Origin of the sequence: Devosia epidermidihirudinis (assembly GCF_000971295.1) — a bacterium.
In the GTDB taxonomy this organism is placed as follows: domain Bacteria; phylum Pseudomonadota; class Alphaproteobacteria; order Rhizobiales; family Devosiaceae; genus Devosia; species Devosia epidermidihirudinis.
Genome location: NZ_LANJ01000004.1, coordinates 1 through 57,671, shown reverse-complemented (window position 1 = coordinate 57,671; position 57,671 = coordinate 1). Strand labels below are relative to the sequence as shown.

Genomic DNA, 57,671 nt, shown 5'->3' with positions numbered 1-57,671 from the left:
ATCGGCTCCACCGAGGGCAGCGGCATCTGCCATTCCTATGCCCCCGATGGCCGCTGCATCAGCCTGCTCAAGATCCTTTTGACCAATTTTTGCGTCTATGACTGCGTCTATTGCGTCAATCGTTCCTCGTCCAATGTCGAGCGGGCGCGCTTTTCCGTCGACGAGGTGGTGCGGCTAACCCTCGACTTCTACAAACGAAATTACATCGAAGGCCTATTCCTGTCCTCCGGCATCATCCGCTCGCCAGACTATACGATGGAGCAACTGGTTCGCGTCGCGCGCTCGCTGCGGCAGGATCATCTGTTTGCCGGTTACCTCCACCTCAAGGTTATCCCCAACGCCGCGCCGGAGCTGCTGGCCGAGGCGGGGCGTTGGGCCGACCGGCTCTCAACCAACATCGAAATGCCGACGGATGCGGGGCTCGAAACCCTCGCGCCCGAGAAAAAGCCCAGCGAAATCCGCACCGCCATGGCGCGTTTGCGCGGCAAACTGGATGAGGCGACCCCCGACAAAGCCGCCAGGGCAAAACCGGAGAAATTCGCGCCAGCAGGCCAATCCACCCAGATGATCGTCGGGGCCGATAGCGCCGATGATCATGCAATCCTCAATCGCGCGGCGGGGCTCTACACCGGCTACAAGCTGCGTCGGGTCTACTACTCGGCCTTCTCGCCAATCCCTGACGCCAGCTCGCGCCTGCCGCTGCGCCCGCCACCATTGATGCGCGAGCATCGGCTCTATCAGGCCGATTGGCTGATCCGGTTTTATGGCTTTGATGTGCCCGAAATCATGGCAGGCGGACAGGATGGCCTGCTCGATCTGGCGGTGGACCCCAAGCTGGCCTGGGCGTTGAAAAACCGTGCCCGCTTTCCGCTCGACGTTAACCGCGCCGACCGTGAAATGCTGCTGCGTGTGCCGGGGCTGGGCACCAAAAGCATCGACCGGATCGTCGCCACCCGCCGTCATCACCGCCTGCGGTTGGCCGATGTGGCGCGCATTTCCGGCTCGATCGACAAGGTGCGGCCCTTCATCGAAGCCGCCGACTGGACGCCCGGCGGGCTGACCGATGATGCGCGCCTGCGTGCTCGCCTCGCGCCGCCGCCCGAGCAGATGAGCCTGTTCTGATGCACAGCGTGGTCCTGCAGTTGCGCAACGACTTCGACGAATGGCGGGGCAGGGCGCGTGGGCTACTGCGTGCCGGCATTGCGCCCGACAACGTCAGCTGGCGCGATCCGTCGACCGAAGCGGGGCTGTTTGCCGAGGTTGAGAGCACGCCGCTGGGTGAACGCCCTGTAGGCTCGGTTCCGCCCATGTTTATCGAACTGGCAGAGACGGCGATCAACAACAGCTCAGCCGAGCGGTTTGATCTGCTCTATCGGCTGCTCTGGCGCCTTCAGGATGACCGGACGCTGATGGATGTGTCGTCCGATCCCGATGTGATCCGGTTGACCCGCATGGCCAGCGCCGTGCGCCGCGACAGCCACAAGATGAAGGCCTTCGTGCGCTTCAAGTCGATTGCTGATGACGGCGGGCAGGAGCGTTTCGCTGCTTGGTTCGAGCCCGATCATTTCACGCTCGAAATGACGGCGCCCTTCTTCGCGCGCCGCTTTGCCGGCATGGTCTGGGCCATTGTCACGCCCTATGCCTCGGCGTTCTGGGATGGGGAGGCTCTCAGTTTTGCCCCGGGCGGGCGCAAAAGCGATGTACCGCAGGATGATGCGGTCGAGGGCGACTGGAAGACCTATTTCGCTTCGATCTTCAATCCGGCGCGGCTCAAGATCGCGATGATGAAGTCAGAAATGCCGGTCAAATACTGGCGCAATCTGCCCGAAGCCGAGCTTATCACCCCGCTGATCCGGGGCGCGCGTGCTGCCGAGCGCGAGATGATCGCGCAGGCCGCGACCCAGCCGCCATCCCGCCATCTGCGCCAGCAGGCGCGCCAGGACGCACCAGTCGCCGTGTCTGAAATTGACTCGCTGGCGGCCGCGCGCCTTGCGGTGCAGGACTGTCGGCGGTGTGGCCTTTGCGAGCACGCGACGCGGGCCGTGTTTGGCGCTGGTCCCGACCGCGCCGCAGTGATGTTTGTCGGCGAGCAGCCCGGCGATCACGAAGACCTCTCCGGGCAGCCCTTTGTCGGCCCCGCGGGGCAGGTGCTCGATGCGGCCTTGGCCAAGGTCGGCGTCGACCGAAATGCCAGCTACGTCACCAATGCGGTCAAGCATTTCAAATTCGAACCACGGGGCAAGCGGCGCATCCATCAGCGCCCTGATGGCGGAGAAATTCAGGCCTGCAAATACTGGCTGAACCTTGAGATCAAACTGGTGGCGCCCACGCTCATCGTCGCGCTCGGCGCAACGGCAGCGGAAAGCCTGCTCGGAGGTAACCCAAGAATCAGCGACTTGCGCGGCAGGGGCATCGAACTAGATGATGGGGCGACGGTGTTTATCACCAACCATCCGTCCTATCTCTTGCGTATTCCCGACGCGGGGAAACGCGCGGAAGAACAGGAAAAATTCGAGGCTGATCTGGGCCAAGTGGCGGCAATCGCGAAACAACTTGTCAGAGTGTCGTGAACTGATCGCTCTAGCGGCTTGACAGGCGCGCGTGCTAAACTTAGTAAGTCGCCACGTTGGGAAAACCCACGTGCCCCTTGGGGCGGAGTAGCTCAGTTGGTTAGAGCGGCGGAATCATAATCCGTGTGTCCCCAGTTCAAATCTGGGCTTCGCTACCATTCAAACCCCCGGGAAACCGGGGGTTTTTTATTGCGGTTGATTTTCACGGAGCCTGATCCCAGGCTAGCACAGTCAAGCACAGCGACTGAGCACCCCCATTGAAATCACTGACAAATCATTCGCGCTGGTCCGGCGCGGTAGCACATTTTCAACATAGCGCAGCTACCTCCATAACGGGAGGTGCGCGCTATGAATGACATGTCCGATTTGCCCTACGCGGTGTTTTCCAAGGACGGCACCAGTAAGTTGTGGGTGCGGTTTTCGATCAAGGGCGAGGGGCAGGTGCGCAAATCACTGGGCACCAGCGATCCCGAACTGGCGCGACGTAAGGCGCATGAGGTTTGGTATGAGGCGCAGTATCGCTCGCGGAATGGGCTAAAATCACAAACGACTTCATTCACGAAGGCCGCCGACGAATTTATTGCCATGGTCGAACGCGAAGTTGAGCGCGGTGATCGGCCAGAATACCATGTACGCGATGTTCCGCCGGTGATCCGGCGCTATTTCATTGAGTTCTTCGGCAAGAAGGACATTGATGCCATCATGGAGCGCGACATCACGCGCTATATCGAATGGCGCAAAGATTACTGGATAACCGGCCCCGGCAAGGACATCATCGAAATCCGCTATATCCGCGATGGTCGCTCGATACGGCGTCCGCTTGGCGAAAAGCGGGTTCCCAGTATCAGCCGTCAGCGCGGGGAATTGGTGATCTTGCGCCAATTGTTCCGGCAGGCAGTTCGGTGGGGATATCTCAATAACGCGCAGGTCCCCGCCATTGAGGTGCCAAGGGCCAGGATACCTAACAATCGGCCCAGCTTCTCGCCAGAGGAGTTTCGGCGCCTTGAGGCGACAAGCCTCGAACGTCTGTCCGCCCTGGAAATCCACGAACATTTGCGCTGGGATCGAACGATCCTGCATGCGCAGATGATGATCGGTGCGTTCTCGGGTATGCGGCCAACGGAGATGAAGAACCTCAACTGGGGTGACGTACTTGGCTATCGCGCTGGACGAAAGAAGGCACTCAAAGACCGGGATATTCGGCTACGCGTTCGGGGCAAGGCCAAGAGCCGGGAATTTGTGGCGCATGAGGCAGCGCTGTCCTGGTTCGACATACTGTGGACCTTCTGGTTGCAGCATCAGGGCAAAGAGCCGAGTGATACCGATCCCGTGCTGGCAACTCGCGATGGCAAGCGCCTTGGATCGACCAAGAAGGGGCTAACCGAACTGCTGACCAAGTGCGACCTACTGGTCGATTATCGCGGTGTAAGACGCACGTCCTATTCGTTCCGGCATTTCTATATCAGCCAGCAACTTGCCCACGGCGTCGACATATTCGCTCTCGCGCGCAATACCGGCACCAGTTCGGACATGATCGACAAATTCTACGGGCAGGTCACAAACGCACGAATGAAAACTCATCTCCGTCCTGAATGGACAGATGATTAGAAGCTGGACCTAAGTAGCATCAGGTGTCCTGCAGACGCACAGGCTTGAGACCCCGCTTTGCCAGTTCCTGAGTTAGGATGTCCATAATCGGCGCGAACCGCATTTCACACCTTTGTACGCGTTCTTCAAATGTAGCCCTCCTACCGCGCGCGGTTTCATGCTCGCATTGCGATGCCTGAAACATGGTCAGCATTTGGACAGCCTCATCGGGCGTGTCGAACGAGAATTCAAGCTTCACTGAGATCGTCATAGCAGCTCCGAACAGGTTCCAGTTTTCTAATCTGCTGTCTTGCAACGAGGGGCCTTCCTCCTTTGTGGTCGCTCTTTTGGTCTGCGGCTGTAGTCGGGAATGGAGACTACCACCACCGGAGAACACCACATGAGCATCCTGAAGTCCCTGAAGCTGACTACTGCCCAGCCAGTTCGCAGCAGCAACGATCCCATCGAGCGCGCCCGTAACAAGGTGATTGCGGCCTTGGCAGAACAGAAGGCGATGGCAGAGGCCAAGATTGCCGGGCAACACTATGCGCCGACCCATGCGGTTTGGCGCAAGAATAATGAGGGCCAGCGTGTACAGGTCGAAGCCCCCAAACGCCTGCGGGCAGGGTGGTTCGTAGACGCAGGCGGGCAGACCTTCTTCGGCCTGCGCTATGCAGGCAAGCCCATCGAGTTCGCCAAGGACAAGAACGCCATTGCCGTGGGCGAGCTTTCGGCGCTGCCTGATATCCTCGATACCCTGAGCGAAGCCGTCCGCGCCGGTGAACTCGACACCCAGCTTGTGTCTGCTGCTGCCGAACGCGGACTTATGCTGCGCAAGGCCAGCTAATTCCGACCATCCTGAAGTACCTCCAAGTGCCGGGGATGGCTTTGATGCTGTTCCCCGCATGGCTGTCTTTGATTGGTTCTTCCCAAGCTGATGATCTTCAAGGCCAACGCGATTGCGCCAATTTGCGGATTGCTGTGCTGCAATTGGTCGGAGACTGGTCAAAGGAACTGTTCCTCGCCAGTCGCCATATGAGCCGCGATGGTTGGCTCGATGCCAACGTGGCGAACTCGGCCTTCAAGGACGTGCAGCTTGCGGTGATGTACTTCGACTATGCCTACGAAGCCCTGCCCAAAACCCGCAAAGCCTGCCGGACACTGGCCATGAAATTTGGCACGAACGTTGGCGGCTATATCGATCGGGTGAGGGCAACTGGCACACGCTCTGCGGAGGGCATAGCACGCCCATAGCTGTGGCATGCAGCATGGCTTGCGTTGATGACGACAGCCCCGCCAGCGGGCGCCGTAGGGCAACGGTGACAGGTAGCAGTCTTGCGACCACCTGAACGTATGCAGGCTATGCGCGTGAATGTGCGTCAGGGCCCCGTAGTGCTATAGCCATTGGCTATAGCACTACGGCAGTACCCAGATAGCTGGCGTCACGAATGCGTTCCTAACGTCTTGACTTTATGGATCTTTTTTCGTGAAAATCGTTGTCTTTTAGCCGATGCTCCATTTTGCCCAAGTGCGCGAACAACTCCCGGTTCTCGGCTGTGTCACGATAGCGGCGCAGCATGATGCATCGCGGACAAAGCGTGACGCGGCATTCATGGAGGTTGCCATGTTCATCGACCCTACCGCAGCTGGTCAATCGACTGGCGATATCCGAATTTGGCCCAGCGGCCAGCTTCACAGCGGCTTTGTGCTGGGCGAAACCCAGTGTCAGGCCCGGAATTTTACGCTTCTCGGCCCATGTGAAGGCCCTGTCCATTAGGGCCGCCTGGACTGCCTGCAACCCGGTGCTTGGCGCGCGAACGTAATGGCCCCAGATATTCCAGTAGGGGACAGGATTATTTGAAATTGTCATTGGTACTTCCTCAAAAGTGACCCCAGGCGCTGCAACACCTGGGGCCTAATGTGCGCGGAAGCTGGCGGCACATGAATTTCTCGGTCAGCAAAACAACATGATCCAGCTCCCGGCATCGGCCTGTTTGCAGCAGGTTGAATGTTCAGGATTATTTATCCCCGAGGGGATGACCGATCTCGTCGTTGGCAATCTCTAACCGGTGATCACCGCTGACCTACTATTTATACAGCACCTCCCAAGCAGCACATAAATACGGGACAGGAGGTGTCGATGCACATTGAGGAAATCTACCGTACCCTGAGTGAGCAAGGCCTCGTGCGCTCCCAGATGGAGTTTTCACGGCTCTGGCTCGGCAGGAGCGCCCGCTATTATTCCAGTATGCTAGCGCGGCAGCACCAGCCCAGTGTGGGAGCACTGGCCGGGTTATTGTTTCGCCTGCGGAACGTTCATGCCCATACTACCGAGGCGCGATCCCGCAAGTCGATATCCTTGTTGATCCAAGAGCTGGAGCGCCACCTAGCAGACCGCATCGTGTTTGACCGGCTCGCCCGCTTGGCACAACTCCGCAATGCATCAACCCGGTCTATCTCCGTCAGCGAGCCATCTCCTCAAGCATCTCCGGCGACAGGTCTTCCCCCGCCCACATTTTGTCATGGCCGATGAGTTTCTGAAATACCAGTATCGGCTCGTATTTGCGCCGCTGACCGTTGACCTTGCAAAAATTCCTCATGGTGGGAGTGCCCCGGTCAGTCTCTTTGCTGCCCAGCCGCGCCTCTGACATTACCATTTTTAGCGTGGGGTGTTTGGCCAGGCCGAGCCTTAAAAGAATGTTGCTTGCATCGTTTTGGAGGGGAAGCACTCGGTCCCCCACCCTAACGTCCGCGATATTGATGCAGACAAATCGGTTTTCTTTGAGCCAAGCGGCGCTGGTTTCCAAAGTCGGTTTCAGGAAGCCGTCGCGCCATGCTTCATAAGTCCTGAACTTCATATGGCTCTGGCGAGGGTCGTCACTGTAACCCTCAGCAGCAAAATAAGGTGGGCTGGTGAAAACAAAATCCACCTTGCCCCTATAGGCTTGGAACTTGGGATCATCCGCGATGTCTTCCGAACCAACCCGGAAAATCTCGCAGGTGTTCCGGTGGTGGGTCCGCACGTTTCCATGAAAGTAATTGGCGAGATATTCGTATTTCGTAATCCCTAGGTCCGGCATCCAGTGATCTGGATTGGGGTCGGTGCCTAAGTAGTGGATTTCTCGCTCATTGCCGCACGCCATAGCACCGAGAATACGCCCACCCCATCCCGCAGATGGGTCATAGACAACGACCTTTTCCGTTTGGGAAATATGCTCGGTGAAGCGCAAATACAGGTGCTTCGCCGTTGATGGACGAAAATTCGTTGCTGGCGTTCCACCCGCGATATGCCGGAACATCTTGGCGATATCCATGATCCTGGTGAGCCGATTATATCGTCTGACATGCCACGGACCAGCGCCAACAATCTGTTCTGGCAGAACAAGGCCTTCGCCAAGGAGAGCGTCCATCTCGGCGTCGGCGACGTGAAGGGCATTCTTCGGCGCCTTCTTGGTCGAAAACCAAATGCGCGTATCTTGGTCGGACGCCTCGTTCACGAGCCAGCTTCGCAGATCGACCGTTTCTGGCATGGTAATCGGATGCGAGAAGAAGCTGAAAGGATCGTTGACCAGCATATTGCGCACTTGCTCGACAAACGACCCCAGCCGACTGTCATCGGCGAACATCGAGTAGATGGAGATGCCGGTAAGGCTAACGGCGTCGATATCTTTGGTCTTGAGCATTGTGGGGAAGAACTGATTGCAGACCGACCCCACGGTTGAATTGTTTAAGATGCAGTCAGTGGTTCCCGTCAGATCGTCGAGCGCCGACATCCCGGACACGTCCAGCGTGGCCAATCGACGGAACTGGTCCACGATCTCGTCAGCGGAGCGGCCACCGGTAACTGGCACGCCAAGTTCATCCCAAGCATGAACGACGTCTTTCCTGAATGCTCCTGCCCAGGCCCAGAAGTCAGGGTCGTCCAACTGCCGAAGCTCAAATATTGTGAGGTTATGCGGGGATTTCGCGAGGTATTCGTTTCCCTCGTATGGGGAATGATCAAAGGTCAACAAGGTATGCCAACATCTCTTTTGCTTCCGGAATGGACGGGCGGGAGTTCGTTAGCCCCTCAAGAGCCGCTTCTTGCTCCGCTGCGTTTCCAGTCAGGTAGCGCCACCCCAATAAATCGACATAGGCTTGGGGGTTTAGAAATTCGACCGGAGTGTATTTGGTGACGATCTGTAGGTCGAGGCAGTAATTATAGAGCTCATCAAGCTCTAGACCGCTGTGGTCGGAATCGCCGAATTGACCCGCTACAGCGTTTTTTGTTTCCAGCTCAAAGAACGTCTTCTCGATTGCAGTAACATCGTTTCCGTCCAGTCCGTGCCTGAATTCTTGGCGTGCTTGTTTCAGCCGGCGTTCGATTCCCGCTAGCACCAGACGGCGTGTGAAGTCTTCGAGATTTTGCGGCTCAAGACGGAATTGTCCAAAAAGAGCAGCAAGTTGCGTCTCGAATGTATGAACCTGCGCCGGTTGGAGAAACGAATGGGCGACACACAGAGAGATTTCGTTGGTTCCAACGTCAGGAGCGATGTGCTGTGGCTGCTTTGAGGCTGAATTCCTGCTTTGGCTCTTCGTGGAATTCACCCTGTTGGACAAAATAGCAGCCTTGGTTTTTAGGCCGCTGATTTCCTTGCGCTCTGCATCCGGACGAATGATGCCATCGGCGATCCCCTGCTCGAATTGCTCATCGTCCAGATAGGTAAGTTCGTGGAGCGAGGTCCAATGAGGTGGCAACTTGTTGGCGTAGCGCGGATCAGTGAGCCGAGCATCAGCGGCTATCTTGATCAATTTTTCTGCCGTGCGTCTCGTGAACGGCAAGTCGTTATTGATCATGTCGAGCCAGCGCGACGCACCAAGGCGATGTTTGGCTTCTGTGAGGATGCGGCCAATCTCGATGAAGCCTTGCAGGGTCTTTTCCAGATGGCTCTGGATGAGGCCCACGTAATGGGCTGTCTCTCCGTCCAGCGCCAACAAGTTTCCGGGGTGTGTGTTCAAGGTATTCTCTCCGATTTGGTCCCATGGGACCAATTGGAGGCATCACTGCACGCGCGGTCTTAGCAATAGGTTTGCGCCGCAAAAAATGCTCGCTGCAACGTGAGAAGTATATCGAGCTTCGTCGGCGTCATTGCTAGATCGGGTCTAACAGCAAGGTTCAGAAGTGAGCCGATGCTTTCTCAAGAACCAGATCGACCTCAATTAACAACATGGTCGCATCCAGCCAAACAAGCCGGGATGAACCCCTATTGGAGAATAGAATGATAACGTACGATGATCTTCGCAACGAAACGGAATACGAGGTTGACTGCCTTTTTGCGCACGGGACGGACTTGGAGCGTAAGTATGGAGCGCGTGCAATTGCCGATCTTGTAGATGATGGCGAATTTCTGTCGGACCTCGCCCTTCTGTTACTGCGCTTATCGAATTACGGCGTTCCCGCAATGGTGGCGTCCGCGTGTATGGGCATTGAACTAACGGCCGATCCACTACGTGTACTGATTGCCTATGTTTCATCCGATCAGAAATTTACGGATGTCGTTGCAGACAAAGCCTATCAGGTAGCTAGAAAACTTGTCGAAGCGGGGCAGATCATCGACGCCTCGGAATTCGAAAAATTCGTAAACGAATTTGAAGTTGGCGGCGTCTAGCCAAGCCGTTACCCACCACTTGGTTTGGCAATGGTGGAGTTGTTATAGCAACTCCACCGCAGCGCGCATCATGTCGTCCCGCACATCGATATAGCGTTGGGTTGTGGTTAGGTTCCGGTGACCGGCTAAGGTCATGATGACTTTTGGCGAAACCCCCGAGTGCGCAAGCTGGGTGATGAACCAGCGACGACCACTATGGGAGGATGCCCCGTCGAGGCCAGCGGCGCGATAGAGCTGCCCCATGAGCTGGCATAGCGTGTTCGGAGAGAAGGGCGTGCGCTTCTGGGTCAGCAGCAGAGGTGCATCAGTGGGGCGTTCGGTAAGGCCCGGAATGGTATCGTGGTAGCGAACGATTTCCCGGCGCAGGCGCTCGCTCAGAAACACCACGCGCTCATGCCCGCCCTTGGCGATGCTGGCACGAACCCGAAGCTGTTCACGGACATCACCGTTGGCCTCCAACACGTCCCGCAGGATCAGCCCGGCGATTTCTCCGACACGGAGCCCGGCAAGGTGCGACAGTATCAGGGCCATGCGGTCACGAGCAGCATGCTTGCGCTGCGCCACCACGGCCAGAAGGCGTTTGTATTCGGGATCGGTGAGAACGCGGGCTTGGCGCATTGGAACCTCATGAAAGGCCGGGATTGGCTGCTTTCCATGATGTTTCCGATGACCCGGCTTTGCGACCGTAGACTGCAAATCGATGGAAACTCTAAGGATTGCGGGCGTTTCAGCGAAAATCGGAACCTAACAAAATACACAAAGTGTGAGGTTTTAATCTCTCACTGCTGCACGCTTGACGTAGTTTGCCGATGGGCTCGTTCTCTGTCCGAAACTCAGAGATCACATATGCATCCAAGCCTGTACGACGTATGTTCGCCCCTAACTGACCGATTCTTTGTACCTAGGTCGGGTACCGAACCAACGAAAATAGTGCGAACGATGACAAAATTTGCTGAGTGTCGAGCCGAGTTCGACACTGCATACAAAGGAGTGACACACCTTCCCAAAAGCCTCGTGCCTGTGAGGGGCGAGTACGTAGAGAATATCGCAATTAGAAACGCTGCAGGTGAGCCTCTAGAGGAGTACTATAAGTGGCAGTTTGTGTATTCGCTGCTTCATAGTGGGCTTTTCAATAAAGACTATGTTGGTGTTGAGGTATGGTTTCCCAAAGGCAGTGCCTCATCGAAAGCATTGCAGGTTGATCTTGTGATCTTCGATGACGCTCGGTGGATCGACCGGTATCGTACCTACCGGAAGAGTGGAGCAATCGAAGATCTCCAATGGCTGCGTGACCACATGATCGCTGTCTGCGAGTTCAAGCGTTCGGAAAAAGGCATCGAGAAGATCTATCAATCGCAGCTCAAGCCGGCGATGAAAGAAAAGGAGCCTACAGACAGCTTCATTTTGGGCATGTACTATGACGATGGGCGCCTCTATCTTTTTCAGCGTAAAAACGGCTACTGTATCCGGCTGGACGCTGCTAAGAATTTAAAGGGCGAAAAAAGTGCTGTTGGGGATCTGTCCCTGCACTTGCCGGACCCCTATGTTCTTTTGCCAGACATGGCACACTTGCTTTCTTTGGCAGGTCAACCGACTGCGAACGACCGTTCAAAGCGGGCAGTTTCGGATCTCGACCTAATTACCTCCATCTCACACGCACATATTCAAAGCGCCCTGAGTCACGTACTTCGGACGCTGGACAGGGTCGGGCTCGTTAACCAACGTGGCTACTCGCTGATCATTTCGGCACTCGCTCTCAAAATATTCGATGAGCACGAGACAGATCGCAATGCGTCGCGACCCCTTCAGTTTTTCGTTGGAGATGATGAGGATAGGTTTTCGAAGCTTTCGGAGCCGGGCATAAGAAATTGGATTGATCGGATAAAGACTCTCGAAGAGGGAGCGCGTCAACGGTATCCGCGAATATTCTCGTCAAGTTCAATTCAATGGACAAATGAGAGCCAAGTTCGCGCAGCTCTGGCAGTTTGCCACGCTTTCCAAGACTATTCATTTGTTAGATCTCGAACTAGCGATCTTTATCAACTAGTCTTCTATAACTTCGCAAATCAATTCAAGCGCGATGAGGCTGCGCAGTTTTTGACGCCACTACCGGTGATCAAGTTCCTTGTCTCCATCGTGAATCCGCGCGAGGGGCAGACTGTTTTTGACCCATGCTGCGGCATCGGTGACTTTCTATCCCTCTCCTATGTGAACTCCCAGATTCCAGACCCCTCGAAAAAACTTTCCGATCAGAATCTTTTTGGTGTCGATCTTGATGAGAGCATGATCACCCTGGCCACGCTTAACATGCTCCTGAACGGCGATGGCGAGGCCAGGCTGTTCCACAAGCCTGGGACTGGCTCTATCGATTGGAAAGTTGCAGCTGCCAGCGCGGGCGAGCCCGCCAAGCTTGTGCAACTCGATCCTGCTCAGCACATGCAAGGAAAATGGGACGAGTGGCATGATCAGACCGAGCTAATGAAGTTCGACGTCGTGCTGACCAATCCGCCTTTTGGGGAAGATAGGGCATTTCGGCCGCAGAATGAAACTGAGCGGGGCTTGGCAGGCCTATATGAGACGTGGGGGATGCCCGGGACAAAAGAAGGGTTGGACCTCGGTATTTTGTTCCTAGAGAACGCATATCGTGTGCTGGATGACTACGGAAGGGTTGGATTCATACTTTCAAACTCCATCGCATCCGTATCCAAATGGAGAGACGTCAGAACTTGGTTCTCGCAAAAGATGCGGCTTGTGGCGATTTTTGACCTGCCTGCAAACGTTTTCGCAGAGACTGGCGTTAATACGAGCGTGCTCGTAGCGTACAAGCCGCCAGAGGCCGAGCTGAAGCGGCTTCAAAAAGATGGGTATTCTGTATTTTGCAGAGACATCAAAAAGGTTGGCTACGAACGCCGTACTCGGCAGCGAAATGTTTTTTTCAATCCTATTTACCGTCTAAACCCAGTGAGTTTCGAGGTCGAGATCGACTTAGATGGCAATCCTGCATTGGACGAAGAATTTTCCCAGATTGTGCGTGACTTTCGCAACTGGGCTCTTGGACAGGAAGAAGCTCTCAGTCGCGTGTTTGTCCAATGAGTCAGCGAACTGAGATCGATTTTTCTGAGCTCTTCGCAAGCGGTTATTGGTCTCCATCACTTTATGGCGCTGAAAATGTACCTGAAGATCGCTCAGAACCGGTAAGTTCATTTCTTGATCACGGCGATCCGCGAACCAAGGGGTTTGAGCCAGGTAGCGAAAGCTATGTGGACGCTTCAGAGTTTTCCTTTATTCGCACTCGCGCGTTTATGCAGGAGTTTAACCTGCTATACGCACGAGGAGATTCCATCGTGTCGCTTAACCCTACTGCCTTTAAGCACCTAGGGTTAACGGCTGGAGACGTTCTGCTGGTCAAGGATTCCAATATTGGTGAGGTCGCGGTAGTTCCGGATGGAGATTGGGGTAAAGCAGCTTTCAGTAACGGCGTTGTCAGACTAAATATAGTTAAAGACCGCAGCTACCTATTTGGCTTCATGAAGTATGGTAGTTTCAGGCGTCAGGTTAACGCTATGACTCCGCGTGGTTCAACTATTCGGCACGCTGGCGACCGATGGTTAGCCGCACGAGTGCCTCTCCCGCAAAAAAACGTTGATCGCGCAGTTGAGCTGATTAGTGCAATCGTCGACGTTACGTTGAAGGCTGAGAATGAGTTAATCCAACGCAGTCGTCTCATCAAATCTACAGTCGATAACGAGATAAGGGAGCACCAACTGCCGGGTGCTTTTGTCCCGTCTGAGCCATCCTTATCGCAGTTGCTGGAATCGGGACGTTTCGACGCTGCATTTCACAGCCGTGAATGCCAGCGCGACCTGCATTTGGTGAGAAATTATGCGCATGGCCATGAGAGTGTGGAGGACGCTGGATTCACTGTAATTCCGGGGCCTTCTCTCGAAATCAAGATTATCAAACAGCGCATCGACAGCGAAGTCCGCAGGGAAGGGTACTACCAGATGTACATTCCCAAAAACATTTCAGAGTATGGAACCATGATTTCGGTGCCCTTTATGGGCACACCGGCGAACCTCCCATTGCTCCAGCGGGGAGATGTCCTGATTGGTGAGGCTGGGTTCCGTAAGGGACGCTCAGTCGTATTTGTTGATAGCCCGGTCCGCGCTAGCACCAATGCTCACGGGCTAATAGCTCGGCACAAGCACAACAGCATTGTTGACGCTATCGTTTTTCGATGTGTGTTCGATTGGTACCGTGAGCAAGGTCTGATCGATCGCCTAGCCGTCGGTGGTTCGGGGGGGCACTTTTCTCCAAGCTATTTCCCACTTTTGCTCTTGCCTAAATTTCCGCCCGTAGTCAGACAGGCGATTGTAACGGCTTATGAAAATTGCCCTGCCATTTGGCCTCCTGTTACCAAGTTGGCAGAGTATATTAGCGGCTCAGATGAATTTATGAAGCATCTAGGGATTCATCAGCTCGGGGTCCTGCTGCGACACAACCGGCTTTTGCTTGAGGGTGCATTCGAGGACATCGCATTAGGACTAGATCTTGATTTTGAAAGTATACAGCGCCGGGCTTTCTCATTTGGGTTGTCGACAGACAAGGTCGTTGACCAAAGTTGAATTACCGCTGGCGGTGAAAAATTGATGCGCCCGTCCTTCGCGCTAGTGGGCCTATTGGCGGTCATCACTCCTGCAAGTGCTGATCCACTGCCATTCAATGACGGCATGTATTCCAGCAGCTTGTCGATTTGCGATGCCATCGAGAGCGGCATGGAGGCCTGGCACGAGTATTTTCAAAGTGGCATTGTGCGGGTGATAAACGGCCCGCAGATTAGTGATGCCATTGAGACGCAGTGCGACCTTTCCAATGTTCGACGTGTTGGAGATCGGGTCCTGTTCACCGCCAATTGCGTAACGTGGGACGTGTGGGAAACGGTCGAGGGTGGCTACACCTATATATCGTCCGATGCTTTCCACTTCCGTGGTCAGACCCTCTCTCGTTGTGACGCTGCCCAGACGGTTGCACCTGAAGACGGATTTACAGCCAGCACCGAAGAAATCATCGACCTGTGGTCGGAAGCCAATTCCGGATGCCGTGGTGGTAGCGGTGATGACCCACGCACCATGGGCGCCTGTGGCGCGCGTGAGGAATACCATGCCATTTTGCAGGGCAGGGGGTGGTGTTATGGGCGACCCGAAGACGCTGAGTATCAAAAGGCTTGGCAACGCTGCAACTGATCTTCGATGGCCTCGGTCGTGCTGAGCACGGTTAGCACAGATGTAGCACAGGTCTTGCATAACCTATGTCAAAACAGTAGTTTATGAGGCGTCGTTGCCATATCATAATCCGTGTGTCCCCAGTTCAAATCTGGGCTTCGCTACCATTCAAACCCCCGGGAAACCGGGGGTTTTTTGCTTTTAAGGGCGCGACTTTGCGGACCCAGCAAGCCCCCATGTTGCAGATGTGTTGCACAGCACCGGCGGCGTCAGCCGGGGAGGCGGTGCACCTGTACGTCGGCGGCTTCGAATTGGGCCAAATGCAGGCTGGGCGTGTTGGAGTCGACGATGAGGTGGTCGATGGCGGCGACATCGGCGATTTTGAAGGGGGCGATGGTGCCGAGTTTTTCGGGCGAGGCGGCGATCAGCAGGGTATTGCTCTGCGCCAGCATGGCCCGCTTCACCTCGGCTTCGGCCGGGTCCAGGGCGGTGACGCCGATTGAGGCGTCGACGGCGCAGGTGCCAAGAATGAAGAGATCGGCATAGATCTGCTGCACCTCGTGCACGGTCTGCGGCCCGAGACAGGCGCCTTTCGACTTCTCATAAAGCCCGCCCAGCATGATGATGGTGGCACTGGGATGGTCAGCCAGCGCTGTGGCGATGGCCGGGGCGTTGGTGGCGACGGTCAGCGAGAGTGTGCGGGGCAGGGCATGCGCGATTGCCAGATTGGTCGAGCCCGCGTCGATAAAGACAATCTGGCCATCCTGCACCAGGCTCGCTGCCACTTCGGCCAGTTGCGATTTTTGCGCGGCAAAAGCCGTGCTTCTTGTGGCTAGCGTGCCCTGATCTGTTGCAGGCAGCAGGGCGCCACCGTAAACCCTGCGGCATACGCCCTGACGGGCCAGCTCGCGCAGGTCCCGTCGAATGGTATCCTCTGAGACGCCGAATTGCTGCGCCAGGTCGACGGCCAGCACCTTGCCCGTTTGGGCAAGTTGTTGCCGGATCGCGTCGTGTCTTTCGTCTGTGAGCATGTTCAAACTCTCGTTTATGCATGTTCTTGCGTATTTGTGCGTATTCTGCAATAGGTGCTGGGAGTATGTCGCGGAGATGATCCGCCCCCAATAGAGCCGGACATGCCCCCGCGTGGCCGTCCCCCATTTTAGGCACTGCATAATGACAGCATCTTCCCTGGCGGCCAGCCCGCTTACCGGGCCGCGTGAACAAGTTGCGACACGGCTGGTTTTTCTCGTGGCGGGCGTCGCCATGGCGGCCTGGGCGCCGTTGGTGCCCTTCGCCAAATTGCGGCTTGGCATTGAGGAGGGCGCGCTGGGTCTGCTGCTGCTCTGCTTGGGCTTTGGCTCGATCCTGGCCATGCCGATCACCGGCGTTCTGGCGAGCCGGTTCGGCTGCCGCGCCATCATCGTGGTCAGCTCGATCGCGGTCGCGCTGATCCTGCCTTTTCTGGCTCTGGCTGATTCCGTCGTGACACTGGGCATTGCGCTGGCGCTGTTCGGCGCCAGTGTCGGCACGGTCGACGTGGCGATGAACATCCAGGCCGTGATGGTCGAAAAAGACAGCGGTCGCAATATGATGTCGGGGTTCCACGGGCTGTTCAGCCTCGGCGGTATCGTCGGTGCTGGCGGCGTCAGCCTGTTGCTCGGCCTTGGGGTCACCCCGATCATGGCCACTGCGGCCATCAGTGGTCTACTGCTGGTGCTGCTGGTCGTCAGCTATTCGGGCCTGCTGCCTTACGGCAATCGCGAAGCGGGCAAGACGCCACTGTTTGTACTGCCCAAGGGCGTGGTGATCTTTATCGGCCTGCTGTGCTTCCTGGTGTTCCTCGGCGAGGGTGCAATTCTGGACTGGAGCGCCGTGTTCCTCATCGGTCAGCATATGGTTGATCCTGCCCATGCCGGCTTTGGCTACACCATGTTTGCTGTGGCGATGACGGCAGGACGACTGGGCGGCGACTGGATCGTCAAAACGCTCGGCGGCCTTTGGGTGATCATTGGCGGTGGCACGCTTGCCGCCGCGGGCTTCCTGCTGGCGGTGTTCGCGCCCAATTCGACACTGGCCGCCATGGGCTTCCTGCTGGTGGGCCTGGGCGCGTCCAATATCGGGCCGGTGTTCTTCACCGCTGCGGGCAATCAGACCCGCATGCCACCAAGCCTGGCAATCGCTGCCATCACCACCTTTGGCTATGCCGGTATTCTGGTGGGACCGGCGCTGATCGGCTTTGTGGCGCAGCAATGGTCGCTCAGCTTTGCCTTCGTGCTGGTTGCTGCCGGGTTCTTCCTGGTCGGGGTGCTCGGGCCCCGGGTGGCCCGCCCATAACGAAGCAAGTCAGAGAGCGGGGATCACTTCCCGCTCTTTTTGTTGGGTATGACAGGCTGTGATCAATCACGTTGTGCGGCTGGTCTGTCAAAATCGGGTGGTGCATGCTCGCAGTAGTTTGAGGGAGCGCGTGCATGCCATTTCCAGATTTTGTTCAGCCCAAGCTTGGTGCCTATGAGAGCTCGGTTGTAACCCCCGATGATTTCGCGGCCTTTTGGGACGCGACCATTGCGGAGGCGCGCGCCATTGGCGGCGAGGCCCGGTTTGACCCTGCCGATACGACGCTGACGCTGGTTGAGGCGTTCGACGTGACGTTTCCCGGCTTTGGCGGGCATCCGGTCAAGGGCTGGCTGATTGTGCCCAAGCACCGCACAGGGCGGCTGCCGCTCGTCGTGCAATATGTCGGCTATGGCGGTGGTCGCGGCTTCCCACATGAGCAACTGCACTGGGCAGCTTCTGGTTTTGCCTATTTCCGCATGGATACGCGCGGCCAGGGCAGCAGCTGGAGCACGGGTGGCACACCAGACCCGGTCGGCACCACGCCCTCTATTCCCGGTATGATGACCAAGGGCATTCTCGACAAGGCCGATTATTACTATCGCCGTGTCTTCACCGATGGCGTGCGGGCCATCGATGCTCTGATTGACCTCGATTTCGTTGATTCAGAGCGTATCGCTGTGTGTGGTGGCAGTCAGGGCGGCGGCATTTCGCTGGCGGTGGCGGGCATCGACAAGCGCGTCAAGGCGATGATGCCCGACGTGCCCTTCCTCTGTGATTTCCCACGCGCCGTGCCACAGGCAGGCCGCGACCCCTATGGCGAAATCGTGCGCTATCTTGCCCAGCATCGCGGGCAGGTCGCTCATGTGTTCGAAACGCTGCGCTATTTCGATGGCGTCTGCTTTGCCCGCCAGACGACGATCCCGGCGCTGTTTTCGGTGGCGCTGATGGATGACATCTGCCCGCCCTCGACCGTCTATGCCGCGTTCAACGCCTATGCGGGCAGCGACAAGACCATGGTGCAATACGACTTCAACAATCACGAAGGTGGCGGGCCATTCCAGGATCGTGAGCAGATGGCGTGGCTCTCGAAACAGTTCGGCACGCGCGCCTAATCCGCGCAAACTTTCGCGTTATCAGGCAACCGCCTCGCGCCATTGCCGTTGTTCCCGCAGCGTTGGAAATCGACGCTGCGGCACACGGGCAAATCAAAGCGGGCATGATGTACAAGGACGCGGCACTCGCCGAGGCGATCAGAAACACGGCCTATTTTCTGTGGGAGCAGGATGGGCGGCCAGAAGGGCAGAGCTTTCAATATTGGCTGCGGGCCAAGGAAATGCATCAGCGCCAGATTGCCTATGACAAGTGGCTGGCCGAAGGCGAGCCGCTGGGGCGGGCCGACGTCAATTGGGATGAGGCGTCGCGCGAGATCAGCGAGAAATGAAAACGGGCCCCGAAGGGCCCGTCATTTTGTGGGGTTTTTCTACCCTCAGTCCTTGGCGCGTTCCACGTAGGAATTGTCATCGGTGAGGATGACAATGCGGGTGCCGACGCCGATATGGGGTGGGACCATGACCTTGAGGCCGTTGTTCAGCACGGCTGGCTTGTAGGACGACGAGGCCGTCTGGCCCTTCACCACTGGCTCGGTCTCGACGATTTCAAACGTCAGGCGCTGTGGCAGTTCCATCGACAGGGCGGTGCCTTCGAAGGTCTTGAGGTGCACCTTCATGCCATCGACGAGGTAGGCGCGCTGGTCGCCGATCACGTCGTCAGCGACGGTGATCTGCTCGTAGCTGACAGGCTCCATGAAGTGATGGCCTTCGCCATCCGAATACAGATAGTCATATTCGCGGTCGTCAACGTCGGCCTTTTCGACCATTTCGACAGTGCGCCAGCGACCAACAACCTTCACGCCATCGGAAATGCGGCGCATATTGACGTTGGTGATGGAGTTGCCCTTGCCGGGATGGACGTTTTCCGCTGTCAGGATGACGTGCAGATTGCCATCCTGTTCGACGACGTTGCCCTTGCGGAGCGACGAGGCGATGACCTTGACCATGAATTCTTCCTTGTTCGATCGATGGGCGCGTCGTAGAGGCAGGGCCGTCTCGCGCGCGAAATAGGCTTTCGTGCGCCAACTACCCTATCTTGGCGAAAATCGCCAGCCCGGCCGTCATAAAGGTCACATGAGCAAGCAGGATATCCCAGCGTCCCCGTGGTGGACACCGTCTGTGCACGAAGACCGGCGCCCCATTCTGTTGGCGCGCAACCGGATCGAGGCGCGGTTGCGGCTATATCTGGCTGACGAAGATTTCGTGCTGGTCGATCCGCCGGGGTTGCAACGCTCGCCCGGCAACGAGACCCATCTTCACGCTTTTGGCTCGACCATGATCGGCAATGACGGGCTGGGGCAGGCGATGTATCTGCACACCTCGCCCGAGTTCACCATGAAAAAGCTGCTGGCCGCTGGCGAGCAGCGCATCGCCAGCCTTGGCCACGTCTGGCGCAATCGCGAGCGTAGCGCGCTGCACCATCCCGAGTTCACCATGCTCGAATGGTATCGCGCGGGTGAACCCTATGACGCGATCATCGCCGATTGCCTCGCCATATTGAGGCTCGCTGCTGAGACCACAGGCGCCAAAGTGCTGCGGTTTCGTGACCGGGAAGCGGACCCGTTCGCCGAGGCCGAGCGACTGAGTGTAGCCGATGCCTTTATGCGCTATGCCGGCATCGATCTCTTTGCCAGCATGGACGCCGACGGCGCCACCGATGGCGAAAAGCTGGCCGCGCTGATGGCCGCGCAGGGCCTCGATGTGCCGGAAGACCGAAGCTGGAGCTATCTCTTCAGCCGCATTCTGGTGGAAAAGGTCGAACCTAATCTGGGCACGGGTCGCGTGACCGTGCTGGATCGTTACCCAGCCGCAGAAGCCGCGTTGGCGCGCCGCGCCGCCGATGATCGCCGCGTCAGCGAGCGCTTCGAGCTTTATGCCTGCGGCGTTGAACTGGCCAATGGCTTTGGCGAGCTGACCGACCCGGAAGAACAGCGCCGTCGCTTCACCGCCGAAATGGCCGAGAAGCAGCGCATCTACGGCGAGCACTACCCGCTCGACGAAGATTTCCTCGCCGCCCTCAACCTCATGCCCGAAGCCAGCGGCGTCGCCCTCGGCTTTGACCGCCTCGTCATGCTGGCCACCGGCGCCCCCAAAATCGACGCCGTGCTCTGGGCCCCGGTGGCGGAATGACTTTTCAGCCCAAGATTTGCCAGTCGTCACCCTCGGGCTTGACCCGAGGGCGCTACACTTGCCGCGCCGAGCACCAGCACAAAACCCTCGGGTCGAGCCCGAGGGTGACGATCAGTGGGTGGGTGGCATAGTGCACATCAAGACCACAAAAGCGCTGGTTGCCGCCGGGCTGGTTGCGGATGCGGCGGGCCTCGACGCCGTTGCCGCGAAATACGCCATCGGTATCACCCCCGCGATCTCCGCACTGATCGACCGCGATGATCCCACCGATCCCATCGCCCGCCAGTTCGTGCCGACAACAGCCGAGCTCAAGACAACGGCCGACGAACGCGTCGATCCGATTGGCGATCTCGCCCATTCACCGGTCGAGGGGATCGTGCATCGTTACCCGGATCGCGTGCTGCTCAAGGCCGTGCATGTCTGCCCGGTTTATTGCCGCTTCTGCTTCCGCCGCGAAATGGTGGGGCCGCAGGGGCTGGGCACGCTCACGCCAAGCGAGCTCGACGCGGCCATTGCTTATATCGCCGCGCATAGCGAAATCTGGGAAGTGATCCTCACCGGTGGCGATCCGCTGGTGCTGTCTCCGCGCCGTCTGCGCGAGATCATGGTGCGGCTGGCCGATATCGCTCACGTCATGATCGTTCGCTTCCACACCCGCGTGCCGGTGGTGGAGCCGGACCGCGTCGACGCGGCGATGATCGAGGCGCTCAAGGCGAGCGGCAAAACGACCTATCTCGCCGTGCATGCCAATCATCCGCGCGAGTTTTCCGACAGTGCCCGCGCCGCCGTAGCGCGGCTGGTGGATGGCGGCGTGGTGCTGGTCAGTCAGTCGGTGCTGCTCAAGGGCGTCAACGACGATGTCGAGACGCTGGCCAGCTTGATGAAGACCTTCGTCGAAAACCGCATCAAGCCCTACTACCTACACCATCCCGACCTTGCGCCCGGCACCAGCCATTTCCGCATGAGCATTGCCGAGGGGCAGGCGCTGGTGCGCGCGCTGCGCGGACGGATTTCGGGGCTGGCTCAGCCGACCTATATCCTCGATATTCCCGGCGGGCACGGCAAGGCCGATATCGGGGCGAGCACCATCACGGGCGGGGACGGCTGCTTTACGGTGCGCGATTGGCAGGGGATCGAACACAGCTACGCCCCCGATTAACCAGTCGATTTCTCATTGTCGCTAAGCCTGTGCTAGAGAACGCGCTCCAGCCATAGCTCTGCGCGGCACATCATGAATACCTTTGTCGGCATATTGCTGATCCTGACCCTGATCGCGGTCAGCGTCGTTATCTCACTCTCCGAAATTGCCTTCGCCGCCGCGCGGGAAGTACGAATCCGCTCGCTGGCCGAGGCGGGCAATAGCAAGGCCAAGCGCTTCGTCGCGTTGCGGGCCGATGCGGGCAATGTGATCACCGCGCTGCAGATCGCCACCAACGCCGTCTCGATCCTCGCTGGTACGCTCGGGCAGGATACGCTGGGGCCGGTGTTTGCCTCGTGGCTGCATCTGGCGGGTGTATCGAACGATCTGGCGCTGCCGATTGGCTCGGTCTTCGCCTTCGTCCTGGTCACGGGCCTCTTCGTGCTGTTTGCCGATCTCACGCCCAAGCGCATCGCCATGATGGTGCCCGAAGATGTGGCATTGAGCGTGGTGTGGTTTCCCGAGATCGCAGTCAAACTGCTCAAACCTCTGGTGTGGTTCTTCAGCCGTCTGTCGGACGGGATCATTGGCTGGTTCAAGCTCGAACCCACCGTGCCGCCTGATGCAGTGACAGCTGAGGATTTCCGCATGATCCTGGCCGGTGGCGCGGCTTCGGGCGTGCTGATGAAGAACGAGCATCGCCTGATCGAAAACGTGCTGGCGCTGGAATTGCGCAGCGTCACCTCGGTGATGACCATTCGCGACGATATCGTCTATCTCGACATCAGCGATCCGCCGGAAGTGCAGCAGGACAAGGTGCGCAAGCGCCCTTTCTCGCATTACCCGATCTGTGATGGCGGCATCGACGCGGCCATTGGCTGCGTGCGCGCGGAGGACGTGTTGGCGACGGCGATCGATCGACATCAGGAAGTCGACTTCGCCAAGGCCCGGCGCGATGTGCTGTCAGTGCCCGATACGCTCAATGTCTGGGAGGTGCTGGCCGAGTTTCAGGCCCAGAGCACCGGCTTTGCGCTGGTGGTCAGCGAATATGCGCTGGTCGTGGGCGTCGTGACCTTCAAAGATCTGATGGGCGCGCTGATGCAGGGGCTGGCCAATCCCTTCGAGGAACAGGCCATTCTCAAGCGCGACGATCAAAGCTGGCTGGTCGATGGCATGGCGCCGTTTGTGGATGTGAGCCGTGCGCTCAATATCCGCAATCTGGCGCCGGAAGCGGCCTATGAAACCATTGGCGGCTTTATCGTGCATCGCCTACGGCGCGCCGCCCGCAAGGGCGACAAGGTCGAGGCAGCCGGTTACGTGTTCGAGGTGGTCGACGCCGACCGCATGCGGCTCAATCAGTTGCTGGTGACCAAGGTTTCGGGGAAGGTGAAGCCGGGGTAGCTTCTGCGCGGGGTGGAGTTAGGACTGGATTGGCAACAGACCTCATCCTGAGCTTGTCGAAGGACGAGGGCGTGGCACCCAGGCCTCCACTCCCTCGACCTCGTGGTTCGACAGGCTCACCATGAGGTCTTGGGGGCATCTGTGAACGCCCCCAGGCCTGGAAGATTACTTACGACGCGGCGCGGCCAGCCGGGAAAATGCCCGACATGACGACAAAGCCCGGGATGCGACGGACGCGGTCGGTCCAGCGGCGCAGCGCCGGATAATCCTGGCGCGAAATGCCGCCCTCTTCGCTCAGCATCACATAGGGGAAGCAGGCGATATCGGCTGTGGTCGGATGGTCGGGCGAGCACAGCCAGTCGCGGCCTTCGCGTTCGCCAAACCACAGATGTTCGTCCATCAGGCGGAAAATGCGGTGCGCGCCCTGCTGGGCCTTTTCCAGATCGAACTCATAGAACATGCCAAGCACCAGCCGCGCCGACGATGAGGTCGCGGTGATGTCGTCGGCAATGGCGTGCCAGCGCAGCACTTCGGCCGTGATCGCCGGATCATCGGGGAACCAGAGGCCGGTCTCGTCATACTTCTTGGCGAGATAGGCGAGAATGGCGCCGGAATCGGACAGCACCAGCTCGTCATCCTTGATCACCGGTAGCTGGCCGAACGGATTGAGCCGCAGGAACCAGTCGGCCTTGTGCTGACGCCCGGGATAGAAGTCCACCGGGATGATGTCATAGCGCAGCTTGAGAATGCTCATCAGCAGCCGCAGCTTGTAGCAATTTCCGGACAGTTCGAAGTCGTAAAGGGTAATCGTCATTTGTGTACTCGCACTGCCCATGAGACCTCATGGTGAGCTTGTCGAACCACGAGGTCGGTTAACCCGATCTCGCCACGACCTCGTCCTTCGACAGGCTCAGGATGAGGTCTACTGAATGCCTAGATATCCAAAACCAATCGCGCGGATTTCGCGCGGCTTACGCAGGTCATCATGCAGGTATTGGACTGCTTCTCGCTGTCGTTGAGATAGACGTCCTGATGGTCCACCTCGCCCTCCATGACGCCGGTGAGGCAGGTGCCGCAGGCGCCTTGCTCACACGAGCTGGGCACCGTCAGGCCCGCATCCCGCATCACTTCGAGAATGGTCTTGCCCGAGGGGACATGCAGCGTCATCGCCGAACGCGCCAGCTCGATATCGAAGGCGGTGGAGTCGTCGATGACCTTGTCGTTCTTGAAATACTCGAAGTGGATCGCCTCATCGGGCCAGCCCTGTGCGGCAGCGGTGACGCGGACGGTTTCGAGCATGGCCGAGGGGCCGCAGACATAAACGTGCTGCGCGCGGCTCCAGTCGCCAAGCGTAGTGGCAATGGACGTGGCGATCTCTGAACGCGGCACGCCCGTATGGATGAACACCTTGCCGTGTAGCGCCCCCAGCTCGTCGCGGAACGCCACCTGCTCGCCTGCGCGGGTGAAGTAGTGCAGCTCGTAGGGCAGGGCGGACTTGTCGAGGAAGCGGGCCATCGAGAGGAGCGGTGTGATGCCGATGCCGCCGGCGATCAACACGGTGCGGGTGGCGTCGCGGCGCAGCGGGAAGTTGTTGCGCGGCTCGGAAATGGCCAGCACGTCGCCTTCGCGCACGGTGTCCACCAGCACCTTGGAGCCGCCCTTGCTGGCGCTCTCCTGCTTGACGCCGATGACATAGCTCATCAGCTCGCCTGGGCCATTGGTGATGGAATATTGGCGGATCAGGCCATTGGGCAGATGCACGTCGATATGCGCGCCCGGCTGGAAGGTCGGCAGGTGGCCGTCGCGGGCTGCCAGCTCAAAGCCCACAACGCCATCGGCGGTCTGCCACTTGCGCTTGACCACGACGGGCATGGTGTTGCCGCGCGGAATGACGATATCGGGCATGGTGGAAAGCTCCACCGAGACCTTGTCAAAGGTGGGCTGCAGCGCAGCAGGCGCCGGCTTGCGAGCGGCGGCGCGCTCAAGGCGATCGCGCAGGCGGGTCAGCGTCTCGTTGTGGGCGCGCAGAGCCGCTGCCTCATTTTCGGGGCGCTTGGCCAAGAGCCCCCGGATCACCGAGCGGTTGGCGTCAACCGGCTGGACGAAATACGTTACCTCGCCAAGGCGCAGACCCATGCCGGGCAGTACATCGGCTGGCTGATCGTCGGGCGCAAGACCGGCAAGAGCGGTGAGCACGTCGGCGGGCTCGGCATTGACGGGCATGGGGCGCAGCGCGAACCAGTCGCCGGATTCAGCGCCGGGGAAGGGGGCAAAAGGCAGGTCGGAATTTGCCGCCGACCAGATCAGTCCATAGGCCTCTCGGACCGGATAAGTCTTGTTCTCGATGCGGCGCGATGGCGCGTCGGCCGGGTGGGCGGGGATATAGGTGCAGCCTGCCGAGCGGTTGGCATACCGCCAGCCGTGATACTGGCACTTCAGCTCACCGCCTTCATTGATGCCGATCGACAGGCGCACGCCGCGATGCAGGCACCGGTTTTCCCAGACGTTCACATTACCGTCGTCGGCGCGCCACACGGCCAGTTCGCGGCCCAGCAACTGGCCCTGATAGACATGGCGCAGGGGCAAGTCTTCGGCGCTGGCGATGGGATACCAGGTTGAATCGGAAAGGCTCAGGGGCATGATGGTCATCCGAGAAAAAGAAGGATCGCGCCACGATCGGATGAGGTCGTTTTAGCCATCCTGGCGTACGGGAGGGCTCGATTTGGCTCCCTCTCCCTTTGGGGGAGAGGGGCGGGGTGAGGGGGCCTTTTCTTGGCGGGGCGACCGGGAAAGGCCCCCTCACCCGGCAGCTTTGCTGCCGACCTCTCCCCCCAAGGGAGAGGTGAAGAAGTGATCGCCCTCATCGCTACGACGCCATCGGGATCACACCATAGGTGATGCCCTTCTGGCTCAGCCAGCGGCGATAGGCGATGGCCGACTTGTCGGCACGGATCGGGGTTTCCGAGCGCGGGTCGAGCGGTAGGCGCTTGGGGTACTGGTTTTCGAGGATCGGCTTGTCCTGACCAAAAATGGTCTGCTGGAACCGGCGCAGATCGGTGATGGTGGAGGTGGAGTCCACCATCGACTGCAGCAGATGGGCGCGGCAGCGCTCTTCGGTCATCGGCTGGAGGAAGATGGCGATCACGTCGCGGCGGCTATCGTCCTCGGGGCATGACTTGTAGAGCACCGAGCAGAACGGGTGCGGCACGCGATAGACGTACTCAACTTCCTGACCTTCGGTCGCCGAAAGGGCTGCGCGAGGCTGAAAGAAACGGCAACGGGTAGCCAGAACTTCGTCGCGTTCTTCGGAGACTTCGACGTCGTATTCCTTGACCTCGGTATGCGGCTCGGCACCCAGAATGTCGGTGTGGACATAGGGGAAGTGGCCCATGTCGAGGAAGTTCTCAACAGCGCGCGGGGCGGATACGTAGAGCCCAATCGAACCGCAGCTCATGTTCTTGCGGTCGGCTTCGGCATATTCAGGGATCGGGAACAGTTCCTTTGGCGGGTTGCCAAAGCTGGTCCAGATATAGCCATAGCCGGTGATAACCGGCAGGCGGTCAAAGATGGTTTCGGGATCGATCTCGTCGCCCCGCGCCTCGCTCGTACGGCGCCACACGACCGGTAGGCCGTCCTTGTCGCGGGTGATGGCGATAGGCTGGTCGAGCAGCAGCGTGGTCTCGACAACGCCGATAGCGACTTCGTCGGTGGCGGCAATGACCTGCCAAAGGTCGGCGGTGATAGGGTCGATTGGAGAAGTCATTTTGGCGCCCGGAATTTGTCTGACAACAGCATAGCCCGATAGCACCGTCTCGCCAATGAACTTGGCTTTGCGGCTTTCCACCGGGGCAATGGCTGATGACGAGGCTTAATTGGCTTTTTTGGGCGCCGTGTAAATGACGTTTGTTACCACCAGCACCTGATCGACGATTTCAAACACGATTGTCGCCTCTCCGCCACTGGCGCAGCAATTGGCGTCGCTGTCCTGCCAGAGCGGGGTCTTGGCGCTGATGCCGTGCTCCCAATCGCTGAAATTGTATTTGACGCCCTTCCAGATCCCCAGACCTGCCGGCAGCTTTTCGTCGATAGTGTTGTGCCAGGTTTCGATGTCGACCGGATGCCAACCTGGCTTGCCTTCCTCGCTGTTGAACAGCAGGTCGGCATTCAGGCTTGCCGTGCCATTGCTGTAGCCTTCGACATGCAGCAGACCGTCATAGGTGATTTCAGGAACCGAATAGCGATAGGCCTCGTGGGCCTCGGCCAGCTTGACCCAGACGCCATCGTCATAGTGGTACAGCTCGATATTGCCGATGCTGCCATCGTCCACGGTCGAACCGCCCTGGGTCTGGAAGGCAATGTCGAAGCTGCCGTCGTCCTTGTTGAGGTAGCCTGCGCTGATGACGCGGCAGTCATCGAGCACATCGCCGAGACAGGTCGCGCGGATGCCTGCCAGGAGGTCCTCTTCGGCCATCGTATCCTTGGGCAGGAACACGACAATTCCCATGGCGGCGACCAAGGCGAGTACGAGCAGCTTGGAAATTTTCATGAGCATCCTCCCAGCCTCTGACTGTGCGTCATGGCGGCGAGAAGGTCATCTGCCAAAGCTGGAAATGGTTAGCAGCGGTTCGGCCATGAAGCGCTCGCACCAACCGGCAATGACATGGTGCGAGCCTGGGTCGAAGACCTCTTAGCCCCGATAGATATCGAAGGGGCCAAAGGCCTGCGTCGTCGCCATCAGTTGCAGGCGGTTGACGTTGACATGGGCGGGCAGGGTTGTGGTCCAGAAGATGGACTCTGCGATATCCTCGGCGTTCATGGCCGTGGTCCCTTCATAGGGCTTGGCTGCCTTGCCTTCGTCGCCCTTGAAGCGAACCAGCGAGAACTCGGTTTCGGTCAGGCCGGGCTCGATATTGGTGACGCGCACATTCTTGCCCTGCACATCCGAGCGCAGGTTCAGCGCGAACTGCTTCACGAAGGCCTTGGTCGCGCCATAGACCGAGCCGCCGGGATAGGGGTAGTCGCCAGCCACCGAGCCGAGGGTGACGATGTGGCCACCACCCCGCGCGATCAGACCCGGCAACAGCGCGCGGACCGTATAGGTCAGTCCGGTGACGTTGGTGGCAATCATGGTTTCCCAGTCGGTGATGTCGGTCTCGGCGGCAGGCTGCAACCCAAGCGCCAGTCCGGCATTGGCCAGCACAATATTGATGCCGGCGAAGGGCTCGGGCAGGGCGGCGATGGCCGCATCGATTGCGGCGCGGTCGCGCACGTCGAGTTCGATGATGTGGCAGTTGTCGGCGCCGAGTTCCTGCTGGAGCTCAACCAGGCGTTCCTTGCGACGGCCCGTTGCGATCACCTTGCCGCCAGCGGCGACATAGCGGCGTGCGGCGGCGGCACCAAAGCCGGAGGTGGCTCCGGTGATGAAAACGACGAAGCGGCTGGGATCGAGCAGCTGGTACATGGCAATGTCCTGGGAGTGTCGGCGGGTGGAAAATCTAGGTTCGTCTTTTTGGGCCGATTAGGTCAACCGTGACCTTCGTTTACGCTAGCATTTCAGCTAGCCCGAACCTTTCCAAAAGGTAACGTGATTACCAAGTGCTAACGTGAACGGCGCAAAGATGCATACTAGGTTGCATCAACACTATCCTTGGGGATTGCGCCTTGAAGACTTTCGCGAAGTGGCTGGCGGTGCTGATTGTGCTGGGCGCAGCTGGCGTCGCAGGCTGGTGGTATTTCATGGCATCGCCAAAGGCTTCCACCGTGCCGACCACGGTCAAAGTCACGCGCGGCCACATCGAACAATCCGTGCTGGCCGCAGGCGCACTACAAGCCAATTCGCTGGTTAGCGTCGGCGCCGAGGTCTCCGGCCGCATCGATACTGTCAACGTCGTTCTGGGCCAGGAGGTCAAAAAGGGTGACCTGATCGCCCAGATCGACAGCGTCAATCAGGAGAACGCGGTCAAGACGGCACAGGCCGTTCTGGCGGGCAATGAAGCGCAGAAACGCAGCCAGCAGGCGGCTTTAGTTAAGGCACAGGCAGCGCTCGATCGCAATCAACGCCTCAGCGTCGGCAGCCTCGTGTCCCAAACCGACCTCGACACAACCCAAACCGCCGTCGACACCACGCTGGCGCAGATCGATCAGCTGGATGCTCAGATTGCGCAGTCGCAACTGGCCGTCGAATCTGCCGAGCTGAACCTCGAGCGCACCAAAATCGTCGCCCCCAATGACGGCACCATTGTCGCGGTGCTGGTCGAGGCCGGGCAGACGGTGACCTCCAACCAATCCATCCCCACCATCGTCAAGATCGCGGACTTGAACACCATGGTGATCAAGGCCGAAATCTCCGAAGCCGACGTGGTTCGGGTGCAGCCGGGCCAGCGGGTGTATTTCACCATTCTGGGTGAGCCTGACGTGCAGATCGACGCCAAGCTGCGCGAGATCGAACCGGCGCCAACCTCGATCGCCTCGGATACGGCGTCGACCGATACCGCCATATATTACAATGGCTTGTTCGATGTGCCCAACCCCGACCACAAGCTGCGCATCTCGATGACGGCGCAGGTCACCATCGTCATCGACGAGGTTCAAAACGCCCTGACACTGCCCTCAGCCCTAGTGACGCGCAAGGATCGCGACGGCAATGTGACAGTGATGGTTTATGATCCGGCGACCGAAAAAGCCGCACCGCACAAAATCGAAGTCGGGCTCAATAACAATGTGACCGCCGAGGTCAAATCTGGCCTCAATGAGGGCGACGAGGTGATCAGCACCGGCGCACCCGTCGGCGCACGCACAGGCCAGCAAGGTGGTGGTGGCGGCGGCGGCTTCCGTCCAGGTGGTGGCGGTGGAGCAGGCGCGCTGTTTGGCGGGCGCTAGAGATGAGCGATCCCATCATCTCCCTCCGCGGGCTCACGCGCTCGTTCCAGACCGGCGCAGAGGCCGTCACCGTGCTCAAGGATGTCGATCTCGATATCCATCAGGGCGAGATGGTGGCGATTATCGGCCAGTCCGGTTCGGGCAAGTCCACACTGATGAACATTTTGGGGTGCCTCGACCGGGCCACCTCTGGCACCTACAAGTTTGATGGAACCGAAGTCAGCCGGCTCGGCGCTGACGCGCTGGCCGAACTGCGCCGCGAGCATTTTGGCTTTATTTTTCAACGCTATCAGCTTCTTGCCGACCTCGATGCTGTTGAGAATGTCGAGATGCCGGCGATTTATGCGGGTGTCGATGGCGGTGCAAGGCGGTCACGGGCGATTGAACTGCTGACCCGGCTTGGCCTGGGAGATCGCCTGACCCATAAGCCGAACGCGCTGTCGGGCGGACAGCAGCAACGCGTCAGCGTGGCCCGGGCCCTGATGAATGGCGGCGAGGTCATTCTCGCCGACGAGCCCACTGGGGCACTGGATAGCAAGAGCGGCAAGGAGCTGATGGCGCTGCTGGTCGAGTTGCATCATGCAGGCCACACCATCATCATAGTCACCCATGATCCGGCCATTGCCGCGCAGACCGAGCGGGTGATCGAGATTTCCGACGGCGTGATCATCGCCGATCGGCTCAATGGTGCCGAGACGCGGGCCAGCCAGGTCAAGGAGACCATCCGCAAGATCGCCCGCTGGCGCGAAGGGTTTGACCGAGCCGGTGAAGCTCTGCGCATGGCGCTGCGCGCCATGGTGGCCCACAAGCTGCGCACGTTCCTGACCATGCTCGGCATCATCATCGGCATTGCCTCGGTGGTGAGTGTCGTTGCGCTGGGGCAGGGCAGCCAGCAGACGGTGCTCGAGAACATCTCGGCTATCGGCACCAACACGATCAACGTCTATCCGGGCACGGGCTTTGGCGACCGGCGGAGCAATCGTATCCAGACGCTGGTGCCTTCGGACGCCGATGCTCTTGCGGCGCAATCCTTTGCGGACAGTGTGACCCCGCAGGTGAGCTCGCAGGCGACGGTGCTGTATCGGAACACCTCGTCCAATGCCTCGATCACCGGCGTGGGGCAGGGGTTCTTTCAGGTGAATGGCCGCGTTTTTGCTGAGGGTGTGGGCTTTAACGCAACCAGCGTGACCGACCGCACGCAGGAAGCGGTCATCGATGGCACCGCACGGGATGCCTTCTTTCTCAATGGGGAAGATCCCATCGGCAAAGTCATCATGCTGGGCAAGGTTCCGGTGCGGGTGATTGGGGTGGTGCAGAATGTCACCGGCTTCGGACCCGGCGGAAATTCCGCCAATGTCTACGTGCCCTATACCACCGCTATGGATCGTATTCTGGGCCAGAACTATCTGGGCTCAATTTCGGTACGGGTCAGCGATAATTATGACATGGCCCAGGCGGAGGCCGATATCACCGAATTGCTGTCGCGCCTCCACGGCAAGCAGGATTTCTTCCTGCAGAACACGGCCACCATTCGAGACACGATCGAATCGACCTCAGCGACGCTGACGCTGCTGATCTCCACCATTGCCGTGATCTCGCTGGTGGTCGGCGGTATTGGTGTGATGAACATCATGCTGGTGAGTGTTTCCGAGCGCACCAAGGAGATTGGCATCCGCATGGCGGTGGGGGCCAGGCGCGGCGATATCCTGCGGCAGTTCCTGATCGAAGCTGTGCTGGTCTGCTTTGTCGGCGGCGCCGCTGGCGTGGCGCTCAGCTTTGGACTGGGGAGCCTGCTCACGACGCTGATGCCCGGCTCGCGCGTCAGCTATTCGCCAGAATCGATTGCGCTGGCCATTGCCTCGGCCAGCCTGATCGGGGTGGTATTTGGCTTCATGCCGGCCCGTTCGGCTGCCAGAATGGACCCGGTGGAGGCATTGGCCCGCGAATAGTCAGCCGCCAACGCCCCAAAGTCTGTGCCCGATCGGACACGATTGTGCGCACAATCTGGGACAAATCGGCCCGATACTTGTTCAGATTGCTCGGCAGCCCTAAACTCGTCACGAATTGAACGCCTGTTGGGCAGGCGTGTGGCGTCAGACGCGTTGGGGTGAGAAGGTGCTTAACGGAATCTTCTCTTCCTTGAGGGCAATCTACGCTTCTGCCTTTTTTGGTTGAAGCGTATCGGGCGGGAATTGGTCCACTGCGTAAAGCGCATTTTGTAACGAGTATTGGCGCTATTTGCGTTGCTGCGGTCGGTTTGGGCCTTGCAGCGGCACCTGTGGCTGCATTCGAATTTTTCGGCATTAAGCTCTTTGAAGATCAGAGCGAAAAAGACGCCGAAGCGGTCATCACTGACCCCCAGAAGTATTCTGTCGATTTTTCCGTTGGCGCCACCGGTGCCATCGAGAACGTAGTGCGCAACGCCTCGGCTTTGCTGGCTGACCAGGGCGAACCTGCATCCGGGGCGGCGGGGCTGCTTGCCAAGGCACGCGGCGATTATCGCCGCATCGTCGCGGCCCTTTACAACGAAGGCTATTACGGTGGCACCGTGAGCATTCGCGTTGGGGGCGCCGAAGCGGCGAATCTGGCGTCAGATGTGAAATTGCCCGATCCGGTCGCCGTGACCATTACTGTGGTCCCGGGGCCGGAGTTCCGTTTCAATCGGGTGACCGTTGTCAATCAGGCTGTCGAGGTTTCCGACCCTGCCGATTATGTCGATCCGCCATCGAAGATCGGTTTTGGCAGCGGTGAAATCGCCAAGTCGAGCGTGATCCTGCGCGCCGAGCAATTGGCCATCGAGGCGTGGCGCCAGCAGGGCTATCCCAAGGCGAGCATCGCCAGCCGCGATGTGGTTGCCGATCACGCGAGCAACACGGTGGATGCCACCATCACAGTTAGCCCAGGCCGCAAGGCCGCGTTTGGCGACGTGACAGTGAGCGGCACGGAAAATATGAACCCCGACTTCGTGCGCCAGCAGACCGGCCTCACTGTTGGCGAGGAATATGATCCGGACGAATTGGCGCTGGCGCAGAAGCGTCTGGACCGCCTCGAAGTGTTCCGCGCGGCACGGCTGGAAGCTGCCGAATCCATCGGTGCCGATGGCCTGTTGCCCTACCAGTTGATCGTACAGGAATTGCCCGGTCGCCGTTTTGGCGTCGGCGCAAACTATTCGACCATCGATGGGCTGGGGCTTGAGGCCTACCACCTGTGGCGGAACCTCTTCGGGCAGGCCGAGCGCTTGCGTCTTGATGCGCGCGTCGCCAGCATTGCCTGGCCGATTGATACCGAGCAGTTCGATTATTTCTTTGGTGGCACCTTCACCAAGCCCGGCATTTTCACGCCGGATACGGATCTCATCGCAGCTGTTTCGGCGGAGCGGACGATCTATCCGACCTATACCGAGACCTCAGCCGAGGCCAAAATTGGTCTGAGCCACGTGTTTTCCGACCAGCTGACCGGCTCAGGCGGTTTTACCTTTGAGCGGAACCGGTTTGATGACGTGTTCGGCACGCGCGACTTCACCACGGCTGGCCTATATTCTGGCCTGATTTACGATGGTCGCGACGACAAGGTGAACGCCACCGAAGGCCTCTACCTGGCGGCGACGATCGACCCGTTCTATGAATTTACCTATGGCAATGCGGGCGTGCAGGCGACGGCCGAAGCGCGCACCTATTTCGGCATGGGCGATGATGACCAGGTTGTGCTTGCGGGGCGCCTCAAGGCGGGGCTGCTGCTGGGTCCTGACCTCGCCGAAATTCCCCCTGATCGGCTGTTCTTTGCTGGCGGTGGTGGCTCGGTGCGCGGCTATGGCTTCAAATCCATCGGCGTTGACGATGGCTCTGGCAACGTCACCGGCGGTCGCTACTTGCTTGAAGGCTCGGTTGAAGCGCGCGTGAAGGTCACTCAGGACATTGGCGTCGTCGGCTTTGTCGATGGCGGTTATGTTGCCGCCGATACGTTCCCCGGCATCGATGACCTGCGCATCGGCGCGGGTCTGGGTGTTCGTTATTACACGGGGCTTGGTCCCCTCCGCGCAGACATCGCCATTCCACTCAACAAAAAAGCTGGCGATCCTGATTACGCGATCTATGTCGGTATAGGGCAGGCATTCTGATGGCTCGATTTCTGACGCTGCCACGGCGCCTTGTGGCGCTTATTCTTGTTCTGGTTGGTCTTGGCCTCGCCGTGCCGGCGGTGATCGTCGCGCAAGATGTCCTGTCCATGGACAATGAGGAACAGAAGGATTGGCTGACCAGCTTCGTGCAGGATCGCCTATCCACGCCAGAGCGCCAGATCCGACTGTCCAATATTGACGGTATTCTAGGCTCGGAAGTCTCGGTGCGGCAGATCACGATTTCCGATGCCGAGGGCGTCTGGTTGCGCGTGAACAATGCGACACTGAACTGGAACCAGGCTGCGTTGTTCCTCGGACGCCTGGAAGTTCGATCGCTCAAGGCGGAATCCATCGACTATCTGCGCAATGCCGTTCCGACGGACAGCGTTGACCTGCCTTCGCCGGAGGCCGGCGGGTTCTCGGTTCCCGAATTGCCGGTGGCAGTTATCCTCGAAGACCTTTCGGTTCCTCGGGTGACGTTTGGCGAGAATGTCTTTGGCCTTGGCTCGGAGATTTCGCTGGCGGGTAACTTCACGCTCGATGGCGGCAATCTGCAGACCAAGCTGGATATCGTGCGTCTGGACGGTCCAGGCGGCACGCTCGATCTTGGCCTCGATTACAAGAAAGCCGATAACAGCATTGATCTCGATCTGTCGCTGGTGGAGCCGGAAAACGGCGTGCTGGCGAACCTGCTGAACATCGAAAACCGCCCGGCCATGACGCTTAACGTCAAGGGTAGCGGTCCGGTCGCGGATCTGCGCACCGATCTGGAGCTGCAGGCTAACCAGCAGACGGCTCTGTCGGGCGTGACGACGATCAAGCAGCAGGCCGATGGCTTTGCAGTGGCGGCCGACTTGCGCGGTCCTTTGGCGATGTTGCTGGCCGAGTCTTATCGACCATTCTTTGGCGCGGACACCTCGCTCTCCGCCAATGCTTTGGTGCGCGCCGATGGCGGTCTGACGATTTCTGGCCTGCGCCTCAAGGGTGGGCAACTGTCGGTTGAGGCATCGGCCGAGACGACATCTGACAATTTCCTCAAGCAGCTACAGCTCAACGCGGTGATCGCCGACCCTGCGGGCGGGGCGGTGACCTTGCCGGTGGCGGGTAGCGCGACGCGTGTGCAGGCGGCGCAGGTCGCGGTCAATTTTGGCGGTTCGTCTGGCACGAACTGGTCTGCCGATGTGAAGGTCAACGGGTTCCAGCAGCCGGGCTTTGCAGCAAATTCGGTGGCGTTCAACATTGGTGGCGTGGCATCGGGGATTGATGACCCTGCCAAGCGCATGGTGACGTTCAACGGCGATGGTACCGTGTCTGGCATTTCGGCGGCGCCGGAGGTCACGGCGGCGCTGGGCGACAGCATTGGCATCGGCATTGCAGGGCTGTGGAATGCTGGCCAGCCGGTGCAGTTGGCGCAGCTGCGCGTGGCGGGTGGAAGCCTTGTCGCCGAGCTCAAGGGTATTCTTGATGGCCTTGATTTCAATGGCGATATTGCCGTCCAGACCAGCAGCATTGCCCCTTTTTCGGGCGTAGCTGGACGTGACCTCGGTGGTGCGCTGAGCCTTAAGGCGAGCGGCGATATCATGCCGCTGAGCGGCGGTTTCAACCTGACGCTGGATGGATCGGGTACGAACCTGTCCATCGATGATGAGGTTGCTGACCGTCTGCTGACTGGCGCGGTGTCGCTCTCGGGTCGGGTGGCGCGCGATGAGACGGGGCTCACGGCGGACAAGTTCCGTCTCGCCAATAACCAGCTGCAAATCCTGGCGGATGGTACTTATTCCAATGCCCTGGCCGATTTCACCTTCAATTTGGATCTCAGTGATCTGGCGCTTCTGTCGGACGATGCGAGCGGTGCGCTCAAGGTTGTCGGTACGGCTAAGGGTGCTGAAAACGTTATCGATTTGGGCCTGGATGCAAAGGTTGCGGCGGGCACTTTGTCGGGTCGGACCTTGCGGGATGCGTCGGTGCGGTTCGATGGGCAGTACAATGTCGATCAGCTGAACGGCACAATCAGCGGCGCTGCGGCGCTGGATGGTTTCCGGACCACACTGGCGGCTAATGTTGGCGTCAATCCGACGGCTCAGACACTGTCCAATGTGGATTTTCAGGCGGCGGGGACGCGACTTATGGGTGGTCTCGTGCGTCAGGTGGCCAGCGGGCTGATCGACGGTAACCTGTCTCTGGTGTCGCCCGATGTGTCGGTTGCGGCGGCTTTGGCGCTGGTTGAGGCCAAGGGTTCGGTGAATGCCGAAGTGTCACTCGCAGGCCAAAATGGTCAACAGACTGCTAGCATCCGCGGTGACGTTCGCTCGCTTGTCGTCAATGACATCAAGGTTGCCTCCGCTGACATCAACGCGACTGCATCTGACCTGTTTGGCGTGCCCGTCATAAATGGCGCCGCCAATGCGAACGGCGTAGTTGCCGCTGGGGTTGAAGTCAAAACGCTGACCGCCAAAGCCAACCAGAGCGGCACGACGACGTCGTTCGACGCACAGGCGACTTTGACCAATGGGACCAACCTCGATGTGGCTGGCTCGCTGACCCCAATCGACGGCGGCTACCGCCTGGCGATGGACCGTGCGCAGCTGCAGCAGGGCCAGTTGTCGGCAAAGCTTGCACAGCCGACGGTGCTGCAGGTTGCGGGCTCCAATGTGGCGCTCGACTCTGTGCGGTTTGATGTTGGCTCGGGCCGCATCACCGCGACGGGCTCGGCTGGCGACACGCTCAACATCAATCTCGACATCAGCGCGTTGCCGCTGTCGATTGCCAATGCCATTGCGCCCGATCTCGGTCTCGCCGGCACACTCAATGGCCGCGCTACCATCTCTGGTAGCAGCAGCGATCCGCAGGTGAGCTTTGATGCGCGGGCCGAAGGGATCAATGCAGCGGCAATCAGCGAGTTCGGCATTGCGCCGCTGTCGCTGGCAGCCAATGGCAGCTTCCGCAAGAATACGGTGACGCTGGCCTCGCTCTCGGCCAATGGCAATGGCGGGTTGACGGTCAAGGGCTCCGGCACGGTGCCGCTCAGCGGTTCGGGCCTCAATGTCAGCCTGACCGGTTCGGCGCCTCTGGCACTGGGCAATCAGTTTGTTGCTGATCGTGGTGGCCAGTTGAGCGGCGTGGCGCAGATCAATGCGCAGGTAACCGGCAGCATCGAGAATCCGCAGTTTGGTGGACGCGTGTCGACCAGTGGCTCGGGCTACACCGATCCGGAACTCAATCTGCGGCTCGAGGGCATTGCCGGTGCGGCGACGCTCAATGGCACGAACCTCGTTATCGATAGTCTCAACGCCAATCTGTCGACGGGTGGCTCGGTGGCTACGTCCGGGACGATCGGGCTGAGCGGTGGCCTGCCTGCCAACGTTAAGGTAGCGCTGAATTCTGCGCGCTACGCCGATGGCAATTTGTTTGTGGCGACGGTGTCGGGCAATCTGGCGCTGACGGGTAATCTCACCGGCAATCCCCTGTTGTCCGGTCAGGTGACGGTCGAAAAGGCCGATATCACTGTGCCCGATGGTCTGGGGGCGGCGGCGACCATGGTGGATGTGCGCCATCGCAATACACCTGCTGCAGTCACCCAGACTTTGGTGCGGGCGCAGGTCGACAAGGCGAGTGGCGCGCCCATTCCGCAGTCGCGTCCGACGGGCGTGGTGTTGGATGTGACCGTCAATGCGCCAAACCAGATCTTCATTCGCGGCCGTGGCCTCGACGTGGAAATGGGTGGCTCGGTGCGGCTGACTGGTCCGCTCAGCGATATCCAGCCGGTTGGCGGGTTCGATCTCAATCGCGGTCGTCTAGCAATTCTGGGTCAACGCGTCACGTTCGATACCGGTACAGTGACGCTGGTGGGTGATCTCGATCCGGTGCTCAACCTTGTTGCGCGCACGGAAGGCGAGGGGATCACGGTGTTTGTGACGGTGTCGGGCCGTGCATCCGATATCGCGGTGGATTTCACCTCGACCCCGGTCTTGCCGCAGGATGAAGTGTTGAGCCGGCTGATCTTTAATCGCTCGATGGGCGAGCTGTCGCCGATCCAGCTGGCCAAGCTGGCAAGCGCGGCTGCCGAACTGGTGGGTGCTGGTGGCAATGGCTCGCTGATGGACAGCTTGCGTGGTGCGGCGGGCCTTGACGACCTTGACGTGGTCACGGACGACGACGGCAACGTTGCGGTTCAGGCGGGCGCCTATCTGCAAGATAACATCTATCTGGGCGTGCAGGCCGGTGCGAACGGGCAGAGCAAGGTGACCATCAACCTCGACGTGACCAATGACCTTAAGGTCACGGGCGCCGCCGGACAGGACGGGAATTCCAGCCTCGGCGTGTTCTACGAGCGGGATTACTAAAGCTAGCTGACTGCCTTGAATGCCGAGTGCCAGAAAAGCTTAGGGGCGCATGTTGATCAACATGCGCCCCTTGTTTTTGCCTACTGGTTGGCGCCGCCGGTCTTGGCGGCCTTCTCGGCATCCCACCACCAGATGGTGGGGAATGCTGACGAATATTCCGGCAAGGTTTCGGGGCGGCTGAACCGGTCCCAGCGGGCCGTGCGCGAATTCCGCAGGGTATAGCCGGGAACCACATAGTGATGGCTGAGCAGAACACGATCCAGCGCTGCGGAGATCGCCAGCTGGGTGTCGCGATCCTTCGCCAGAACCAGCTGGTCGATCAGCGCATCGACGCCGGGGTCCTTGATGCCTGCATAGTTTTGAGATCCCTCCTCATCGGCGGCTTTGGAACCGAAGAAGAACCGTTGCTCATTGCCGGGTGAGTTCGACTGCACCCAGCTGGTGTAAATGACGTCATAGTCAAAGCTACGGATGCGGTTGATGTATTGCGGAGAGTCCACCATCCGAATGGTCGCGAGAACGCCGATCTGGTTGAGGTTGGTGACCAGGTTCTGGAACATGGGTTCGAGAGATGGTTGGTTGCTAAGGATTTCTATCGTCAGCTGCTTGCCATCGGGGCCAACGAGCTGGGTGCCGTTGAGCGTGTAGCCAGCCTCATTGAAAAGGCCAAGCGCGGTGCGGAGATTGCCGCGCAGCTTGCTGGCGTCGCCGCTCACAGGATTGGCGTAGGGCTCGGTGAACACTGATGCGGGCACCAGATCCTTGACCGATTGCAGGACCTCGAGCTCCTTGCCTTCCGGCAGGCCCTTCGACTGGAAAGGCAGGCCGTAAAAGTAGCTGTTGACGCGCTCATATTGTCCGAAGAACAGCGTCTGATTGAGCGCCTCGAAGTCAAAAGCATAGTTGAGGGCTTCGCGGACACGTTGGTCCTGAAACTTGGCCTCGCGTAGGTTGGGGATGAAACCAACCATCTGGCCATTGCCGTTATAGTCCTCTGGGAACAGCTCAAGGACCACGCGCTTCTGCTGCACAGCCGGGAAGTCGAACGCAGTGGCCCAGCGGCGAGCGCTGTACTCGCTCCACCAATCAAACTGGTCGCCCTTGAAGGCTTCGAAGCGCACGGTTTCGTCGAGGAACGATTCAACGCGATACTGGTCGAAATTGTCCGTGCCGACCTGGGTGGGCTGCTGTGCGCCCCAGTAGTCCTTGACGCGGGTGTAAGTGATGGAGCGACCGGCGTCGAAGCTTGAGAGTTCATAAGGACCCGAGCCCAAAGGCGGCTCAAGAGTCGATTTGGTCACGTCGCGCACATTGCCCTTGGCGTCTGTGCCTTCCCACCAATGCTGAGGCAGAACGATCAACTGGCCGAGGATCAACGGGAGTTCGCGATTGCCGGTCTGATCGAAGGTGAAGGTGACTTCGCCCGGAGCGGTCACTTCAGCCTTGGCGATGTTGGAGTAATACTGCGCGCGGTCGGGATTGACCTCGATGAGCTTGTTGAAAGTCCAGACCACGTCCTCGGCGGTCACCGGTTCGCCGTCGTTCCAGTGGGCCTTGGGGTCGATGCGGAAGGTGACCGCGCCATAATCGGGGGCCACCTTAAGGCTTTCTGCCAGCAAGCCGTAATAGGTGCCCTGCTCGTCAAGCGATGGCGTCATCAGTGTTTCGTACAATAGGCCGATGCCGCTTGCTGGCTGTCCCTTTGGAAGAATGGGATTGAACGTATCAAATCCACCCATGGAGCTCATACGCACCGTGCCACCCTTGGGGGCATCGACATTGACGTAGTCAAAGTGGGTGAAGCCCTCTGGGTATTTCGGTTCGCCCTCCATGTTGAAGGCATGGGTCCAGACGCCAGGCTTGGTCTGGGCGAGAGCGGGGCTGGCGGCACCGAGCAGGACAAGTCCGGCAGCGAGGAGGGGCATGAACTTCATCGGACGGCTCCGAGATTGAGGGGCTATGACAAGACTAGGCTGAAACTTCAGCCGGTGATAGGGGCGGGTGGATCGGCGTGGGCGACGGCGACATCGAAGGCCGCAGCCATCAGCGCCCTGGTGTAATCGGTCTGTGGGGCCGCAAAGATTTCGGCGGCGCCACCCTGTTCGACGATCTGGCCATTGCGCATGACGATGAGCTGATTGGCGAGGGCGCGGACAACTTTGAGATCGTGGCTGATGAACAAGTAGGTGAGGCCGCGTCGTTGCTGAATGTCGCGCAGCAGATCGACAACCTGTGCCTGAATGGAGACGTCGAGCGCCGAGGTCGGCTCGTCGAGCACGACCAGCTTGGGCTCAAGCACCATGGCGCGGGCAATGGCAATGCGCTGGCGCTGGCCGCCGGAAAACTCGTGCGGGTAGCGGAAGCGGGTTTCGGGCGCGAGGCCAACTTCTTCCAGTGCCTTGACCACTTTGGCGTCGCGCTCGGCAGCGGTGAGACGTGGCGCATGGACCGAGAGGCCCTCGCCGATGATCTGATCGACAGAGAGACGCGGGCTGAGGGAGCCGAAAGGGTCCTGGAAGACGATTTGTAAATCGGCGCGGAGCGGGCGCATGGCCCTCCACGAGCGCGATTGCAGCTCATTGCCAAGCACGACAATGCGCCCCTTGGACGGGATGAGCCGGAGGAGGGCATAGCCGAGGGTGGATTTGCCCGAGCCGCTTTCTCCGACCACGCCCAGCGTCTCGCCCTGGCGGATGGAGAGGCTGACGCCATCGACGGCGCGGATGTAACCCGTCGTGCGGCGCATCAGGCCGCGCTTGATGGGGAACCAGACCTTGAGGTCGGCGACGTCGACAATGGTGGGCGCGGTGGGATCGGTCGTGGGAGGGGTGCCGCGCGGTTCGGCGGCGAGCAGGTGCTTGGTGTAGGCGTGTTGCGGGTTGGCAAAGAGCGGTGCGACTGGGCCGGTTTCGACGATCTCGCCATTGGTCATGACGCAGACGCGATCGGCGATCCGTTTGACGATGCCCAAGTCGTGAGTAATGAACAGCATGGCCATGCCGAGGCGTTGTTGCAGGTCCTTGAGCAGGGCGAGGATTTGCGCCTGAACGGTGACGTCGAGGGCGGTGGTGGGTTCGTCCGCAATCAGCAGGTCGGGCTCATTGGCGAGGGCCATGGCGATCATGACGCGCTGGCGCTGGCCGCCCGAGAGCTGATGGGGGAAGGAGGCGAGGCGGCTGGCCGGATCGGGGATGCCGACGGCGTCGAGCAGTTCCAGCGTGCGCTTGCGCGCGGCGTTGGTACGCAGGCCCTGATGAACGGCAAGGACCTCGCCGATCTGCCGCTCGACGGTGTGGACTGGATTGAGCGAGCTCATCGGCTCCTGAAAGATCATCGAAATGTCATTGCCGCGCACGGCACGCAGCTCGGCAGGGCCGGCGCTGACGAGGTCTTGGCCCTTGAACAGGATTTGGCCAGAGAGCTTGGCGCTGGCGGGCAGGAGCTTCAGGACGGACAGGGCGGTGACCGACTTGCCGGAGCCGCTTTCGCCGACAAGGGCGACAGTTTCGCCGGGGGCGATATCGAAAGATATCTGGCGCGTAGCCTGATGCGCACCGAAGGCGATCGTGAGATCGCGGACCGAAAGCAGGGGCGCGGTCATGCCAGGGTCTTTCGGGGATCAAAGGCATCGCGCACGGCTTCGCCGACAAAGACCAGCAGGGTCATCATGATGGCGATGGTGAAAAAGCCGGTGAGTCCGAGCCAGGGCGCCTGAAGGTTGTTCTTGCCCTGCGCCAGCAGTTCGCCAAGCGAGGGCGAGCCGGGTGGCAGACCGAAGCCGAGCAGATCGAGCGAGGTCAGGGTGACGACCGAGCCGGAGAGGATGAAGGGCACGAAGGTGAGCGTTGCCACCATGGCGTTGGGCAGCAGGTGCCGCCACATGATCTTGGCGTTGGAGACGCCCAGCGCGCGGGCGGCGGCGATATATTCGAAGTTGCGGCCGCGCAGGAATTCGGCGCGCACAATGCCGACCAATGAAACCCAGGAGAAGAGTAGCAGGATGCCCAATAGCACCCAGAAGCTGGGCGCGATGACGCTGGAAATGATGAGCAGCAGATAGAGCGCCGGGATCGAGGTCCAGATTTCGATGAAGCGTTGGGCGATGAGGTCGACCCAGCCGCCGAAATAGCCCTGCGTGGCGCCAGCGGCGACGCCGATGATGGACGACAGGATGGTTAGCGTCAGGCCGAACAGCACCGAGATGCGGAAGCCATAGGCGAGGCGGGCGATGACGTCGCGGCCGCGATCATCGGTGCCCAGCCAATGGAAGTTGCCCCAATGGCAGTTGGGGTCGGCCGACTGCAGCGGATAGCGGGCGCAGTTCTCATCGCGCGTCATGGTCCAGCTGGGGGCGACGGCGCCGGAATGGGGCAGGAAGCCATCGACGGTCTGATAGTTAAACCGGATCGGCGGCCAGATGGCCCAGCCGTTGGCGTCGATTTCTTCGGCGATGAAGTCATCGCGATAATTGGTGATGGCGAGGAAGCCGCCGAACTTGGACTCCGGGTAATCGATCAGCGCGGGAACCAGCAGCTCGCCCTTGTAGGAGACAAGGATGGGGCGGTCATTGGCGATGAACTCGGAGCCAAGCGTCAGGATGAAGACCGCCAGGAAAATCCACAGGGACCAGTAGCCACGCCGGTTGTTGCGGAAATTGGCGAGGCGACGCCGGTTGAGCGGGGAGAGGAAGCGGTTGCGCGGGGCCTCGATGGCTGCGGCTTGAGCCGCGATTTCACTCATACTTCGCGGCTCTCAAAATCGATGCGCGGATCCACCCACATATAGGCCAGGTCGGACACCAGCGCGATGATGAGGCCGAGCAGGCTAAAGATGTAGAGCGTGGCAAAGACCACCGGGTAGTCGCGATTGGCGACGGACTGGAAGCCGAGCAGGCCCAGGCCATCGAGCGAGAAGATGGTTTCGATGAGCAGCGAGCCTCCGAAGAAGGCGCCGATGAAGGCGCCAGGGAAGCTGGCGATGATCAGCATCATGGCATTGCGGAAGACGTGGCCATAGAGCACCTGATGCTCGGTCAGGCCCTTGGCGCGGGCGGTGGTGACGTATTGCTTACCGATTTCGTCCATGAACGAGTTCTTGGTCAGCAGCGTCGTGGTGGCGAAGGCACCGAGGCCCATGGCGATAATGGGCAGCACCAGATGCCAGAAATAATCGATGATCTGCCGCCACCACGGGAAGGTTTCAAAGCCCGGTGAGGTGAGCCCCCGCAGCGGAAAGATCGACATGAAGCTGCCGCCGGCAAACAGGATGATCAGCATGATGGCGATGAGGAAGCCGGGAATGGCATAGCCAACGATGATGACGGTGGAGGTCCACACATCAAACCGGCTGCCGTCCGAAATCGCCTTGCGAATGCCGAGCGGGATGGAGACGCCATAGGCGATCAGCGTCATCCACAGGCCCAGCGAGATCGAAACCGGCATCTTCTCCTTGATCAGATCGATCACCGAGATGTCGCGGTAGTAGCTGTCGCCGAAATCAAAGCGCAGATAATTCCACAGCATCATGCCGAAACGTTCGAGCGGCGGCTTGTCGAAGCCGAACTGCTTTTCGATGCGGGAGACGAGTTCGGGCGGCAGGCCCTGGGAGCCGCGATATCCTGTGGTGTTGCCGGCTTGATTGGGCTGGCCAATCAGATCGCCGCCGCCACCGCCGGTAATGCGCTCGGCCATGTCGACATTCTGGCCGGAAATATTGGCAAGGGCCTGCTCGACAGGACCGCCGGGAGCGAACTGGGTGATGAGGAAAGAAATGGCCATGATGCCGAACACCGTCGGGATCATCAGCAGCAGGCGGCGAATGATATAGGCGCCCATTCCATCCTCAGGCAGGTCGTTGCTCAACGAAGCTAAGCGCGCAGTGGCACTGACCGGCAAATCACCAAGCGGTGAAACGGCTTAGGTGAGTGCAACACTTTGATGAAGGCTTGGCAAGCCGGGAAGGGCGGTGGACCGGCTTCATCGTGAAAAGCCATTCTACGAAGGTCTGCCGGAGTAGAAACGAGGCCCTATTGCGGGGTTGGCGCCCGAGTGCCGCGACCTCGTGGTTCGACAGGCTCACCATGAGGTCTCTGGGGGGAGGCGCTTGTTGAGGTCGGGTCAGTGAAGAGCCTCGGGTCAGGCCCGAGGGTGACGCTTTGTGGGTGGGAGAGGCGAGCGCGACGAGAGCGGAGCGGTCGTTGACGGGATTTTTTCTTGCGTCGCGGCGTGCGGCTGTAGAGGATTGTGCCAACAAAGGAGTGAGCAATGGGCTATCAGATCATCGCGCAGGTTGAGAATCCGTCCATCGCGCGTGTGCTGGTTGTCGCGCTTAAGGCACACGGATTTCACCCGCTCGAGGGTGGGGATGGTGGCCTGCCCGGCGTGCCAAATCTGTTCGGGCCCAAGGGTGTTCCAGTGCAGGTGCCACAAGAAGAAGCTGAAGATGCAACTCTGTTGGCGCGAGAGTTGTTAAGTGAAATGGAAGGCTCTTGAAGTGTCGGCCCGTATTATGGCCACATTGATTCCTGCTTGCTGACTCTGCGGGAGCGGCTGTTGTGTGCAGTGCAGGCTTTGGCTATAAGCCAGCCAAACTGTTAATGTGTATTAAGCCTTAGGGCAGGAGCGAACCAATGATGGCTTGGAAGCGCGGATCGCTTTCCGTTGCTGGACTTACGGGGCTGGCTTTGCTGGTATCAGCATGTCAGTCGACCGGTTCAAATACGGCAAATCTCAACACTATCGGCGCACCTGCGCAGTTGCAGCCCGTGCAGTCCTCGACCGTTCAGCAGGGTACCCTGCCAGCGATCGGCGCGACGGGCACCCCGGCGCCAGGCCTTTCCGGCCAGCCCGTGCTGGGTGGCATTCAGGCACAGCCTGTCTACACCCCCGGCGCCACGCAGATCGCCAGCGCCAATCCAGGCGGCTCCATTGTCTCGCTCGATCCACTGGCCCAGCCTGCGGCTGGCGGTGGCATGAGCTCGGGTCCTGAGGGTGTCTGGAACGTGGCAGCGGGCGCGGCGACGTGCCGTCTCAACCTGCCCATGACCACCAAGACCGGTACTACCTATTACCGCGCATCGGCTCCGGGCTGTGCTGTTCCATCGCTGGCTTCGGTCACCGGCTGGCAGCAGGTCGGCAGCCAGCTGCAGCTTTATGATGATAACGGCAATATCGCGGCTTTCCTTGCGCCAAGCGCAGGCCGCTATATCGGCACCATGGGTGGCGGTCAGGCCATCTCGATGTCGCGCTAAGTTTTCGGTGAAGCCGGTCTGCAAAGGCCGGCTTTCTCGCTTATTTGGACACGTCCATTCGTCAGTAGCCCTCATGGTGAGCCTGTCGAACCACGCGGGCGTGCCACACCGACCTGCCACGACCTCGTCCTTCGACACGCTCAGGATGAGGTCTACTGAGAAGATGTGCGTCCGTTGAACTCCCTGTTTTCTGCCAGCTCCGTCACCTCTGGTCCTGTTTCCTCGGCCTATGCCGCTCTGGTCGCGCGTGGAGCGCTGACAGCAGATCCAGCGCAGCGGGATGCGGCTAGGCTGCTCGATGATGTGCTGGTGGGGCTCGAGGCGGAGAAGCCCAAGGGGTTGCTGGGCAAGCTTTTCGAAAAGCCGCAGGCGGTCAAAGGGCTGTACCTTCATGGCGAGGTTGGTCGGGGCAAGACCATGCTGATGGACCTGTTCTTTGCGGCGGTGCCGTTCAAGGAAAAGCGGCGTGTCCACTTCCATGAGTTCATGGACGAAATTCATGCGGGGATGGCGGCGTTTCGCAAGACCGCCAAGGGCAAGGATGCCGACCCCGTGGAGGCCGTGGTCAAGCCAATGCTGCGCTCGGGGCTGCGGCTGCTGTGCCTTGATGAATTCCATGTGCACGACATCACCAATGCCATGCTGCTCTATCGGCTGTTCGACAAGCTGTTTGCGCGTGGGGTGACGCTGGTGGCGACGTCTAACGTGGTGCCCGATGATCTCTACAAGGATGGGTTGAACCGGCAATTGTTCCTGCCGTTCATCGACCTGCTGAAAAGCCAGGTGACGGTGGCGTCGCTGATGGCGCAGCAGGACTATCGCCGCATGAAGTTCTCTGGTCAGCAGGTCTATGCCTTTGGCAGTGGTCCCGAGGTGCGAGCTGAGATGGATAGGTTGTGGCTGCGGATTACCGGCGGCGAGGCCGGCGTGCCCGGTGTCGTGGAGAGCATCGGTCGCTCCATCCCGGTGCCGCTGCAGGCGATGGGCGCCGCGCGTTTTGGCTTTGGTGATCTCTGCGAGAAACCACTGGGTTCACGCGATTTTGTTCGCATCGCGCACCACTTCGACTCCGTCGTGATCGACGGCGTGCCGCAGATGGATCGCAGCAAATCTGATGCCGCCAAGCGCTTCATCCTGCTGATCGACAATCTCTATGATCGGGGCGTCAAACTGGCCGCGAGTTTCGCCGTCCCGCTGGAACAATTGGGGTTGGACGACAAGACCGCGTTCGAGTTCCAGCGGACAGTGTCGCGGTTGATCGAAATGCAGTCGGAAGAATACCTCGCCAAGGGGCTGCGCGACGCGCATATTGAGACAGTTGCGTAATATCTTCCTTGCCCATCCGGCACTCCCCCTTCGCCCATGAGCAAGGGCCAAAACAGGGTTTAGACGAACGGTTCACTTGCCCCTCCGGACCGACAGGGTTAAGAGGTGCGCCAATTCAACGCAGTCGGGGAAGACAGCTTATGGCGCGCAAGAAGATTGCTCTTATTGGGTCGGGACAGATCGGGGGCACTCTGGCCCATCTGGCGGCGCTGAAGGACCTGGGCGACATCGTCCTGTTCGATATCGTCGATGGCGTGCCACAGGGCAAGGCTCTGGACATTTCCCAGTCGGCTCCGGTCGAAGGCTATGACGCCAAGATCACTGGCACCTCCAAGTACGAAGACCTCAAGGATGCCGACGTGGTGATCGTCACCGCTGGCGTGCCACGCAAGCCCGGCATGAGCCGCGACGACCTGCTCGAAATCAACCTCAAGGTGATGGAGCAGGTTGGCGCAGGTATCGCCAAGTACGCGCCAAAGGCCTTCGTCATCTGCATCACCAACCCGCTCGACGCGATGGTGTGGGCGCTGCAGAAGTTCTCCGGCCTGCCAACCAATCAGGTTATCGGTATGGCTGGCGTGCTCGACAGCTCGCGCTTTGTTCACTTCATCGCTGACGAACTCAACGTTTCGGTCGAAGACATCAATGCCTTCGTGCTGGGCGGCCATGGCGACACTATGGTGCCACTGGCTCGCTACTCGACCGTTGCCGGCATTCCGCTGACCGACATCGTCAAGATGGGTTGGATGAGCAAGGAACGCCTGGAAGAGATCATCCAGCGCACCCGTGATGGCGGCGCCGAGATCGTTGGCCTGCTCAAGACCGGTTCGGCCTTCTACGCCCCAGCTACCTCGGCAATCGCGATGGCCGAAAGCTATCTCAAGGACAAGAAGCGCGTGCTGCCAGCCGCGGCATACCTTGATGGCCAATATGGCGTTAAGGGCACCTATGTTGGCGTGCCTGTGGTGATTGGTGCCGGTGGTGCCGAAAAAGTCATCGAGATTTCATTGAACTCTGCTGAACAGAAGGCGTTCGACAAATCTGTCGGCGCCGTCGAGGGGCTGATCGAGGCGTGCAAGAAGATCGCGCCAAAGCTTGCCTAACCAACGCAGTGCCATCCCCGCGAAAGCGGGGATCGCCCTATCTGGGGCACTGTAGTGAGATTTCCGCTGCGGCGGGAATGATGCGGTGGGAGCAGGGCTCCGTGACTGCGCGAGATTTTACCCATCCAAGGGGACTAAAATGAACATCCATGAACACCAGGCAAAAGAGCTGCTGAAGTCCTACGGCGCACCGGTTGCTGCCGGCGTCGCGATCTTCTCGGCTGACGAGGCTGAAGCCGCTGCAAAGTCGCTGCCAGGCCCACTCTATGTGGTCAAGAGCCAGATCCACGCCGGTGGGCGCGGCAAGGGCAAGTTCAAGGAACTCGGTCCTGATGCCAAGGGCGGCGTGCGCCTGGCCAAGACCATTGATGACGTTGTTGCCTTCTCCAAGGAGATGCTGGGCAACACGCTGGTGACCAAGCAGACCGGCGACGCCGGCAAGCAGGTCAACCGCCTCTATATCGAAGACGGCGCAGACATCGCGCGCGAGCTCTACACCTCGCTGCTGGTCGATCGTGGCACCGGCCGCGTTTCCTTCGTGGTTTCCACCGAAGGCGGCATGGACATTGAAGCCGTTGCCGAGCACACCCCGGAAAAGATCATCACCGTCGATATCGATCCGACCGCTGGCGTGACCGATGCTGACGTCGCCAAGATCGTTTCAGCGCTGGAACTCGACGGCGACGCCAAGGTCGACGCCGCCAAGCTGTTCCCGATCCTCTACAAGGCCTTCACCGACACCGACATGAGCCTGTTGGAAGTGAACCCGCTGATCGTCATGACCGATGGTCACCTGCGCGTTCTCGACGCCAAGGTCTCCTTCGACAACAACGCGGCGTTCCGTCACGAAGAGCTCAAGGCCCTGCGCGACCTCTCCGAAGAAGACGCCAAGGAAATCGAAGCCTCCAAGTTCGACCTCGCCTACGTTGCCCTCGACGGCAATATCGGCTGCATGGTCAACGGCGCGGGCCTGGCCATGTCCACCATGGACATCATCAAGCTCTATGGCGCTGAGCCAGCAAACTTCCTCGACGTTGGTGGCGGTGCCTCCAAGGAGAAGGTGACGGCTGCGTTCAAGATCATCACCGCCGATCCGGCTGTGAAGGGCATTCTGGTCAACATCTTTGGCGGCATCATGCGGTGCGACGTCATCGCCGAAGGCGTGATCGCTGCGGTGAAGGAAGTTGGCCTGGAAGTGCCACTGGTGGTTCGCCTCGAAGGCACCAATGTCAAGGAAGGCAAGGCGATCCTGGATCAGTCCGGCCTCAACGTCATCTCCGCTGACGACCTCGACGATGCTGCCCAGAAGATCGTCGCCGCCGTCAAGTCCGCTGCCTAACGCCCGCTAAGAGAGACCAAACCAATGTCGATTCTCGTCAATAAAGACACCAAGGTTCTCGTCCAGGGCCTGACCGGCAAGACCGGTACGTTCCACACCGAACAGGCGCTGGCCTATTACGGCACCAAGATGGTGGGCGGCGTGAACCCCAAGAAGGCCGGTGAGACCTGGTCTTCGGGCGTGGATGGCACCCAGCTGCCCGTGTTCGCTTCGGTTGCCGAAGGCAAGGAGCGCACCGGCGCCAATGCGTCGGTGATCTATGTGCCACCTCCAGGCGCAGCTGCCGCCATCGAAGAAGCCATCGATGCAGAAATCCCGCTGATCGTGTGCATCACCGAAGGCGTTCCCGTGCTCGACATGGTGCGCGTCAAGGCAAAGCTGGCTGGCTCCAAGTCGCGCCTGATCGGGCCAAACTGCCCGGGCGTGCTGACCCCAGAAGAATGCAAGATCGGCATCATGCCCGGTTCTATCTTCTCGAAGGGCTCCGTCGGCATTGTTTCGCGCTCCGGCACGCTTACCTATGAGGCAGTGTTCCAGACGACCAATGAAGGCCTCGGCCAGACGACCGCCGTCGGTATCGGTGGTGATCCGGTCAAGGGCACCGAGTTCATCGATATGCTCGAGATGTTCCTGGCTGACGAAGCGACCAAGTCGATCATCATGATCGGCGAAATCGGCGGTTCGGCTGAAGAAGATGCGGCCCAATTCCTGATCGACGAAGCCAAGCGCGGCCGCAAGAAGCCAATGGCTGGCTTCATCGCTGGCCTGACTGCGCCTGCTGGTCGCACCATGGGTCATGCTGGTGCCGTAATTTCGGGCGGTAAGGGTGGCGCTGAAGACAAGATCGCCGCGATGGAAGCCGCTGGCATCCGCGTGTCGAAGTCGCCGGCCCGTATCGGTCGTACGCTTGCTGAAGTCCTCAAGGGCTAAAGTGCAGAATTTCTGATCGCCCGGCCATCGGTACATCTGGTGGCCGGGCGATCAACAAGACGATTTCCATCCCGTGACTGACCTGGGGTGGAATGGAGGATGAAAACATCTGGTCGGTAACAGAACTGTTCGTCACGACGCTGCTCAGGGGTCGTTCATTTAACAGGATACTAAGGATAAGCGGTCAGTATCCGATCGAAAATTAAGGACCGCGTTGGGCCGGCTTGCCGGTTCGTTGAGAAGGATGGCGGGGCGCGGGCCTCGCGACAAAAAGCGATGACACGACAGGAAAAGAACGACACGTTCTTGCTGACCTCGTTCCTCTATGGTGGGAACGCCGACTACATCGAACAACTCTATTCTCGCTTCAAGAGCGATCCGAATAGCGTCGACGGCACGTGGGCTAGCTTCTTTAGCAAGCTGGACGACGCCGACGGCGTGGCGCAGAAGAGCGCCGACGGCCCGAGCTGGAGCCGTAAGGACTGGCCACAGTCCGCAACCAGCGAATTGGTGAGCGCGCTCGACGGAAACTGGGGCGAAGTCGCTGCCAAGACCGAAAAGGCCGTCGCCAAGAAGGCCGAGGCCATGGGCGTGGCGCAGACCAGCGTTGCTGACGTGCTGCAGGCCACCCGAGACTCCATCCGCGCCATCATGATGATCCGTGCATACCGTATGCGTGGGCATCTGCATGCCGATCTCGATCCGCTCAAAATGATGGCCGAAGAGCCAGCGCCAGAGCTGGATCCGGCGAGCTACGGCTTCACCGAAGCCGATTACGGCCGCAAGATTTTCATCGACAACTATCTGGGTCTTGAATACGCGACCCTGCCAGAAATGCTGGCGATCCTGCAGCGCACTTATTGCGGCACTGTCGGCATCGAGTTCATGCACATCTCTGATCCTGAAGCCAAGCAGTGGATTCAGGAACGCATCGAAGGCCCAGACAAGGAAATCACCTTCACTGCCGAAGGCAAGAAGGCGATCCTCTCCAAGCTGATCGAGGCCGAAGGCTTCGAGAAGTTCATCGATGTGAAGTACACCGGCACCAAGCGCTTCGGCCTTGATGGCGGCGAAGCGACGATCCCGGCGCTTGAACAGATCATCAAGCGCGGCGGTGCCCTTGGCATCAAGGATATCGTGCTGGGTATGGCCCACCGCGGTCGCCTCAACGTGCTGACGCAGGTGATGCAGAAGCCACATCGCGCCCTGTTCCATGAGTTCAAGGGCGGAGCTTTTTATCCTGACGACGTCGAAGGTTCGGGCGACGTGAAGTACCATCTGGGTGCTTCTTCGGACCGCGAATTTGACGGCAAGAAGGTCCACCTGTCGCTGACGGCAAACCCATCGCACCTCGAGATCGTCGATCCGGTGGTGCTTGGAAAGTCACGCGCCAAGCAGGATCAGCACATTTCGCCAGACGGCAAGTTGGTCAATATCGAGGTTGAGGGTAAGCCCGACCGTTCCATGGTGCTGCCGCTGTTGATCCATGGCGATGCTGCGTTTGCTGGCCAGGGCGTGATCGCTGAGTGCCTGGGTCTTTCTGGCCTTAAGGGGCACCGCACAGGCGGTTCGATCCACTTCGTGATCAACAACCAGATCGGCTTCACCACGAGTCCGATGTATTCGCGTTCGTCGCCCTATCCGACTGACGTCGCCAAGATGATCGAAGCCCCGGTGTTCCATGTGAACGGTGACGATCCTGAAGCTGTCGTCTTCGTCGCGAAGGTGGCTGTCGAGTATCGCCAGAAGTTTGGCAAACCTGTCGTCATCGACATGTTCTGCTATCGCCGCTTCGGTCACAACGAAGGCGACGAGCCAAGCTTCACCCAGCCGCTGATGTATTCCAAGATCCGCGCGCACAAATCGACGCTCGAGATCTACTCGGACAAGCTGGTGGCCGAAGGGCTGCTGACGAGTGCCGAAGTCGATCAGATGAAGGCCGATTGGCGCGCCAAGCTCGAAAAGGAATTCGAGGCAGGCCAAGATTATCGTCCGAACAAGGCCGACTGGCTTGACGGCGCGTGGAAGGACTTCCGCCCAGCCGATCAGGAAGGTCCACGTCGTGGCGATACCGGCGTCGATATGGCGCGTCTCGCCAAGATCGGCACCGATCTGACGCGCATTCCTGAAGGCTTCAACGTCCACAAGACGGTCAAGCGCTTCATGGATAACCGTCTGTCTGCGATCGAGGCTGGCGAAGGCATTGACTGGGCGACAGCCGAAGCACTGGCGTTTGGGACGCTGGTGACGGACGGTCATCCCGTGCGCCTGAGCGGTCAGGATTGCGAACGCGGCACGTTCAGCCAGCGCCATTCGGTGCTGAATGATCAGCTCGTGGACAACAAGAGCTATACCCCACTCAACAATCTCGACCCTGATCAGAGCCGCTACGAAGTCATCAACTCGATGCTTTCGGAAGAGGCTGTGCTGGGCTTTGAATACGGCTACTCACTGGCAGAGCCAAAGGCGCTGACCATATGGGAAGCCCAGTTCGGTGACTTCGTGAACGGTGCGCAGGTCGTCATCGACCAGTTCATCTCTTCGGGTGAGCGCAAGTGGTTCCGCATGTCGGGTCTGGTGATGCTGCTGCCGCATGGCTATGAAGGGCAGGGCCCGGAGCACTCCTCCGCACGTCCAGAGCGCTTCCTGCAGCTGTGCGCGGAAGACAATATGCAGGTTGCCAACTGCACGACCCCGGCCAACTACTTCCACATCCTGCGCCGTCAGGTGAACCGCGACTTCCGCAAGCCGCTGATCCTGATGACGCCCAAGAGCCTGCTGCGTCACAAGCGTGCAGTCTCCGGGTTGGTGGAGCTGGGGCCAGACAGCGTCTTCCATCGCCTCCTGTGGGACGATGCCGAGGCGCCCGGACTGCCAAAGACCACCATTAACCTGGTGCCTGACGAGCGGATCCGTCGCGTCGTGCTGTGCACGGGCAAGGTCTACTATGATCTGCTGGAAGATCGCGAGAAGAAGGGCATCGACGATGTCTATCTGCTCCGTATCGAGCAGCTCTATCCGTTCCCAGCCAAGGCGCTGCTGGACGAATTGAGCCGCTTCCAGAATGCCGAGATCATCTGGTGTCAGGAAGAACCCAAGAATATGGGTGCCTGGGCCTTCATTCAGCCATATGTTGAATGGGTATTCGACCAGATGGGCCGCACCGGTCAGCGCGTGCGCTACACCGGTCGTCCGGCTTCTGCTTCCACTGCTACGGGTCTGATGCGGACCCATCTCGCCCAACTGCAGGCCTTCCTCGACGAAGCCCTCGGTAGCTAAAAGGACAAAACAATGTCGACTGAAATCCGCGTCCCCACTCTTGGCGAAAGCGTGACCGAGGCCACTATTGGCCAGTGGTTCAAGAAGGTTGGCGACAGCGTCGCTGCCGACGAGCCTATCGTGGAGCTGGAAACCGACAAGGTGACCATCGAAGTGCCAGCGCCTGCTGCTGGCGTGCTTGAAGCCATTGCTGCCCAGCCGGGTGAGACGGTGGACGTCGGCGCGCTGCTGGGTGCTATCGGTGGGGCAGGGGCGGTTGTTACGCCCAAGCCTGCCGAAGCGCCTAAGCCAGCCGCTGCACCAGCCGCCCCTGCGGCTGCCGCTGCGCCAGCACCGGTCGCGACGGATCGTGCTCCTGCGCCATCCGCGCAGAAGATCATTGCCGAGAACGGTTTGGCTGCTGCTGACATTGCCGGTTCGGGCAAGGCTGGCCAGGTGCTCAAGGAAGACGTGATCGCTGCGATCAACAAGTCGGCTGCTGCACCAGCGCCTGCTGTTGCCGCCGCGCCGGCTCCAAAGGCACCTGCTGCACCGCGTGCGCCAACCAGCGCCGACGATGCTGGTCGCGAAGAGCGGGTCAAGATGACCCGTCTGCGCCAGACCATCGCCCGCCGCCTCAAGGACGCACAGAATACCGCTGCCATGCTGACCACCTTTAACGAGGTGGACATGAAGCCAGTGATGGACCTGCGCGCGTCTTACAAGGACCTGTTCGAGAAGAAGCACGGCGTCAAGCTTGGCTTCATGGGCTTTTTCACCAAGGCCGTGGTTCACGCGCTCAAGGAAATCCCATCGATCAATGCCGAAATCGACGGCGATGAGCTGATCTACAAGCAGTATGCCCACATTGGCGTGGCTGTTGGTACCGACAAGGGCCTTGTGGTTCCTGTGGTGCGCGACGCCGATCAGATGAGCATTGCCGAGATCGAAAAGTCGATCAATGGCCTCGGTAAGAAGGCCCGTGACGGTCAGCTGTCGATGGCCGACATGCAGGGCGGCACCTTCACCATTTCCAATGGTGGTGTTTATGGCTCGCTGATGTCGACGCCGATCCTGAATGCACCGCAGTCGGGCATTCTGGGCATGCACAAGATCCAGGAGCGTCCAGTCGCCATCGGCGGTCAGGTCGTCATCCGTCCGATGATGTATCTGGCCCTGAGCTATGACCATCGCATCGTTGACGGCAAGGAAGCCGTGACCTTCCTCGTGCGCATTAAGGAAAGCCTCGAAGCGCCAGAACGTCTGGTGCTCGATCTCTAAGCCTGTCCACTCTGTGGATAGCGAGGAAAGGCCCGCTTCGGCGGGCCTTTTTGTTGTCACGAATCCGTGGCTGGGACAGCTGCTAAGGATTTGGTAACGGGTCGAGCCCCTTTAAGTGACGTGCGATGGCCACGGGCAAGGCCAGGAATTTGGAGCTACTTGTTGAAGTACAAGATCGTCGCTGTTTTGCTGTGTCTTGGGCTGGCCCCTGCGGCCGCGCAGGAAGAATCCAATCCCAAGCTGGTCAGTGAATTGATGGCCTTTCATGGCTCCAAGGCCATCGTGTCGGCGATGACGACCCATTGCTACGAGAACACCGGGCTCGACCCCGCCTACAAGACCGCCAACGACAACTGGTACCTGCGCAATATCGGCTTTCTTGACCTTGCTGACCGAGTGATCCTGCGGCTGGGCGGCGGTGCCGAGGGCGAGAAACAGGCCGCCGAAACCTATGGCGGTACGCAGATCATGAGCGCCTATAACCAGGCCAGTGACAAGGGCGCCTTCTGCCGCTCGTTCCTTGAGCAGATCGACAATGGTGCGCTCGATATCGACAAGCAATTGCCCTCGGTGTTGAGCCAGGCGCAGGCTATCGCGGCGCAGTAAGCCCGCGCGCCTCTCCAGGGTGTGCCGAAGTGCAGTGGCGTTGCGTTCTAGCCGTGGGGCCAAGAGTTCGGTAAAGAGAATCTCGCGCTTGAGCATCATGCTTTTTGCGTGCTTTGCGCTGGTCCCGGTTTTCTGTACGAAACCCAGCGTGAGACAAGGAATTTTCCAGCTCGGGCGGTGGCTTAATCGCGCCACTGTCACTACATTCACCCTACTGGCTGCACGCGACGCGATCGGGCAGCAACACTGAACAAATTCGGGGCTTCCATCATGGCAGACGTGTTCGATCTCACCATTATCGGCTCGGGTCCGGGCGGCTATGTCGCGGCGATCCGCGCATCCCAGCTCGGCCTCAAGGTGGCCGTGGTCGAGAAGTGGCCCACGTTCGGCGGCACATGCCTCAATATCGGCTGCATCCCCTCCAAGGCACTGCTGCATGCTTCTGAAATGTTCGAGGAAGCCGGTCATCAGTTCAAGCAGCTGGGTATCGACATTCCAACGCCCGTGCTGAACCTGCCGCAGATGATGAACCACAAGACCGATACGGTCGCGGCCAATGTTGGCGGCGTGGATTATCTGTTCAAGAAGAACAAGATCACCTCGTTCCGTGGCATCGGCACCATCGCTGCCCCTGGCAAGGTGCGCGTGACGCCGCAGAGCGGCCCGACCGTCGAGATCGAGACCAAGAACATCGTCATCGCGACCGGTTCGGTTTCGGCCAATCTGCCGGGCATCGAGATCGACGAGAAGACCATCGTCACTTCGACCGGCGCGCTGTCGCTGGACAAGGTTCCCAACAAGCTGGTGGTGATCGGTGCTGGCGTGATCGGGCTCGAGCTCGGTTCAGTCTGGGCGCGTCTTGGCGCGCAGGTCACCGTGGTTGAGTATCTCGACCGCATCCTGCCCGGCATGGATAGCGAAGTTGCCCGCCAGTTCCAGCGCATGCTGCAAAAGCAGGGCATCGAGTTCAAGCTGGCCAGCAAGGTTGCGGGCATCGACAAGCAGGAAAACGGTGCGCTCAAGGTGCGCGTTGAAGCTGCACAGGGCGGCGCGGGCGAAGTGCTGGACGCGGACGTGGCGCTGGTCGCCATCGGCCGCAAGCCCTTCACCGAAGGGCTGGGCCTCGACATTGTCGGCGTGGCACTGGACGAGCGCGGCCGCGTGCGTGTCGATGGTCAGTACAAGACCTCGGTTGATGGCGTCTATGCCATCGGCGACGTGATCGCTGGCCCAATGCTCGCCCACAAGGCTGAGGACGAGGGCATTGCCGTCGCCGAAATCCTGGGCGGTCAGGCTGGCCATGTGAACTACGCCGCGATCCCTGCCGTGGTTTACACCAATCCCGAAATTGCATCGGTCGGCAAGACCGAGGACGAGCTCAAGGCCGAAGGCATCGAGTACAAGATCGGCAAGTTCCCCTTCACCGCCAATGGCCGCGCCAAGGCGATGCTGGCGACCCAGGGCTTTGTGAAGATCCTGGCCGACGTTAATACCGACCGCGTGCTGGGTGCGCATATCGTTGGCAAGAATGCCGGCGAGATGATCCATGAGCTGGTCGTGCTGATGGAATTCTCCGGCGCCGCCGAAGACCTGGCGCGCTCGACACACGCCCACCCGACGCTGTCGGAAGCCGTGCGCGAAGCAGCGCTGTCGCTGGGCGATGGTGCGATCCACATCTAAGCTCGATTGCATCGGACACATTGAAGCGCCGCCGGCTCACGCTGGCGGTGTTTTTATTTGCGGCAATCGCGAGACCTTGGTCTCGATTGGGTAGTGGAATGGTGAAACCAAGGCCTCGCCATCGCGTCGGGTTTTTTCGTACCCGCATCGAGCGGTCACCCTTTCAGGCTGGGTGTAACCCCGGACCGGTGGTCAGCAGCCGTACGCGAGCCTGGGCGACCCCGTGCTCCCCGACATTCCCCAAACTCATCACTCGTCATGACCGCGCATGGTGAGGGGATGGGTGGAGTATGCGGGATGGTGCGGTGGGGGAGGATAAGGGGGATAGGCTGGTCGCAGTCGTCTCCCTCCCCCTTGTGGGGAGGGAGACGACTGCGACCAGCCTATCCCCCTTATCCTCCCCCACCGCACCATCCCGCAT

The 57,671-nt window shown here is 59.6% G+C and carries 45 protein-coding genes and 1 tRNA gene (1 of these 46 running past the window's edge); 31 read left to right on the top strand and 15 right to left on the bottom strand.

All coding sequences use genetic code 11. From position 1 onward, the window contains the following. The 6 genes from WH87_RS01555 to WH87_RS01525 all read left to right on the top strand — a co-directional run. Positions 1-1,122: the 3' portion of a putative DNA modification/repair radical SAM protein gene (locus WH87_RS01555; protein WP_046140116.1), read on the top strand. It extends 114 nt beyond the left edge of the window; 1,122 of the gene's 1,236 nt are visible here — the last part of the coding sequence; the start codon falls outside the window, past its left edge; the stop codon is at positions 1,120-1,122. After that, entirely contained in the window at positions 1,122-2,570 is a 1,449-nt protein-coding gene (locus WH87_RS01550; RefSeq protein ID WP_046140117.1) for a UdgX family uracil-DNA binding protein, read from the top strand. The genes WH87_RS01555 and WH87_RS01550 overlap by 1 nt, the downstream gene beginning before the upstream one ends. 81 nt (positions 2,571-2,651) lie before the next feature. Further along, positions 2,652-2,728, top strand: a tRNA-Met gene (locus WH87_RS01545). A 190-nt stretch (positions 2,729-2,918) separates the two neighbouring features. Beyond that, the gene (locus WH87_RS01540; protein WP_046140118.1) at positions 2,919-4,178 is read left to right on the top strand and encodes a tyrosine-type recombinase/integrase; all 1,260 of its coding nucleotides are present in this window, start codon (positions 2,919-2,921) and stop codon (positions 4,176-4,178) included. 379 nt (positions 4,179-4,557) lie between these two features. Beyond that, positions 4,558-5,004 (top strand): hypothetical protein, encoded by a 447-nt coding sequence (locus WH87_RS01530; protein WP_046140120.1) that lies wholly within the window; start codon positions 4,558-4,560, stop codon positions 5,002-5,004. A gap of 44 nt (positions 5,005-5,048) precedes the next feature. Further along, positions 5,049-5,411, top strand: coding sequence for a hypothetical protein (locus WH87_RS01525; RefSeq protein ID WP_156167905.1), 363 nt, complete (start codon positions 5,049-5,051; stop codon positions 5,409-5,411). A gap of 202 nt (positions 5,412-5,613) precedes the next feature. Here the strand turns inward: WH87_RS01525 and WH87_RS01520 are convergent, their stop codons facing one another. After that, positions 5,614-6,027 carry a hypothetical protein gene (locus tag WH87_RS01520; protein ID WP_046173212.1) on the bottom strand — a complete coding sequence of 138 codons (414 nt, stop codon included), beginning with the start codon at positions 6,025-6,027 and terminating at the stop codon, positions 5,614-5,616. Between the two features lie 270 nt (positions 6,028-6,297). On the opposite strand from WH87_RS01520, the gene WH87_RS20360 reads away from it, so the two are divergent. Continuing rightward, the gene (locus WH87_RS20360) at positions 6,298-6,690 is read left to right on the top strand and encodes a DUF6626 family protein (protein ID WP_407060019.1); all 393 of its coding nucleotides are present in this window, start codon (positions 6,298-6,300) and stop codon (positions 6,688-6,690) included. Here the strand turns inward: WH87_RS20360 and WH87_RS01515 are convergent. Further along, entirely contained in the window at positions 6,620-8,083 is a 1,464-nt protein-coding gene (locus WH87_RS01515; RefSeq protein WP_156167902.1) for a class I SAM-dependent methyltransferase, read from the bottom strand. The two genes, WH87_RS20360 and WH87_RS01515, sit on opposite strands and share 71 nt — an antisense overlap. 73 nt (positions 8,084-8,156) lie before the next feature. Beyond that, positions 8,157-9,155, bottom strand: a complete 999-nt coding sequence (locus WH87_RS01510; RefSeq protein WP_197410697.1) for a DUF3102 domain-containing protein — start codon at positions 9,153-9,155, stop codon at positions 8,157-8,159. Positions 9,156-9,415: 260 nt separating this feature from the next. On the opposite strand from WH87_RS01510, the gene WH87_RS01505 reads away from it, so the two are divergent. After that, the gene (locus WH87_RS01505; RefSeq protein WP_156167899.1) at positions 9,416-9,805 is read left to right on the top strand and encodes a hypothetical protein; all 390 of its coding nucleotides are present in this window, start codon (positions 9,416-9,418) and stop codon (positions 9,803-9,805) included. Positions 9,806-9,847: 42 nt separating this feature from the next. Here WH87_RS01505 and WH87_RS01500 read toward each other — a convergent pair whose 3' ends face one another. Next, positions 9,848-10,423, bottom strand: a complete 576-nt coding sequence (locus WH87_RS01500) for a tyrosine-type recombinase/integrase (RefSeq protein ID WP_046140126.1) — start codon at positions 10,421-10,423, stop codon at positions 9,848-9,850. A 321-nt stretch (positions 10,424-10,744) separates the two neighbouring features. Here WH87_RS01500 and WH87_RS01495 point away from each other — a divergent pair, with 321 nt between their 5' ends. From WH87_RS01495 to WH87_RS01485, 3 genes are read left to right on the top strand one after another with little or no spacing between them, the layout of a single operon-like run. Then, positions 10,745-12,898, top strand: coding sequence for an HsdM family class I SAM-dependent methyltransferase (locus tag WH87_RS01495; protein WP_046140186.1), 2,154 nt, complete (start codon positions 10,745-10,747; stop codon positions 12,896-12,898). After that, positions 12,895-14,430 carry a restriction endonuclease subunit S domain-containing protein gene (locus WH87_RS01490; RefSeq protein ID WP_156167896.1) on the top strand — a complete coding sequence of 512 codons (1,536 nt, stop codon included), beginning with the start codon at positions 12,895-12,897 and terminating at the stop codon, positions 14,428-14,430. Before WH87_RS01495 ends, WH87_RS01490 begins: the two co-directional genes overlap by 4 nt. Before the next feature lie 54 nt (positions 14,431-14,484). Continuing rightward, entirely contained in the window at positions 14,485-15,048 is a 564-nt protein-coding gene (locus WH87_RS01485) for a hypothetical protein (RefSeq protein ID WP_156167893.1), read from the top strand. A 248-nt stretch (positions 15,049-15,296) separates the two neighbouring features. On the opposite strand, the gene WH87_RS01480 is transcribed toward WH87_RS01485, so the two are convergent. Continuing rightward, complete coding sequence (locus WH87_RS01480; RefSeq protein WP_046140129.1) at positions 15,297-16,058, bottom strand: DeoR/GlpR family DNA-binding transcription regulator; 762 nt, start codon at positions 16,056-16,058, stop codon at positions 15,297-15,299. 142 nt (positions 16,059-16,200) lie between these two features. Between WH87_RS01480 and WH87_RS01475 the strand changes: the two genes are divergently transcribed. From WH87_RS01475 to WH87_RS01465, 3 genes are all read left to right on the top strand, one after another. Further along, positions 16,201-17,361 carry an MFS transporter gene (locus WH87_RS01475; protein WP_046140130.1) on the top strand — a complete coding sequence of 387 codons (1,161 nt, stop codon included), beginning with the start codon at positions 16,201-16,203 and terminating at the stop codon, positions 17,359-17,361. 134 nt (positions 17,362-17,495) lie between these two features. Then, positions 17,496-18,473 carry an acetylxylan esterase gene (locus WH87_RS01470; RefSeq protein ID WP_046140131.1) on the top strand — a complete coding sequence of 326 codons (978 nt, stop codon included), beginning with the start codon at positions 17,496-17,498 and terminating at the stop codon, positions 18,471-18,473. A 104-nt stretch (positions 18,474-18,577) separates the two neighbouring features. Continuing rightward, entirely contained in the window at positions 18,578-18,802 is a 225-nt protein-coding gene (locus WH87_RS01465) for a DUF2934 domain-containing protein (protein ID WP_156167890.1), read from the top strand. Positions 18,803-18,847: 45 nt separating this feature from the next. On the opposite strand, the gene efp is transcribed toward WH87_RS01465, so the two are convergent. After that, positions 18,848-19,417: an elongation factor P gene (gene efp / locus WH87_RS01460; protein ID WP_046140132.1), complete on the bottom strand. Its 570-nt coding sequence runs from the start codon at positions 19,415-19,417 to the stop codon at positions 18,848-18,850. Between the two features lie 127 nt (positions 19,418-19,544). Here efp and epmA point away from each other — a divergent pair, with 127 nt between their 5' ends. The 3 genes from epmA to WH87_RS01445 all read left to right on the top strand — a co-directional run bounded on the left by epmA (position 19,545) and on the right by WH87_RS01445 (position 23,139). Continuing rightward, the gene (gene epmA / locus WH87_RS01455; RefSeq protein WP_407060018.1) at positions 19,545-20,600 is read left to right on the top strand and encodes an EF-P lysine aminoacylase EpmA; all 1,056 of its coding nucleotides are present in this window, start codon (positions 19,545-19,547) and stop codon (positions 20,598-20,600) included. 130 nt (positions 20,601-20,730) lie between these two features. After that, positions 20,731-21,759: a lysine-2,3-aminomutase-like protein gene (locus WH87_RS01450; RefSeq protein ID WP_281175154.1), complete on the top strand. Its 1,029-nt coding sequence runs from the start codon at positions 20,731-20,733 to the stop codon at positions 21,757-21,759. 72 nt (positions 21,760-21,831) lie between these two features. Continuing rightward, positions 21,832-23,139, top strand: a complete 1,308-nt coding sequence (locus WH87_RS01445; RefSeq protein ID WP_046140134.1) for a hemolysin family protein — start codon at positions 21,832-21,834, stop codon at positions 23,137-23,139. A gap of 169 nt (positions 23,140-23,308) precedes the next feature. Here the strand turns inward: WH87_RS01445 and WH87_RS01440 are convergent, their stop codons facing one another. The 5 genes from WH87_RS01440 to WH87_RS01420 form a co-directional block, all read right to left on the bottom strand. Then, positions 23,309-23,953 (bottom strand): glutathione S-transferase family protein, encoded by a 645-nt coding sequence (locus WH87_RS01440; protein ID WP_046140135.1) that lies wholly within the window; start codon positions 23,951-23,953, stop codon positions 23,309-23,311. A 119-nt stretch (positions 23,954-24,072) separates the two neighbouring features. Further along, positions 24,073-25,779, bottom strand: a complete 1,707-nt coding sequence (locus WH87_RS01435) for a Rieske 2Fe-2S domain-containing protein (protein ID WP_046140189.1) — start codon at positions 25,777-25,779, stop codon at positions 24,073-24,075. A gap of 226 nt (positions 25,780-26,005) precedes the next feature. Further along, positions 26,006-26,902, bottom strand: coding sequence for an aromatic ring-hydroxylating dioxygenase subunit alpha (locus WH87_RS01430; RefSeq protein WP_046140951.1), 897 nt, complete (start codon positions 26,900-26,902; stop codon positions 26,006-26,008). Between the two features lie 105 nt (positions 26,903-27,007). Beyond that, positions 27,008-27,685, bottom strand: coding sequence for a hypothetical protein (locus tag WH87_RS01425; protein WP_156167887.1), 678 nt, complete (start codon positions 27,683-27,685; stop codon positions 27,008-27,010). A 141-nt stretch (positions 27,686-27,826) separates the two neighbouring features. Then, entirely contained in the window at positions 27,827-28,600 is a 774-nt protein-coding gene (locus WH87_RS01420) for an SDR family NAD(P)-dependent oxidoreductase (RefSeq protein ID WP_046140897.1), read from the bottom strand. A gap of 200 nt (positions 28,601-28,800) precedes the next feature. On the opposite strand from WH87_RS01420, the gene WH87_RS01415 reads away from it, so the two are divergent. The 4 genes from WH87_RS01415 (at position 28,801) to WH87_RS01400 (ending at position 38,478) form a co-directional block, all read left to right on the top strand. After that, the gene (locus WH87_RS01415; protein WP_046140898.1) at positions 28,801-30,018 is read left to right on the top strand and encodes an efflux RND transporter periplasmic adaptor subunit; all 1,218 of its coding nucleotides are present in this window, start codon (positions 28,801-28,803) and stop codon (positions 30,016-30,018) included. Positions 30,019-30,020: 2 nt separating this feature from the next. Then, positions 30,021-31,967, top strand: coding sequence for a MacB family efflux pump subunit (locus WH87_RS01410; RefSeq protein WP_046140899.1), 1,947 nt, complete (start codon positions 30,021-30,023; stop codon positions 31,965-31,967). Positions 31,968-32,296: 329 nt separating this feature from the next. Then, complete coding sequence (locus WH87_RS01405) at positions 32,297-34,135, top strand: autotransporter assembly complex protein TamA (RefSeq protein ID WP_245622284.1); 1,839 nt, start codon at positions 32,297-32,299, stop codon at positions 34,133-34,135. After that, positions 34,135-38,478, top strand: coding sequence for a translocation/assembly module TamB domain-containing protein (locus tag WH87_RS01400; RefSeq protein ID WP_052726680.1), 4,344 nt, complete (start codon positions 34,135-34,137; stop codon positions 38,476-38,478). The genes WH87_RS01405 and WH87_RS01400 overlap by 1 nt, the downstream gene beginning before the upstream one ends. An 80-nt stretch (positions 38,479-38,558) precedes the next feature. Here the strand turns inward: WH87_RS01400 and WH87_RS01395 are convergent, their stop codons facing one another. The 4 genes from WH87_RS01395 to WH87_RS01380 are packed head-to-tail and all read right to left on the bottom strand — an operon-like array spanning position 38,559 to position 44,312. After that, positions 38,559-40,412, bottom strand: coding sequence for an extracellular solute-binding protein (locus WH87_RS01395; RefSeq protein WP_046140900.1), 1,854 nt, complete (start codon positions 40,410-40,412; stop codon positions 38,559-38,561). Between the two features lie 47 nt (positions 40,413-40,459). Beyond that, positions 40,460-42,079: an ABC transporter ATP-binding protein gene (locus WH87_RS01390; protein WP_046140901.1), complete on the bottom strand. Its 1,620-nt coding sequence runs from the start codon at positions 42,077-42,079 to the stop codon at positions 40,460-40,462. Next, a complete protein-coding gene (locus WH87_RS01385) occupies positions 42,076-43,218 on the bottom strand; it encodes an ABC transporter permease (protein ID WP_046140902.1) in 1,143 nt (380 codons plus the stop codon). Before WH87_RS01385 ends, WH87_RS01390 begins: the two co-directional genes overlap by 4 nt. Next, positions 43,215-44,312, bottom strand: coding sequence for a microcin C ABC transporter permease YejB (locus WH87_RS01380; protein ID WP_046140954.1), 1,098 nt, complete (start codon positions 44,310-44,312; stop codon positions 43,215-43,217). The genes WH87_RS01385 and WH87_RS01380 overlap by 4 nt, the downstream gene beginning before the upstream one ends. A gap of 429 nt (positions 44,313-44,741) precedes the next feature. On the opposite strand from WH87_RS01380, the gene WH87_RS01375 reads away from it, so the two are divergent. The 10 genes from WH87_RS01375 to lpdA all read left to right on the top strand — a co-directional run bounded on the left by WH87_RS01375 (position 44,742) and on the right by lpdA (position 57,250). Next, positions 44,742-44,969 (top strand): hypothetical protein, encoded by a 228-nt coding sequence (locus WH87_RS01375; protein WP_046140903.1) that lies wholly within the window; start codon positions 44,742-44,744, stop codon positions 44,967-44,969. 137 nt (positions 44,970-45,106) lie between these two features. Continuing rightward, positions 45,107-45,727: an AprI/Inh family metalloprotease inhibitor gene (locus WH87_RS18720; protein ID WP_082092429.1), complete on the top strand. Its 621-nt coding sequence runs from the start codon at positions 45,107-45,109 to the stop codon at positions 45,725-45,727. Positions 45,728-45,892: 165 nt separating this feature from the next. Next, positions 45,893-47,053, top strand: a complete 1,161-nt coding sequence (gene zapE, locus WH87_RS01365; protein ID WP_245622283.1) for a cell division protein ZapE — start codon at positions 45,893-45,895, stop codon at positions 47,051-47,053. Between the two features lie 140 nt (positions 47,054-47,193). After that, on the top strand, positions 47,194-48,156 hold the full coding sequence (gene mdh, locus WH87_RS01360; protein ID WP_046140904.1) for a malate dehydrogenase: 963 nt from the start codon (positions 47,194-47,196) through the stop codon (positions 48,154-48,156). A 139-nt stretch (positions 48,157-48,295) separates the two neighbouring features. Beyond that, positions 48,296-49,495, top strand: a complete 1,200-nt coding sequence (gene sucC / locus WH87_RS01355) for an ADP-forming succinate--CoA ligase subunit beta (RefSeq protein WP_046140905.1) — start codon at positions 48,296-48,298, stop codon at positions 49,493-49,495. Between the two features lie 24 nt (positions 49,496-49,519). Continuing rightward, on the top strand, positions 49,520-50,425 hold the full coding sequence (gene sucD / locus WH87_RS01350) for a succinate--CoA ligase subunit alpha (protein WP_046140906.1): 906 nt from the start codon (positions 49,520-49,522) through the stop codon (positions 50,423-50,425). Between the two features lie 276 nt (positions 50,426-50,701). Beyond that, positions 50,702-53,704: a 2-oxoglutarate dehydrogenase E1 component gene (locus tag WH87_RS01345; protein WP_046140907.1), complete on the top strand. Its 3,003-nt coding sequence runs from the start codon at positions 50,702-50,704 to the stop codon at positions 53,702-53,704. Between the two features lie 12 nt (positions 53,705-53,716). Continuing rightward, on the top strand, positions 53,717-54,964 hold the full coding sequence (gene odhB, locus WH87_RS01340) for a 2-oxoglutarate dehydrogenase complex dihydrolipoyllysine-residue succinyltransferase (RefSeq protein WP_046140908.1): 1,248 nt from the start codon (positions 53,717-53,719) through the stop codon (positions 54,962-54,964). A 162-nt stretch (positions 54,965-55,126) separates the two neighbouring features. Continuing rightward, on the top strand, positions 55,127-55,570 hold the full coding sequence (locus tag WH87_RS01335) for a hypothetical protein (protein ID WP_046140909.1): 444 nt from the start codon (positions 55,127-55,129) through the stop codon (positions 55,568-55,570). A gap of 270 nt (positions 55,571-55,840) precedes the next feature. Then, complete coding sequence (gene lpdA, locus WH87_RS01330; protein ID WP_046140910.1) at positions 55,841-57,250, top strand: dihydrolipoyl dehydrogenase; 1,410 nt, start codon at positions 55,841-55,843, stop codon at positions 57,248-57,250. The last annotated feature ends 421 nt before the right edge of the window (positions 57,251-57,671 follow it).

Excerpts from the sequence above, each read along its gene's own strand:
- WH87_RS01550 (WP_046140117.1), top strand. The coding sequence starts at position 1,122 with ATGCACAGCGTGGTCCTGCAGTTGCGCAACGACTTCGACGAATGGCGG.
- WH87_RS01540 (WP_046140118.1), top strand. The coding sequence starts at position 2,919 with ATGAATGACATGTCCGATTTGCCCTACGCGGTGTTTTCCAAGGACGGC.
- WH87_RS01530 (WP_046140120.1), top strand. The coding sequence starts at position 4,558 with ATGAGCATCCTGAAGTCCCTGAAGCTGACTACTGCCCAGCCAGTTCGC.
- WH87_RS01525 (WP_156167905.1), top strand. The coding sequence starts at position 5,049 with ATGCTGTTCCCCGCATGGCTGTCTTTGATTGGTTCTTCCCAAGCTGAT.
- WH87_RS01520 (WP_046173212.1), bottom strand. The coding sequence starts at position 6,027 with ATGACAATTTCAAATAATCCTGTCCCCTACTGGAATATCTGGGGCCAT.
- WH87_RS20360 (WP_407060019.1), top strand. The coding sequence starts at position 6,298 with ATGCACATTGAGGAAATCTACCGTACCCTGAGTGAGCAAGGCCTCGTG.
- WH87_RS01505 (WP_156167899.1), top strand. The coding sequence starts at position 9,416 with ATGATAACGTACGATGATCTTCGCAACGAAACGGAATACGAGGTTGAC.
- WH87_RS01500 (WP_046140126.1), bottom strand. The coding sequence starts at position 10,423 with ATGCGCCAAGCCCGCGTTCTCACCGATCCCGAATACAAACGCCTTCTG.
- WH87_RS01495 (WP_046140186.1), top strand. The coding sequence starts at position 10,745 with ATGACAAAATTTGCTGAGTGTCGAGCCGAGTTCGACACTGCATACAAA.
- WH87_RS01490 (WP_156167896.1), top strand. The coding sequence starts at position 12,895 with ATGAGTCAGCGAACTGAGATCGATTTTTCTGAGCTCTTCGCAAGCGGT.
- WH87_RS01480 (WP_046140129.1), bottom strand. The coding sequence starts at position 16,058 with ATGCTCACAGACGAAAGACACGACGCGATCCGGCAACAACTTGCCCAA.
- WH87_RS01475 (WP_046140130.1), top strand. The coding sequence starts at position 16,201 with ATGACAGCATCTTCCCTGGCGGCCAGCCCGCTTACCGGGCCGCGTGAA.
- WH87_RS01470 (WP_046140131.1), top strand. The coding sequence starts at position 17,496 with ATGCCATTTCCAGATTTTGTTCAGCCCAAGCTTGGTGCCTATGAGAGC.
- WH87_RS01465 (WP_156167890.1), top strand. The coding sequence starts at position 18,578 with ATGATGTACAAGGACGCGGCACTCGCCGAGGCGATCAGAAACACGGCC.
- efp (WP_046140132.1), bottom strand. The coding sequence starts at position 19,417 with ATGGTCAAGGTCATCGCCTCGTCGCTCCGCAAGGGCAACGTCGTCGAA.
- epmA (WP_407060018.1), top strand. The coding sequence starts at position 19,545 with ATGAGCAAGCAGGATATCCCAGCGTCCCCGTGGTGGACACCGTCTGTG.
- WH87_RS01445 (WP_046140134.1), top strand. The coding sequence starts at position 21,832 with ATGAATACCTTTGTCGGCATATTGCTGATCCTGACCCTGATCGCGGTC.
- WH87_RS01440 (WP_046140135.1), bottom strand. The coding sequence starts at position 23,953 with ATGACGATTACCCTTTACGACTTCGAACTGTCCGGAAATTGCTACAAG.
- WH87_RS01435 (WP_046140189.1), bottom strand. The coding sequence starts at position 25,779 with ATGCCCCTGAGCCTTTCCGATTCAACCTGGTATCCCATCGCCAGCGCC.
- WH87_RS01430 (WP_046140951.1), bottom strand. The coding sequence starts at position 26,902 with ATGACTTCTCCAATCGACCCTATCACCGCCGACCTTTGGCAGGTCATT.
- WH87_RS01425 (WP_156167887.1), bottom strand. The coding sequence starts at position 27,685 with ATGAAAATTTCCAAGCTGCTCGTACTCGCCTTGGTCGCCGCCATGGGA.
- WH87_RS01420 (WP_046140897.1), bottom strand. The coding sequence starts at position 28,600 with ATGTACCAGCTGCTCGATCCCAGCCGCTTCGTCGTTTTCATCACCGGA.
- WH87_RS01410 (WP_046140899.1), top strand. The coding sequence starts at position 30,021 with ATGAGCGATCCCATCATCTCCCTCCGCGGGCTCACGCGCTCGTTCCAG.
- WH87_RS01400 (WP_052726680.1), top strand. The coding sequence starts at position 34,135 with ATGGCTCGATTTCTGACGCTGCCACGGCGCCTTGTGGCGCTTATTCTT.
- WH87_RS01395 (WP_046140900.1), bottom strand. The coding sequence starts at position 40,412 with ATGAAGTTCATGCCCCTCCTCGCTGCCGGACTTGTCCTGCTCGGTGCC.
- WH87_RS01390 (WP_046140901.1), bottom strand. The coding sequence starts at position 42,079 with ATGACCGCGCCCCTGCTTTCGGTCCGCGATCTCACGATCGCCTTCGGT.
- WH87_RS01385 (WP_046140902.1), bottom strand. The coding sequence starts at position 43,218 with ATGAGTGAAATCGCGGCTCAAGCCGCAGCCATCGAGGCCCCGCGCAAC.
- WH87_RS01380 (WP_046140954.1), bottom strand. The coding sequence starts at position 44,312 with ATGGGCGCCTATATCATTCGCCGCCTGCTGCTGATGATCCCGACGGTG.
- WH87_RS01375 (WP_046140903.1), top strand. The coding sequence starts at position 44,742 with ATGGGCTATCAGATCATCGCGCAGGTTGAGAATCCGTCCATCGCGCGT.
- WH87_RS18720 (WP_082092429.1), top strand. The coding sequence starts at position 45,107 with ATGATGGCTTGGAAGCGCGGATCGCTTTCCGTTGCTGGACTTACGGGG.
- mdh (WP_046140904.1), top strand. The coding sequence starts at position 47,194 with ATGGCGCGCAAGAAGATTGCTCTTATTGGGTCGGGACAGATCGGGGGC.
- sucC (WP_046140905.1), top strand. The coding sequence starts at position 48,296 with ATGAACATCCATGAACACCAGGCAAAAGAGCTGCTGAAGTCCTACGGC.
- sucD (WP_046140906.1), top strand. The coding sequence starts at position 49,520 with ATGTCGATTCTCGTCAATAAAGACACCAAGGTTCTCGTCCAGGGCCTG.
- WH87_RS01345 (WP_046140907.1), top strand. The coding sequence starts at position 50,702 with ATGACACGACAGGAAAAGAACGACACGTTCTTGCTGACCTCGTTCCTC.
- odhB (WP_046140908.1), top strand. The coding sequence starts at position 53,717 with ATGTCGACTGAAATCCGCGTCCCCACTCTTGGCGAAAGCGTGACCGAG.
- lpdA (WP_046140910.1), top strand. The coding sequence starts at position 55,841 with ATGGCAGACGTGTTCGATCTCACCATTATCGGCTCGGGTCCGGGCGGC.